The sequence below is a fragment of the Sorangium sp. KYC3313 genome, from assembly GCF_052075895.1.
In the GTDB taxonomy this organism is placed as follows: domain Bacteria; phylum Myxococcota_A; class Polyangia; order Polyangiales; family Polyangiaceae; genus Sorangium; species Sorangium cellulosum_B.
On sequence record NZ_CP197255.1, the window covers coordinates 7,069,559 to 7,127,229 of the forward strand.

The 57,671-nt window shown below is 70.2% G+C and carries 36 protein-coding genes and 1 tRNA gene (2 of these 37 running past the window's edge); 17 read left to right on the forward strand and 20 right to left on the reverse strand.

The features are described from left to right. A protein-coding gene (locus tag ACSRUE_RS27405; protein WP_441286166.1) for a LacI family DNA-binding transcriptional regulator crosses the window boundary here: on the forward strand, window positions 1-142 show its 3' portion. 884 nt of this gene lie to the left of the window's left edge; 142 of the gene's 1,026 nt are visible here — the last part of the coding sequence; the start codon falls outside the window, past its left edge; the stop codon is at window positions 140-142. A gap of 111 nt (window positions 143-253) precedes the next feature. On the opposite strand, the gene ACSRUE_RS27410 is transcribed toward ACSRUE_RS27405, so the two are convergent. The 3 genes from ACSRUE_RS27410 to ACSRUE_RS27420 all read right to left on the reverse strand — a co-directional run bounded on the left by ACSRUE_RS27410 (window position 254) and on the right by ACSRUE_RS27420 (window position 4,007). Continuing rightward, window positions 254-1,489, reverse strand: a complete 1,236-nt coding sequence (locus tag ACSRUE_RS27410; protein WP_441286167.1) for an MFS transporter — start codon at window positions 1,487-1,489, stop codon at window positions 254-256. Between the two features lie 107 nt (window positions 1,490-1,596). Further along, complete coding sequence (locus ACSRUE_RS27415; RefSeq protein WP_441286168.1) at window positions 1,597-2,469, reverse strand: alpha/beta fold hydrolase; 873 nt, start codon at window positions 2,467-2,469, stop codon at window positions 1,597-1,599. A 131-nt stretch (window positions 2,470-2,600) separates the two neighbouring features. Next, window positions 2,601-4,007, reverse strand: coding sequence for an FAD-binding oxidoreductase (locus tag ACSRUE_RS27420; protein ID WP_441286169.1), 1,407 nt, complete (start codon window positions 4,005-4,007; stop codon window positions 2,601-2,603). A 170-nt stretch (window positions 4,008-4,177) separates the two neighbouring features. Here ACSRUE_RS27420 and ACSRUE_RS27425 point away from each other — a divergent pair, with 170 nt between their 5' ends. The 3 genes from ACSRUE_RS27425 (at window position 4,178) to ACSRUE_RS27435 (ending at window position 7,428) form a co-directional block, all read left to right on the forward strand. Further along, window positions 4,178-5,164: an alpha/beta hydrolase gene (locus ACSRUE_RS27425; protein WP_441286170.1), complete on the forward strand. Its 987-nt coding sequence runs from the start codon at window positions 4,178-4,180 to the stop codon at window positions 5,162-5,164. Between the two features lie 567 nt (window positions 5,165-5,731). Further along, window positions 5,732-6,157: a hypothetical protein gene (locus ACSRUE_RS27430; protein WP_441286171.1), complete on the forward strand. Its 426-nt coding sequence runs from the start codon at window positions 5,732-5,734 to the stop codon at window positions 6,155-6,157. Window positions 6,158-6,603: 446 nt separating this feature from the next. Beyond that, entirely contained in the window at window positions 6,604-7,428 is an 825-nt protein-coding gene (locus ACSRUE_RS27435; protein ID WP_441286172.1) for a CBS domain-containing protein, read from the forward strand. A gap of 23 nt (window positions 7,429-7,451) precedes the next feature. On the opposite strand, the gene ACSRUE_RS27440 is transcribed toward ACSRUE_RS27435, so the two are convergent. The 3 genes from ACSRUE_RS27440 to ACSRUE_RS27450 all read right to left on the reverse strand — a co-directional run bounded on the left by ACSRUE_RS27440 (window position 7,452) and on the right by ACSRUE_RS27450 (window position 12,355). Next, entirely contained in the window at window positions 7,452-9,263 is a 1,812-nt protein-coding gene (locus ACSRUE_RS27440; RefSeq protein ID WP_441286173.1) for a hypothetical protein, read from the reverse strand. 126 nt (window positions 9,264-9,389) lie between these two features. After that, the gene (locus ACSRUE_RS27445; protein ID WP_441286174.1) at window positions 9,390-10,460 is read right to left on the reverse strand and encodes an HmuY family protein; all 1,071 of its coding nucleotides are present in this window, start codon (window positions 10,458-10,460) and stop codon (window positions 9,390-9,392) included. Beyond that, window positions 10,457-12,355, reverse strand: coding sequence for a TonB-dependent receptor plug domain-containing protein (locus ACSRUE_RS27450; protein WP_441286175.1), 1,899 nt, complete (start codon window positions 12,353-12,355; stop codon window positions 10,457-10,459). Before ACSRUE_RS27450 ends, ACSRUE_RS27445 begins: the two co-directional genes overlap by 4 nt. A 719-nt stretch (window positions 12,356-13,074) precedes the next feature. On the opposite strand from ACSRUE_RS27450, the gene ACSRUE_RS27455 reads away from it, so the two are divergent. Next, window positions 13,075-13,149 (forward strand) — tRNA-Glu (locus ACSRUE_RS27455). An 85-nt stretch (window positions 13,150-13,234) separates the two neighbouring features. Here ACSRUE_RS27455 and ACSRUE_RS27460 read toward each other — a convergent pair. Both ACSRUE_RS27460 and ACSRUE_RS27465 read right to left on the reverse strand, forming a co-directional pair. Next, a complete protein-coding gene (locus ACSRUE_RS27460; protein ID WP_441286176.1) occupies window positions 13,235-13,759 on the reverse strand; it encodes a Uma2 family endonuclease in 525 nt (174 codons plus the stop codon). A gap of 1,167 nt (window positions 13,760-14,926) precedes the next feature. Beyond that, window positions 14,927-15,589, reverse strand: a complete 663-nt coding sequence (locus ACSRUE_RS27465) for a helix-turn-helix domain-containing protein (RefSeq protein WP_441286177.1) — start codon at window positions 15,587-15,589, stop codon at window positions 14,927-14,929. Window positions 15,590-16,288: 699 nt separating this feature from the next. Between ACSRUE_RS27465 and ACSRUE_RS27470 the strand changes: the two genes are divergently transcribed. Further along, window positions 16,289-16,717: a cytochrome P450 gene (locus ACSRUE_RS27470; RefSeq protein ID WP_441286178.1), complete on the forward strand. Its 429-nt coding sequence runs from the start codon at window positions 16,289-16,291 to the stop codon at window positions 16,715-16,717. After that, window positions 16,714-16,839, forward strand: coding sequence for a hypothetical protein (locus ACSRUE_RS27475; protein WP_441286179.1), 126 nt, complete (start codon window positions 16,714-16,716; stop codon window positions 16,837-16,839). Before ACSRUE_RS27470 ends, ACSRUE_RS27475 begins: the two co-directional genes overlap by 4 nt. 230 nt (window positions 16,840-17,069) lie before the next feature. Here ACSRUE_RS27475 and ACSRUE_RS27480 read toward each other — a convergent pair whose 3' ends face one another. From ACSRUE_RS27480 to ACSRUE_RS27495, 4 genes are read right to left on the reverse strand one after another with little or no spacing between them, the layout of a single operon-like run. Next, the gene (locus tag ACSRUE_RS27480; RefSeq protein ID WP_441286180.1) at window positions 17,070-17,441 is read right to left on the reverse strand and encodes a hypothetical protein; all 372 of its coding nucleotides are present in this window, start codon (window positions 17,439-17,441) and stop codon (window positions 17,070-17,072) included. Window positions 17,442-17,499: 58 nt separating this feature from the next. Beyond that, the gene (locus ACSRUE_RS27485) at window positions 17,500-19,659 is read right to left on the reverse strand and encodes a caspase family protein (protein ID WP_441286181.1); all 2,160 of its coding nucleotides are present in this window, start codon (window positions 19,657-19,659) and stop codon (window positions 17,500-17,502) included. A gap of 27 nt (window positions 19,660-19,686) precedes the next feature. Continuing rightward, on the reverse strand, window positions 19,687-21,114 hold the full coding sequence (locus ACSRUE_RS27490; RefSeq protein ID WP_441286182.1) for a metallophosphoesterase: 1,428 nt from the start codon (window positions 21,112-21,114) through the stop codon (window positions 19,687-19,689). Window positions 21,115-21,123: 9 nt separating this feature from the next. Further along, window positions 21,124-24,411: a caspase family protein gene (locus tag ACSRUE_RS27495; protein ID WP_441286183.1), complete on the reverse strand. Its 3,288-nt coding sequence runs from the start codon at window positions 24,409-24,411 to the stop codon at window positions 21,124-21,126. Window positions 24,412-24,711: 300 nt separating this feature from the next. Here ACSRUE_RS27495 and ACSRUE_RS27500 point away from each other — a divergent pair, with 300 nt between their 5' ends. Beyond that, window positions 24,712-29,433, forward strand: a complete 4,722-nt coding sequence (locus tag ACSRUE_RS27500; RefSeq protein WP_441286184.1) for an nSTAND1 domain-containing NTPase — start codon at window positions 24,712-24,714, stop codon at window positions 29,431-29,433. A 274-nt stretch (window positions 29,434-29,707) separates the two neighbouring features. Continuing rightward, window positions 29,708-30,478 (forward strand): M12 family metallopeptidase, encoded by a 771-nt coding sequence (locus ACSRUE_RS27505; RefSeq protein WP_441286185.1) that lies wholly within the window; start codon window positions 29,708-29,710, stop codon window positions 30,476-30,478. 169 nt (window positions 30,479-30,647) lie between these two features. Here the strand turns inward: ACSRUE_RS27505 and ACSRUE_RS27510 are convergent, their stop codons facing one another. From ACSRUE_RS27510 to ACSRUE_RS27530, 5 genes are all read right to left on the reverse strand, one after another. Beyond that, window positions 30,648-31,175 carry a hypothetical protein gene (locus ACSRUE_RS27510; protein WP_441286186.1) on the reverse strand — a complete coding sequence of 176 codons (528 nt, stop codon included), beginning with the start codon at window positions 31,173-31,175 and terminating at the stop codon, window positions 30,648-30,650. Window positions 31,176-31,187: 12 nt separating this feature from the next. Next, window positions 31,188-34,265, reverse strand: coding sequence for a hypothetical protein (locus ACSRUE_RS27515; RefSeq protein ID WP_441286187.1), 3,078 nt, complete (start codon window positions 34,263-34,265; stop codon window positions 31,188-31,190). Between the two features lie 88 nt (window positions 34,266-34,353). Continuing rightward, window positions 34,354-35,817, reverse strand: a complete 1,464-nt coding sequence (locus tag ACSRUE_RS27520; protein WP_441286188.1) for a hypothetical protein — start codon at window positions 35,815-35,817, stop codon at window positions 34,354-34,356. Window positions 35,818-35,871: 54 nt separating this feature from the next. After that, the gene (locus ACSRUE_RS27525; protein WP_441286189.1) at window positions 35,872-36,336 is read right to left on the reverse strand and encodes a hypothetical protein; all 465 of its coding nucleotides are present in this window, start codon (window positions 36,334-36,336) and stop codon (window positions 35,872-35,874) included. 6 nt (window positions 36,337-36,342) lie between these two features. Further along, the gene (locus ACSRUE_RS27530) at window positions 36,343-37,395 is read right to left on the reverse strand and encodes a caspase family protein (RefSeq protein ID WP_441286190.1); all 1,053 of its coding nucleotides are present in this window, start codon (window positions 37,393-37,395) and stop codon (window positions 36,343-36,345) included. 396 nt (window positions 37,396-37,791) lie between these two features. Between ACSRUE_RS27530 and ACSRUE_RS27535 the strand changes: the two genes are divergently transcribed. The 3 genes from ACSRUE_RS27535 to ACSRUE_RS27545 all read left to right on the forward strand — a co-directional run bounded on the left by ACSRUE_RS27535 (window position 37,792) and on the right by ACSRUE_RS27545 (window position 45,982). Beyond that, window positions 37,792-42,591 carry a CHAT domain-containing protein gene (locus ACSRUE_RS27535; protein WP_441286191.1) on the forward strand — a complete coding sequence of 1,600 codons (4,800 nt, stop codon included), beginning with the start codon at window positions 37,792-37,794 and terminating at the stop codon, window positions 42,589-42,591. 165 nt (window positions 42,592-42,756) lie between these two features. Then, entirely contained in the window at window positions 42,757-44,748 is a 1,992-nt protein-coding gene (locus ACSRUE_RS27540) for a caspase family protein (RefSeq protein WP_441286192.1), read from the forward strand. Window positions 44,749-44,755: 7 nt separating this feature from the next. Beyond that, the gene (locus ACSRUE_RS27545) at window positions 44,756-45,982 is read left to right on the forward strand and encodes a CHAT domain-containing protein (protein ID WP_441286193.1); all 1,227 of its coding nucleotides are present in this window, start codon (window positions 44,756-44,758) and stop codon (window positions 45,980-45,982) included. Between the two features lie 107 nt (window positions 45,983-46,089). Here ACSRUE_RS27545 and ACSRUE_RS27550 read toward each other — a convergent pair whose 3' ends face one another. Next, entirely contained in the window at window positions 46,090-47,151 is a 1,062-nt protein-coding gene (locus tag ACSRUE_RS27550) for a hypothetical protein (protein ID WP_441286194.1), read from the reverse strand. Window positions 47,152-47,349: 198 nt separating this feature from the next. Here ACSRUE_RS27550 and ACSRUE_RS27555 point away from each other — a divergent pair, with 198 nt between their 5' ends. Further along, on the forward strand, window positions 47,350-48,426 hold the full coding sequence (locus ACSRUE_RS27555; protein WP_441286195.1) for an ABC transporter substrate-binding protein: 1,077 nt from the start codon (window positions 47,350-47,352) through the stop codon (window positions 48,424-48,426). A gap of 471 nt (window positions 48,427-48,897) precedes the next feature. Next, on the forward strand, window positions 48,898-51,231 hold the full coding sequence (locus tag ACSRUE_RS27560) for a glycoside hydrolase family 15 protein (RefSeq protein ID WP_441286196.1): 2,334 nt from the start codon (window positions 48,898-48,900) through the stop codon (window positions 51,229-51,231). Window positions 51,232-51,268: 37 nt separating this feature from the next. Here the strand turns inward: ACSRUE_RS27560 and ACSRUE_RS27565 are convergent, their stop codons facing one another. Continuing rightward, complete coding sequence (locus ACSRUE_RS27565; RefSeq protein ID WP_441286197.1) at window positions 51,269-52,105, reverse strand: polysaccharide deacetylase family protein; 837 nt, start codon at window positions 52,103-52,105, stop codon at window positions 51,269-51,271. 354 nt (window positions 52,106-52,459) lie between these two features. On the opposite strand from ACSRUE_RS27565, the gene ACSRUE_RS27570 reads away from it, so the two are divergent. From ACSRUE_RS27570 to ACSRUE_RS27580, 3 genes are all read left to right on the forward strand, one after another. Next, complete coding sequence (locus ACSRUE_RS27570) at window positions 52,460-53,581, forward strand: alpha/beta hydrolase family esterase (protein ID WP_441286198.1); 1,122 nt, start codon at window positions 52,460-52,462, stop codon at window positions 53,579-53,581. Window positions 53,582-53,991: 410 nt separating this feature from the next. Next, window positions 53,992-54,777 (forward strand): response regulator transcription factor, encoded by a 786-nt coding sequence (locus tag ACSRUE_RS27575; RefSeq protein WP_441286199.1) that lies wholly within the window; start codon window positions 53,992-53,994, stop codon window positions 54,775-54,777. A 295-nt stretch (window positions 54,778-55,072) separates the two neighbouring features. Then, the gene (locus tag ACSRUE_RS27580) at window positions 55,073-56,842 is read left to right on the forward strand and encodes a CotH kinase family protein (protein WP_441286200.1); all 1,770 of its coding nucleotides are present in this window, start codon (window positions 55,073-55,075) and stop codon (window positions 56,840-56,842) included. A 367-nt stretch (window positions 56,843-57,209) separates the two neighbouring features. Here ACSRUE_RS27580 and ACSRUE_RS27585 read toward each other — a convergent pair whose 3' ends face one another. After that, window positions 57,210-57,671, reverse strand: partial view of a hypothetical protein gene (locus tag ACSRUE_RS27585; protein ID WP_441286201.1) — the final stretch only. The gene runs 624 nt beyond the window's last position; the window shows 462 of its 1,086 coding nt (coding positions 625-1,086); the start codon falls outside the window, past its right edge; it ends in the stop codon at window positions 57,210-57,212.

Sequence of the window (57,671 nt, forward strand, 5' to 3'; positions counted from 1 at the left end):
GACGGTGCGCGCGCCGACGGACGGGGTGGGCTACCGCGCGGTGCAGGCGCTGGTGGACCTCATCCAGACGGGCAAGGCCGAGCGGAGGATCGAGCTGCCGACGGAGCTGATCGTCCGGCGGTCGTGCGGCTGCGATCTCTGAGCCCGGCGAGGATCCGCGATCGGGCGCCTCGCCGTGTGCCGCCGCGAGCTGGCGAATCTGCGCGGCGAGCGGGGCTGTTTCTACGTCGATCGCCGCGCGATGGGGAGAGCGCTATTCATTCCAGACCGGGACGCTGGCGCGCTCTCCGGCGCTGGGCCGCGCGGCCGGGTCGTCACCCGCGAAGACGACGGTGAACACGACGAACGCGGCCCACAGGACCGCGAGGTGGTAGATCATCGCGATGCCGCCCGCGGCCTGGTAAATGGCGCTCGACGCCGGGGGGCCGAGGAGCATCCCGGCGGCGTAGAAGACGTTGTAGATCGAGTTCGCGCGGCTGTAGTCGCGCGGCGCGGTGACGACGCCCTGGAGCGCCAGGCTGAGCGGCGATATCGACGCGAGCGTCGCCCCCGCGACGAACACGGCCACGCACATCGCGTCGTAGCGATCGAGGTACACGAAGCCGAGGATCATCAGCGTGCCGATCGTGCCGAGCGCGCGCATGAGCAGGAGGTGGCCGCGGCGGTCGCCGATCCGGCCAAAGACGTTGGTGAAGAGGAGCATGCCCACCGCGAAGTAGGCGGGGATCTGGATCGTCTGATCGCGCGTGACCCCCTTTTCCGCCATCAGGTAGAGCGGGAGGAACAGCACGACCGACGCCTGGAAATAGCCGTAGGCGAAGGTCGCGAAGCACGCGGTCTTGATGCGCCAGAGGATCGAGGCGGAGGACGCCGAGGGCTCCGCCCCGCTCGCCGCGCCGGCCTTCCCGTGGGCCTCGGACATGCCCGGCAGGTCGCGGTCGAGGCGCGCGAGCACGAGGACGGCCGAGATCAGCGAGATCACGCACGAGAGGAGGAACGCCGCGGGCATCGAGGAGAGCGCGACGATGTGCGGCGCGCAGAGCGGCCCGAGGACGTAGCCGAGCGCCATCGACACGGCGTAGAGGCTCGTGACGAACGCCTTGTTGTCCCTGTCCGACCGGGCGAGCAGGATCGTCTCGCAGCTCACCCAGATGCCGACCGAGCAGGCCCCGTCGAGGAAACGCACCGCGGCGATGGCGGCGAAGCTCGGCAGGAAGGGGAAGGCGCCGACCGCCGCCGCGTACCCGACCAGCGCGAGCACCAGCGTGGCCCTCGCCGAGAACCGGCGGATGAGCGTGTCCATCGGCAGCGAGAGCAGGACGATGCCGAGCGCGAAGCACGACGCGAGCAGGCCGATGTCGGTCTTGGTGAACCCGCGCGCATCGAGGAAGACCGCCGTGAGCGAGATGGCGATGCCGTACGCGAGACCGAGGAGGAAGATCGCGCCAAAGACGAGCCAGATGTTGCGATCAGGGATGCGGCGGAGCATGAGCGCCCGCCAGGTTCGATCGGTCGCTCCGCCGTGTCAAACGGGTACGTGCGTCAGGAAACGCGCCTCGCCGGCGGTCGCGCCGCGCGCGCTGCCCCGCGAGGGCGTCAGCGCAGGAACTCGAGGAGGAGCTGATTGACCTTCTCCGGCCTGTCGTAGTGCACGAAGTGGCTCGCGTCGGGGATGCGGGCGACTCGGGCGTTCGGGACCAGCGCCGGATCCGGCGCGGCGAGCTCGGCGCCGAGATAGCGATCGTGCTCGCCCCAGATCACCTGCACCGGGATGTCGATGCGGGGCGGCCCGCCGAGCTCGCGAAGGCTGCCCGGGCGGAAGAGGGCCCGGTAGTAGTTGATCATCGCCGTGAGCGCGCCGGGCTGCGACCACGCCTCGACGTAATGGGCGAGATCCTCGTCGCTCACCGCGCCCGGGCGCCGCGGGTCGTCCTTCACCGCCGCGCGGAGCCACGCAAAATCGTCCTTCCGCGCGGCGAGCTCCGGGAGCTTCGGGAGCTGGAAGAAGAACATGTACCAGCTCTTGCGGAGCTGCCGCGCCGTGCGGAACCCGGCGAACAGCCGCCCGGGGTGCGGGCAGTTGAGGACGACCAGCCGCTCGAGGAGCGCCGGATACCGCGCCGCGAACCCCCAGGCGACGCCGCCGCCCCAGTCGTGGCCGACCACCGCGGCGGCGCGCTCCGCGCCGGAAGCCTGGATCAGCGCGGCCACGTCCGCGGTGAGCTCGGCGATCGCGTACGCGGCGACGCCCTCGGGCTTGTCCGAGAGGTTGTAGCCGCGCATGTCGGGCGCGATGACGCGGTAACCCGCCTCGACCAGCGCGGGTATCTGGTGGCGCCACGAGTACCAGATCTCGGGAAAGCCGTGGAGGAGCACGACGAGCGGCCCGTCGCCCGCCTCGACGTAGTGGAGGCGCACGCCGCCGTGCTCGGTGAACCGGTGCGAGAGCTTGGATTCGTCGAGGGTCATCGTCTCTCCTTGCGCAGATTCCGTCGAGCGGCCGCCGGCGCTCTGCCGCGCGGTCACGGGGTGAATCGATGGTTGCTACATGGGGGTCCGGGGTCGTGGCGAGCGGAGCGGAGGGGGCGAGCGGGAGGCGCTCAAACGTCGATGATCTTGCCCGGGTTCATGAGGTTCAGCGGATCGAGCGCCCGCTTGATCGACCGCATGATCGCGAGCTCCTCGGCCGAGCGCGAGTAGGGCAGGTAATCCTTCTTGAGCAGGCCGATGCCGTGCTCGGCGGAGATGCTGCCGTGGTACTTCTTCACGAGCGAGAAGATGGCGTGATCCGCCTCGTGGGTGCGCTTCAGGAACTCCTCGCGCGTGAGGTCGTCGGGCTTCATCACGTTGATGTGGAGGTTGCCGTCGCCGATGTGGCCGAAGAGCGCGATCTCCCACCCTGGATAGCGGGCCTCGAAGAGGCTCTCGAGCTCGGAGCAGAAGCCCTCGAGCTCCTGGATGGGGAGGGACACGTCGTTCTTGTGCGGCAGCCCGGTCGCCGACAGGCTCTCGCTGATCCCTTCGCGGAGCGCCCAGAGCTCGGCGGCCTGCGCGCCGTGCTGCGCGAGCGTGCCGTCGGTGACCAGCCCGCGCTCGAACAGCGAGGTGATCCACGCCTCGAGCGCCTCGGGCTCGCCGCGCTCGACCTCGATGAGCACATAGTAGTCCGACGGCGCGGAGAGCGGCACACGCACGTTCCGGTGGCGTCGCAGGCGTGCCTGGCACTTCTCGGTGAAGAACTCGTAGGCCATCACCACGAACGGCCCCGTCCGGGCCTCGCGGAACAGCGCGAGCACGCCGGCGAGGTCGGGCACCGCGAACAGGAACACGTTGAGCGCCTCGGGCACCCGCGTGAGCTTGAGCGTCGCCTCGGTGATGATGCCGAGCGTGCCCTCGCTGCCGATGAACAGCTGGCGCAGGTCGATCCCCGTGTTGTTCTTCTCGAGCGCGCCGTTCAGCTCGAGCACGGCGCCGCTCGCGGTGACGACGGTGAGCCCGAGGACCCACTGGCGCGTCAGGCCATAGCGGATGACCTTCACGCCGCCGGCGTTCGTGGCGATGTTGCCGCCGACCTGGCTCGACCCCTTCGAGGCGAAGTCGACAGGCCAGGTGAGGCCGTGCGGCGCGACGTGCTGGTGCACCGCCTCGGTCACCGCGCCGGCCTCGACCCGCACGGTCGCGCCGAGGACGTCGACCGGGCCCATCTTGCGCATCCGATCGAGTGACACGACGAGCTCGCCCCTGGCCGCCACGGCGCCGGCGGCGAGCCCCGTGCGGCCGCCGGAGGGCACGACCGGGACGCGGTGCTCGGAGCAGAGGCGGAGCAGCCGCGAGACCTCGTCGGTCGACCGCGGCAGCGCGAGGGCCGAGGGCCTGGGCTCGTGGACCTTGGTCCAGTCGCGGCCGAACGTCGCGAGATCGGCGGCGTCCGTCGAGAGGAAATCCGCGGGGAACTCACGCTGGATGGCCTCGAGGAAGGGGCCGGGGAGGCCGGTAAGTGGGCTCATGTTCGGCTCGGTACTGCGGAGCGGTGGCGAGGGCAAGGGCAGGCGATCTCCGCATCCCACCCCGAGGCCGGCGCGCCGAGCGGGTCGCTTCGCCGGCGGGAGTCCGCGCGGCGCGCCGCGCGAGCGTTGCGGCGCCACGACCGACAGGGCATCTTGATCGAGGAGCGCGCATGGACAGGGCGGACCTCGCGGCAATCGTGGCGACCATGGCGGTGCTGGCGCTGGCCGCGTGCGAGCGCGCTGCCAGCGAGGCGCCGCGTGGACCCAGCGCCGCGGGCGCGGCCGAGGGCGACGGGGGCGGCGCGGCCGAGGGCGGCGGGGGCGGCGCGGCCGAGGGCGGCGCGGCCGAGGGCGGCGGGCACGGCGCCACCCCGGAGCCGCTCGCGGCGAGCAGCGGCGCGTCGGGCGCGAGCGAGCAAGGGAACGCGGGCGGGCAGGGCGGCGGCGCGGGCGGCGCGCTGAGCTGGGCGCCGGTCGAGACGGACTGGTGCTCGGCAGGGTGGATCGGCCTGGACGACCACACCTGCTTCCATGTGCCGGAGACCGCGCTCCGCGGCGCGCCGATCCTTTATGTGCTGCACGGGGCCATGGCGCCCGACTCGCTGCCCGTGGCCCTGCAGGCCACCGCCGCGGAGGCCGCCGAGGCGCTCGGCGCCGTCGCCGTGTTCCCGCGCGGGAGACCAGGGCTCTGCACCTGGGATCCGTCCGTGGAGACCTACTCCTGCTGGCCGACGCGCCGCGAGACCGTCGACGCCGAGGCGCCCGCCCTGCTCGAAGAGTGGATGCGCGCAGAGGCGCTGATGGCGCGGATCCTCGGCAGGACGTTCGGCGGGCGTTATGTCATGGGCTTCTCCAACGGCGGCTATTTCGCGAGCTACGTGGCGCTCGAAGGCCTCGTCGCCGTCAACGGCGCGGCGCTCGTCGGCGCGGGGCGCATGGTCATCGAGGAGCACCTGTTCTCCGAGGAGCGGCCGCCGATCTTCATCGCCGTCGGCGTGCTCGAGCTCGCCTCCACCATCGCGAGCGCCGAGAACCTCGCCGACGTGCTGACGCAGCACGGCTGGGAGCACGAGCTCGTTGTGCACCCGGGGCGCGGCCACGAGATCCACGCCGACGATTTCTCTCGAGCCTGGGAGACCTGGATCGCCGCGCCCTGAGCGGCCCCGCGCCGCCGCCGCGCTCGCCCGGCGGAGGATGGGGTCGACTCGACAGGACCCCTGACGCTCGCGACGCGGGATGCCCGGAGCGTCCTTTTTGAGCACTCTTGCGTACACGAGCGCAGAGGAGATGGGCTGAGCGCGCCGATCGGGGCGGCGCTGATGGCCTGAGGACGGCGAACGCATCTGCGGTGTTGTCGCCCATTGTCTCACGTTGTCGGCGCGGAGGCTCGACATCGTCGGAGACGCCTCGTCGACGCGCGCCGCGCCGAGAAATCCGCAGCGCGCGAAAGGCGTGTTATTGCCGGAGCCGCCGCGTTGCGCGAGGCGCGCCGGGCGCGCCTGGAAGCGCCTTCTCTGCGCAGTGATCCGGCGCGGGGGATACGCAGGATCACCGCGGGGTCGTGCGCTGTTTAGGAATGTCGGTTTGTCGTTGCCTCGCGCCCGCAGCGCGCGCCCTCGAGCGGCAGGCTCTGCACACCAGCTCTCGGGCATGAGCGCTGCTCTCTCCGCAACCCGACTGGCGCGACGGTCCTGCAGACGTCGCGGGCCGGGCAAGGAGGAGAAATGGTCGAGCTGTTGAATACCAGGTTGATGTGCGTCGCGATGGCGATGGCGGCGCTGACCACCGGGTGCGCGGTGGGCGCGGGCGAGGCGGACGTCGACGCGCGTGATGCGGACGAGGCCGTGACGGTGGAGGAGGCCTCCCAGGCGCTGTCCGGCGACGTCACCGGGGCGCGGAGCTGCAACGGCGCCCCCGGGGGCTTCACCGACCCGAGCTGGGGCTGGGGCAATCCGGGCTTTGCGAACGGGGGCTGGAACGCGGGCTGCGGCAATGGGGTCTTCCCAGGCTGGAACAGCTGGGGTAACCCGGGCTGGAACAACTGGGGCAACTTCGGGAACTACAGGCCTTACGGCTGGAACAGCCCCTGGGGCGGCTTCAAGCCGCCGTGCGGCAGGCCCGGCTGGGGCGGCGGCTGCGGCAGGTTCTAGCGCGAAGCTCCTGGAGGCCAGGCGCCCCGGGGGGGGCTCCGGCTCGGCGACGGCCGTGCAGCTGACGGCCACGTTCCAGGGCCCCCCACCTGTCGCATTTTAGGACATCACCGCCTGGCAGGCGCACGTGGCGCGGCAAACGGGTTGAAACCCCGGAAAAGAACAGGAATTTGAACCGCCAAGCGCGCCAAGGACGCCAAGATCGTGGTTTGTACTTGGCGTCCTTGGCGCCTTGGCGGCTCATTTCTCGCTCGATCGACGTGATCGGTGTCCTGGGTCCGGCGGCCCAGCCGCTGCCCAGCCCGTTGCACACCTCGGCGCAGATCGCGCGCCGAGGCGCGGTGCCTGCGCTCGCGCCAGGCCCGACAGCCCTCGTCGCATGGCGGATCGCTTCTTGCTCCCTCCGGAGCGCGCCGGAGCGCCGGCGTCCTCGAGGAACGCTCGCCATGATGTCTTTTGCGACCCCCGTCTCGCGTTACATGACCTGTGAAGTCATCGCGGCGTCCGACATGACGCCGCTGCCAGAGGTGCACCGCACGCTGGGCGAGCGCGCGATTTCCTGCGTTCCGATCCTGGACGCGGCGTCGCGCGCGATCGGCGTGCTGTCGCGCACCGACCTGCTCCGGCTCGGCAGGTTCGAGACGAAGACGAACAGCCGAGGAATGCTGCTCACGTTGCCCGATGTCCCGGCGCGGGCCGTGCTGCGCCCGGGCATCATCACCGTCGGGCGCGCGACGCTGGTCGCGCAGGCGGCGAGCGTGCTGCTGAAGCACCGTATCCATCGCGTGTTCGTCCGCGAGGACGAGGCCTTGACCGGCGTGTTCAGCACCAAGGATCTCCTGCTCTCCCTGGTCGAGGCGCGGGACCCGACGCCGATCGGCGGGCTCATGTCGGCGCCCGCGTACACGATCCCGCTCGACGCGCCGCTCGCGCTCGCCGCCGACCGGCTGACGACGGCGCAGGTGAGCGGGCTCGTGGTGGTGGATCCCGGCGGGTGGCCGGTGGGGATGTTCACCCAGACCGAGGCGCTGCTCGCGCACGGCGTGCTGTCCGATTCACCGGTCGAGGACGTGATGAGCCCGGCCATGGTCTGCCTCGACGTCCGGACGCCGCTCCACCGCGCCGCGGCCGCCGCGCACGCGGCGCAGGCGCGGCGCGTGCTCGTGGTGCAGGGGCGGCGGCTCCGCGGCGTGCTGACGGGGCTGGACTTCGCGCGCGCCGTCGCAGGGACGGGCGTGATCACCATGGCCGCGAGATCCAGGGCGGGATAACGCCGGCCGCGGCGAACGCGGCCTCACCGCGCGGCGGCGCGGGTCGCCATCCGCTCGACGACCCCGTCGGCGTCGGCGGTCAGGCGCGCGGCGAGCGCGCGGGCGGCGGCGGGCGAGGCCGACGCGACCCCCTCGACGGCGCCGAGCCGCGCGCGGCGCGGGAGGCCCGGGTCCGCGGCGAGGGCCTGGAGCTCCGTGATCACGCGCGCCGAGGCGGAGGAACGCGTGGCGGCGCGGCCCGCCGCGGTGAGGGCGCGCGCCCTCACGTACGCCGGCGCGCCGGGATCGCGGCCGACCGCGAGCAGCCGATCGGCGTCGGCGCCGGCCGCGCGGAGCAGCTCGTCGAAATCCGCGCCCCGGGCCGCGCTCTGGCCGCAGAAGTGCCCCGCGAGCAGCGCCGCTGCGTGCGGCGGGAGCGCGGCGGTGGAGGCGAGGCGGTCCGGCGCGAACGAGCGAGCCCCCTCGCCCGGAGCAGGCGGCGCGATGGGCGCTCCGCTCGCCGGCGTGTCCGCGTCGGCCGGGAGCGGGACGGCCGCCCCGCCGCCCTGCTCGACGATCCCGCGGTAGAGCGCGCTCGCCCGCACGATCGCCGTCTGTTGCGGCGTCATCGTGCCCGAGAAGTCGCCCCCCGTCGGGAACATGAGATTCCCGAAATCCGGGCAACGCTCCATCAGCGACCCCACGTCGCCGCACTGCGAGGTGTCGTCCAGCGGGTCGCCGAAGTCAGCGTCGAACTCGGTCGTGTGGAACAGCCCGGCGAGGTGGCCGAGCTCATGGCGCAGGATGATGGTGTCGACCGAGGGCTCCTCGTAGAGCGTGACCACGATGCCGCTCAGGTGGGTGCCGTGCTCGACCGCGACCGAGGGCACGGCGGGCGTCACGCCGGACGCCTGCGCAATGCTCCCCCCGAACGCCGTCACCGCGATCACGTTGAGGGCCGGACGGCCGGGGGCGCCGGCCGTCTGCTCGAGCACGCCGGGGAGGACCGCTTCATCGACGAACTCCCACTCCGAGCCGATGTGGTGGACGTTGATGCTGCCCACGCCGAGGCCCGCGTACCCCTCGTACGCAGAGAGCAGCGCGCGCCGCATGTACTGCTCGGAGACCGCGTCGCCGGCGATGAAGGCGTTGATGTCGATCTTCCCGCCGTGAAAGCGCCCGTCGAGCGTCTGGCGGTGCCACACCGAGAGGCGCACCGGCTCCGCCAGGGGGCCGACTCCGCCGTTGCCGAGCTTGATCCAGTAGACGCCCGGCGCGAGCGGCGCGGATGCGTCCGCGCCAGTCTGGGGGACGGCCGCCGCGCCGATGCCCTGGTTGAAGAAGGCGGCCATCGTGCCTCGGATGGTGTAGTCGGCCGCCAGCAGCCTGCCGTCGGGGCCGCGGATGCTCTCGATCCCGATCGGCTCGAAGCTCGGCGATGACGCCATGATCTCGGCGACGGCCGTGAAGCCCAGGGTGCCCGGCTGGATGATCACCGAGACGGTGCCGCCGACCTCGACGTTGATGTGCTCTTCCTTGACGAGGGGCGGAATCGGTGGGGCCCCCCCCTCGCCGGTGCTGCCGCCTTGACCGGCACCGGAGGCGCCTTGCGGCGCAGAGCTCGCGGTGTCTCCCGAGCTCCAGGAGCCGCCGGAGCCGCCTGTGCCGTCGGGCGGCGGCTCGAACCCGTCGACCACCACCCTGCCGCCGCAGGCGCCCGCGACGAGGGCCGCGAGCGCGCCCGCGGCGAGGAGCGCGCCTCCGCGCACCTGCGTTGCCCGGCGCTCGCCGCCCGGCTTCCCGTCCACGCGAGACGGATCGATGGCGCTCGATGCCGGTGCAAGCGACGTTGACATAAGCATGCTCCTGCGTTGGCAAGGGCCCTCCCTCACCGCGCGCGCAGTATGCGCGGGCCCTCGCGCGGTGTCACGCGCTGCGCACGCTCGTGACCTCGACGGGGTGTGCGATGGCGTGAGCGGCGCTCATTCCACTTGCTTGACGCGCATTCTCACCCGACCTGGAGATGCTTCCGTCGCGCCCTCGAAGCGCTCGATGACGATCACGAAGCGCGATACGCCGTCCGCGCCCTGGACGAGCCACGCGGCGTCCTTGGCCGGCGCGGGCGGCGTCGCGCCGGGCTCGAGCCACCGCCCCGTGAAGGCGGTCGCGATGTGGTCGCCGCGGTACGGGAGGGCGGGATCGGAGAGGGCCGCGTGGTCGGCCGCGTCGAACCGCGCCTGCTCCGACGCGGCGGTGCGCGCCTTGACCTCGGCGAGCTCCTCGGAGGCCGACGCATCTGCCTGGAGGTCGACGGCGCGCGTGGCCCCGGGGCCGCCGAGCTCGCCGTTGACGCTGACGAGCGACCTTCGGAAGCAGACGTTCCAATCCGTCGACGTGCGCGCCTCTTCCAGCGTGAGCATCAGCTGCCGGTCGCCCGCGAGGTCGAGGCAAGCGCTCGGCTCGGTCTCGACCGCGTCGATGCCGCCCGCGGTCGCGTCGAGATCCTGGACGTCGACGGTCGGGCCGGAGCCGTCGGGGAGCACCTCGGCGTAGCGGAGCTGGTAGAGCGCGGTGACCGGCGCCCCGTCCACCTCCCCGTAAAAGGAGACGATCTGGAGCTTCCAGTACCTGCCCTCGTGCTCGATCGCGTGGACGTGGTAGCGGCTGAAGGCGACGTGCTCCTCGCCGTCGTAGGCGTACCAGCGCGAGAAGGCGCCGCCGGAGTCGTCCGTGAGCAGGAAGGGGGTGCTCGGCAGCTCACCCGCTCTGTAGTCCTCGAGGCCGAGCGGCAGCGCCCCGCCTTCGCCGGGGCCGCTGAGGCCGCTGTTGGTGAAGACGTCGTAGCCCGAGAGCGCGAGATCCCAGTCGGTGGACGCCGCGCCGTCGCCTTCCGGCAGCGCGATCTCCGGCGTGGCGAGGCGGAGGAAGACGCGGCCGGTGGCCGGCACGTCGACCTCGAGGAGCGCGCCGTCGCCCGTGGTTCCGGGGTCTCCGCCGTCGCCGCACGCCGGGGTGAGCAGGAGAAGCGCCGCCGCGACCGATCCTCTTGTCATGAGTCCTCCCACGGTAGATCGGCGCGGACGCCGACGTAAAACGTGCGCCCCTCGAGGGGCCGGTGATCGCCGCGGCGATCAGGGTCCTTCTGCGCGCCGAGCAGGTTCCTGACGCCGAGGTACGCCTGCGACGAAGGCCAGAGCGGCCGCGCGAGCCGCGCGTCGAGCGTCGTGAACCCGGGGGCGTACAGGTCTCCCTCGGCGCGCGGGTCTCTCTCGACGAAGGCGCTGCTGATGGTCCGGAGACGGGTGACGAGCTCGATCCGGAGCGGCAGATCGGCGCGGAGCGACGCCTGCGCCGTGTGCGGCGGTTTGCCGGAGAGCGGCTGTCCGGGATCGGCCGTGTCGTCGCGTGTCCAGAGGTAGGCGTAGCCGGCCTCGACGCGGAGCCACGGTGTGGCCTGGAGCGTGGCCGAGAGATCGAGGCCAGCGGTGCGCGCCTCGGCGATGTTCGTGTAGGTGTACGTATCGACGCCGTCGGAGGAGCCGACGGGCTTCGGGTCGACGTCGATCAGGTTGTCGACCCAGTTCGAGAAGGCGCCGGCCCGCGCCGTGATCCCCTCTCGGGGGATCCATGTGACATCGCCGTTCACGCCCCAGGACGTCTCGGGGGCGAGCTCCGGGTTGCCCTCGAGGATGTAGCCGAGGCTCGAGTGGTCGAACGAGAAGCCGAGCTCCTTCGCGCTGGGGGCGCGGAATCCCCGCCCGCCGGAGACGCGCACCGTGAGCGATGGCGAGGGCCGGTACGCGAGGGCGAGGCGTGGAGCGACGACGCCGCCGTAGCGGACGCGGAGCTCGCCGCGAATGCCGGGCATGAGGGTGAGCTCGTCGGTGAGCTTCCACCCGAGCTGGCCGTAGAGCGCGGCGCTGCCGAGCCGGGTGCTGGGCACCTCGTCGTTCGGTGGGATCTCCTCGGTGCCGGAGGTGGTCACGTCGGTGATCTCGAGCACCTGGTCGAGCGTCTCCACCTCGGCGCGCGCCCCGGCGACCCAGGTGCGCTGCCCGTCGGCGACGGTGGCGATCGCCTCGTAGCTCTGGAGGGTGCCCGAGCGCTCGCGCAGCTCCTCGTAGGGCGAGCCGCGCTGGTCGCGGCCGCTCGACCGGAAGGCCCACTGCTGGCCTGCGGCGAGGCGCAGGCTGGAGCCGCCGCCGAGGTCGAGCGTCTCGGCCAGGTGCAGGGTGACGCGGTCGGTCACCTCGGGGAGGTCGTAGAGGTAGACCCCGAGGACGGGCCGCTCCTTCTGCTCGATCCCGTCCTGCTCGTCGTGGATCCAGCGCGCGCGGAGCCGCAGGTCGATGCCCCTGCCGAGCGCGGCGCCGGCGCGCAGGCCGAGGAGGGTCTGGGAGCGCTCGGGCAGGGTGGTGGGGGCGTCGGCGCCGGCCTCGGGGTGGGCGAGGTTCTCGGCCGGCTCGACGAGGGAGAGGCTGTCCTCCCGCTGGAACGAGGCGTCGGCGCTCACCCAGGCGCGCGCGCTCCGGTAGGCGCCCGAGCCATGGAAGAGGAGCCCGGCGCGGCTCCGGCCTTCGAGGCGGGCGCGGCCGCTGAAGCCCGGGTGCTCGGGGGGCGCGGAGAGCACATTGACGACGCCGCCGATGGCGCTGGTGCCGTAGAGCGAGCTGGTCGGCCCGGTGACGAGCTCGATGCGGGAGACGTCGCCGAGCGGGAGGGACGAGAGGTCGATGGCGCCGCCGGCGTCGCCGATGACGCGCTCACCGTCCTCGAGGACGAGGACGCGGTCGAGGTCGAAGCCCTGGATCTGGATGGCGCTCGGGTTGCCGAGCGCGCCGTAGGCGCTCGGGTTGACCTGGACGCCGAGCTCGCCGTCGAGCGCCTCACCGACGTTGATGGCGCCGCGGCGCTCGGCCTCGTCGCGGGTGACGACGCGCGTGCGCACCGTGGCGCGCTGGCTGCTCTCGGGGGTGCGGGTGCCGGTGACGACGACCTCGAGGGGAGGCGGCGCGGCGGGCGAGGGGGGAGGCGATGGAGAGGGACGAGGCGACGCGGCAGAGGAAGGCGAAGAAGCGGGAAGAGGAGAAGGGGAAGCGGGAGGGGGCGCGGCTGGCGGCTGCGCGGAAGGGAGCTGCGCGAGCGCAGGGCACGAGAACGCGGCTGGGACGAGCGCCGGGAGCGGGCAGAAGGCGAGCAGCGCGGCGCGCGTCAGGCGCCGACGCCGGGGCACGGTCCTCCCTGGGACATCGGAACGGCAGGCTCGAGGCGCGGGGACGGCAGCATGGGGAGAGCTCGGCCTGTGCGGCGTTCGGTGGATCGGGTGAGGTGGGGTGGGGGATGGTCGCCCGATTCAGGGCGGTCGTCCAGCGGTTCGCGGGGCGGCGGGCGCCGTGGGCGGGGTAGATGGCGTGCAGCTGGAGCAGCGAAGGAGCTCGCGTCGGGACGGAGGCTCGTGGCGGGCGAGCGGCGAGCGGCGATGCCGAGCGACCGACGCCTCGGCGGGTGACCTGCGGTGCGCCAAGAGAGGCCGCGCGGTCGGCGCGCGCCGCGGCTGCGGGGAGTCGCGGGGCGGGAGCGGGCCCGACGGAGGAAACCCCAACGGGCGACGCGAGTTGGGCTTGCATTGCTCGACGACGGACGGTAGGGTCCCGCGCCGAATCGCCGGTCCCCATCGTCTAGCCCGGCCCAGGACTCAGCCCTTTCAAGGCTGCTACGCGGGTTCGAATCCCGCTGGGGACGCAATTCATTAATAATTTCAAGAGCTTGGCGACGCGCTGAGCGTCGGCTCGAGGTTCATGTAGGTGCCGCACGAAGTGCGGCAACGCTACTGGGCTTCTGGGTCTCCGAGCGCTCCTTCTCCGGATTCAGGACCGAGCAGCTCTACCTCGCTCCAGAGCGCGTCGAGCTCGAGCGAGAGTCCCTCCAGGCCGGGAATACTGCCGACGATCCCGTCGGCCGCCGAGCGCGCGTGCACGTAGCGGCGGTCGGTTCCCAGCTCGAGGAGCTCGAGCGTCCTTTCCTGCGGGTCGATGATCCAATACCAGCGCACCCCGAAAGACGCGTACTCGTGGAGCTTCTCGACACGGTCGCGTCGCGCGTCCCGCGGGGTAGGAGAGACCACCTCGACCATGATGTCTGGCGGAGCGTGGAGCGTTCCGCGCCGAGGTGGCTTGCGGCTCCGAGGCATGTACGCAGAGGCGTCGGGCTTCTGGCCAGAGACAGCGCTCACCGCGTACTTCGCTTCGGAGCCCAGCACGAGCCCGCCCTGCGGGATGAGCCAGCCCCCGAGCACCCTGAGCACCCGGGCCACGAGCACTTCGTGAACGGCGTCCGGCTCCTCTTCCTCCACGAGCCGCCCGTCGCCGAGCTCGCCCGGTTCATCTTCAGGCAGGCTGGTTCACTCGGCGAACGTGACCCTCCGCTCGATCGCGATCCCGGTGAGTGCGCCCTGGCTGATCACCTCGTCACGGTAGCACTGCGTTCCGCGTGCCGTCGTGTCGGCGTCGGAGCATGGCGCCCCGACGTCAAGCTTTCGGGGGAGCTCGGCGCCCCAGTCCCCAGCGCTGGCACCCCTCGGGCCTGTCTGCTGAAGGGAAGCGGATGGGCGAGGGCTTGTCCTGGGCCCAGCGGTTCCTTGGCCCGTCAAAGGGCTCAAGTAGACAACGGACATGTAGGACCTTGTTGCGGCTGGGTTCGTCCACGGCGCACGGGATACTACCAGCAACCGCGGGCGACACATTGCTTGTCCGGCGGGTTTACGAGGCCAGCACGAGAACGGCAATCGATACCCAGGCTCGGCCACGGTCGAAACGTGGCGTCTGTGCTTTTGACAGCGAGACGGTCGTCTCGTTGTCAGGCATCGCGCGATACCTGATTCCGTCGAGGTCTTGAACACCTAACATTACCCCGCTGATGCCGCTCGTTTGCCCGCTCGCTTGAGCGATGCGGAACGTGCGGTAGACCCAAGGCGAGCGAGGCGGAGCGCAAGGCGCGAATTCACGCGGAGATCAAGGCGGAGACCGACGCGATGCTGCGAGCGGAGGCCGCCCGAGCCGACTCCGAGTGTCAGCGGTACCGTGCCATGAAACTCGCCGGGCTAGCCAGACGGCGACGCTCAGGCGTGACTTGGTGGCTCATGGCAGCCTCGAGCTGGCCGAGCCGCTCCGGTCGGCGGAAGCCCACGCGGGCGTCATGCTCCCCTCGCCGATGACCACGGCATCGATGCCGATCGCGTTGGCCACCGCTCGCAGGCTCAGGCCGGCGGCGAGCTGCTTCGCGAGGAGGAGGTAGCGGCCGGGCGGCGCTCGATCTGGCGATGGAAGAGCGGGACAGGCTCGGTGATGCGGGGCGCGGCGAAACGGCATTCCGTCAGGACTGCCGAAGGAGCGACAGCACCCACGGAACTTTCGCCCTCACCCCGTCGATGCAGGTGAGCATGGCCCCCTCTTCCTCGACAGGAGGAGGTTCTGGGCTCGATTCAACGCGCCGCGACGATCTCGTGCGTGAGTGGAATCTTCTACTCCGCGAGCGTGGCGTCGGCGGTCCGTTCCATCTCCGCAGGGCTGGTGGGCCTCGCAGCTTTCACGCGCTTGAAGGGTCGGATCCCGCCGGACGAGACGAGGCTGTACTCGGCGCCCCTCGCTGTCCCGGCTCTCGCCACGCGGCCGCGAGCGACGAGCGCGCGAAGCGCGACGTACACGCTCCCGTTCGGTAGCCCGCTGCGCGTGGCGATCTCCGTCGCCGTCCCTCGCACGAGGGATCGAACGGTTTCGAGCACCACAGCCTCCCGATCGCTCGTCGAGGCCCCCGTCGCGGTCATCGTGCCAGCCGTGGTTCGGTCCGCGCCGGATGCCGGCGGTGCCGAGGTCTTCCTCGTGGACGGTGCCGTCGTCGAGGAGCTTGACGCTCCCGAAAGCGCGCCCTGCTTCCCGCTCCTCGTAGGCTTTGCCACGCTCCTCGTGGGCTTCGCCACGCTCCTTTGGGCGTGCGCGGGCCGCTTCCGGGGCTTCGGACGGCGCTCCGAGGAGGCGTTCGCCGCTGGCCGTCCCAGATCGGCCAGCATCGTCGTCACAGTCCGGTGCGCTGCGGCGCGGTGCTCGTCCTGAGCTCGTTCGACGAGGCTCAGGATGTCCTTTACAAAGCGGTCCACCCGCTCCTTGATCGCGTCCGAGGCGTTCATGGGGAGCGCCGTAGTAGCACGAACGCTCCGACAGTCGAGAGCTTGCAAGCAAGCTGGGCCGGTCTGGGCGACCGGGTAGTGTCGACTACGTGCGCGAGGAGCCGGATCCCGAAGACCATCCGCGCACGCCGCGCCGGCATGTCTTCGGCAACGTCGAGCGCGCTCTGCTCCCCAGCCGCTCACCGGGCGCACGCGGCGGAAGATCGTGCGGGCGCTCGTCCGTGCCGAGACCCGATCCAAGGGGGCGGGGCCGCCGCGGCTGGGGGCGATCGTGCCGGGCATCGGCACGGCGATCGCGCTGCTGGCCGACCCGACCGAGCTCCAGCGCGCAGGCCACGAGGCGCTTGGTGATGTATTTACCCTATCGCTGTTCGGGCTGCCGCTCACGTTCGTCGGCTTCAAGGACGCCACACAGCGCTTCATCGACGCGGGTGAAGAGCTGAACCTCGTGGACGCGTACCGGCGGCTCGCCGGCACCGGCGGCTCGCCGGCAGGATCCTCGGCGAAGACCTCTTCGTCGAGGTCCAGCCCCACGTGCTCCGCGCGCTCTCCGGCGCGTCCGTGCGTCGCCAGAGCGGCCCCTCGCGGATTTCACGGCGCGATTCCTGCGCGCGCGGCTCGCCGGCGGCGAGATCGACGCGCTCGCGCTCGCCAACGATCTCGTGCTGCACATGGCTTGCGCGGGTCTCGCGGAGGCCGGTGGAGCTGGGCGGCCACCTGATCCCGGCCGGCAGCCTCATCGGGATGTCGATGGGGCTCGTCAACGGCGATTCGTCGTTCTACCACGATCCGTCTCGTTACGACCCCGATCGGTATTGCGACATGACGACGGACGCCTTCCAGAGCCCCGCAGTCAAGGAGCGGCGGTTTGGCGCGTTCGGGCTCGGCCATCACCTCTGCCCTGGCCGGACGCTCGCCTACACGATGTTGGGAATTGCGCTCACCGTGCTCCTGCGCGACTTCCGGATCGAGGTGGTTCGCCGGCCGCGCGCATGGCTCGACCTCATGATGGGCGGCATGGCGCGCCCGGTCGGTCAGCTCCGTCTCCGTGTGACGCCTGCGCGCCGCGCGCCCGCAGGCGTGATCTCGCGCGCGAACTCGGTGAACGGCGAGGTCGGTTTACCATGATCCATCAAGCAGACGACCCCCTGGACGCTGGCTTCATGCAGCTCGCCGTGGACGCCTCGAGCGACGCCCTGCGCGCCGCCGCCGTTCGGCCGCCGGAGGCAGCTCGGCGCCGCGGCGGGTGACGAGCCGGCGACAAAGGTCGCGTCGAGGACCGGCGCGAGTCGAGCGGATCAGCGCGCCCGACCCGCGCACCCGGGGAAGGCGCCGTTGTCGTGAGCCTCGGCATGGGCTCGGGCGAGCGCCAGCAGCTCGTCGCCGGAAGCGGCGATCTCGAGTGGGTGGCGGACCTGCTTCCGATCGCCATCCATCGAGGTGGCGATCAGGCTCCGGCCGTCCGGCGAGACCGTGCGGTTCAGCCACGCGGCGAGCGTGTCGGGCGATCGCGTCCTTCGTCGCCGCGTGATTCATGAGCGGCGTCGGGCTCGGATACCGGTGCTGCTCCAGCAGCGTATGGCAGACGCGCGCTGGCGTCCTTGACGGCGTTAAGGAGATTCCTGGGTACCAGCTGCACCCGCGCCGGGAACCCTGGGTGCTCTTCGGACGCGGCGAGGTCGTACCGATCAACACCGATGACGATCGCCGCCGAGGCGTCGAAGCTCTCTGCCACCTCGGCGATCGCGCCTCCGTCGACGTCCGCGCCTCCGTCGACGTCCGCGCCTCCGTCGGCGCTGGGCGCCAGCGAGGTCTTCTCGATCGATGCACGGACGGCGCCGGCCCCGGCCACGACGCGCCGTGAAGAGAGGGGTGCACCGATCAAGGGGTCGGGACTCCGGAGGGCGATCTCACTGGAACGTTCGAACTCGGAGCTCGCGGACGCTCCACGGCGCCGACGCGGAGCGGGCCGGGGCCGTGTCCCGCGTCCGGTGCTCGTCCGCATCGATGGCGTCGATCAGCCGTCCGAGCGCGTTCACGCCGTGCGCTGATCGCGTGGTGGCTGCCGTCGTCGCGAGCAACCGGAAGTCGACGTCGCCCACCGTCATGAAGATCTTGAACACGTCGAGCGTCTCCGGGATCGGCGCGGTCATCTGAAAGGCGAACGTGCCCGGCTGATCCGACAGGGTCTCGTACTTCTTCCCGATGAGGTCGGACGGGTGGGGGACGAGAATCGAGATGTGCCACTTGCGGTCGAGGCCCACTACCGCAACGTTCACCGGCCGGTCGGGCTGCGTGTTCGTGAGCCGCAGCCAGATCCAGGTGTCGGACTTGACCGAGTAGCAGCCCCCCGTGCTCTCGAGCGGCTTGCCTCCGATCGACGAGGTCGGCGCCCCGGAGTTTCCGTCCCACCCCGGAGGGGCCTCGAGGAGCTGGACGGCGATCTGGTCCTGGAGCTTCGAGGAGGGCTCGGTCATCTCCAGCACGGTCTGGTAACGGCCGAGCCTCCGAAGCTTCGCGATCATGGCGCGCGCCCCATCGACCGCATCGATCGAGGTCGCCGGCTCGAGGTACCGATAGGGGACGCCCTGCGGATCGCAGATCTCGTACTTGCCGGTCGGGGACACGACGACTTGATAGTGCGGCGTCTCGCCCTCGGGGCACACGTCCAGGAAGCCCTTGCCTCCGGTTGAAATGGCCTTGATGACGGCCGACAGCGCCGCGTCCTGCCGGGCCGCGAGCTCGGGCGGCAGGTCGGTCCGGGGGAGCAGCGCCACCCGGCGCCGGAGCGGCAGCCCCTGGATGACCACGGGCGCTCCGACCTGGATGTCCTCGGGAGCCGCGGCATCGTCGAGCCTCGCGAGCGAGTCGAGGTCGTTCGCCTGGACGACCCTCGCGACGGCGACGCGGCGATCGGCGAGCGAGAAATCCGTGTCTCCCGGCCGGTAGATGCCGACCTCCGTCCCCCGGGTGATCGTCGACGCCAGCCCGGCGTTGAGCTTCACGGTGCGATCGCCGAGATCGACCTCCGTCACCGAGAGGGTGAGCTCGATCGGCGAGAGCTCGACCCCGAAGACATGCCGATCGAGCTCGCCGAGCAGCTGCGGCGTCTGTGAGGGAAACCGGCCATGAATGCGGGCCAGGATGCGATCGTGGATCGTCTTCCACGTCTGATCGCCGCCGATCGCGCTCAGCGCCTCGAGGAGCGCGTCCGTGAGGATACCCCCCCTCGGCCTGCCTTCGAGCGACGCCTCGAGCGCCGACTCGACGTCGCGACAGGCGGCGAGCAGCACATAGCCTCTGGCGGGCGGGAGCCAGCTCACCCCAACGGCCGCGGCGCGCGGCGCCTCCGATCGCAGCCGCGCGAAGGCCTCCGCCATTCGCCGGTGATCTCCGTCCGCCGGCGCGCCCTCCGGCCGGAGCTCCCGGCGATCCAGCGTTCCCCTCGCATCCCCCGCCGTGGCCGCTCCCCCCGAGGCGCAACGCGCGGCGATCTCGGTGCCCCGCGTCACGCCGCCGGAGTGGCAGGAATCGAAGACCAGCGTGACGACGATCCGCTGCTTCGTCGCCTCATCGACTTTGTTGGCGAGGCGGTCGAGGTAGAGGGCCAGCTCCACGTCCCGGATATATCGCTCGGGCCTCGTGAAGGGCGGGTTCCAGGGGGCGTCGGGCACGCCGATGTCGATAGGCACGAGCGCCTCGTCGATCCCGTCGGCGCCTTTCATGTCCTTCCATGCCGTGCTCACCCGGCCGCCATGCCCGGAGTAGTGGATGTACACCTGATCCCCCGGCTGGGCGCGCTCCGCGAGCTCCGCGAGCGCCTTCCGGATGTTCGCCGCGGTGGGCCAGAGCTTTTCGTCGCCGGCCGGTCGGCTCTCCCCCTGGTTCGGGGCGACGAGCTTCGTTATCGCGAGCTTCGCCGACTTGATCCGCTCGCGGAGCGTGGCTTCCACCCGGAGCGCGTCATTGACGCAGCCGCCGAGCGAGCGGTACGACGCGCCGTTCGAGAGGGTGTTTTCGAAGTAATGATCGGCGCCGATCAACAAGGCGTGGAACGTGGGATCACCCATGGCATGCTCCTCCCTCATGAAACGCTATCAACCCGTGAGCGTGAAGATATCCGCCGTCGTCGGCGGGATGCGCATCTGGTCGAGCGAGGCGCCCTCCCGAAAGAGGTAGACCCCGGCGTCGCGCACGGATTGGTCATCGGCGAGCTCGACACGCGCGAAGGTGGGGACCTGCCGCCGCCAGCGCTCGGCTTGCTGGTTGTTCTTGATATCGTCGGCGAACGCCTCCAGCTCGCGAAGGGCATCCTCCTTCGGGGTCGCCTCCCGCAGGATCGAGGTCGGGATGCGCATCAGATCCGCCCACGTGCCCGAGTTGAGGTAGGTGGCGCCGGCGAGGCCCTCGGTCACGTGCTTCACCAGGTGGGTGTGCCCGTACACGACCACCTTGAAGCCCCGCTCGCCCGCGGCGCGCGCCGCATCGGTGTACGCCGGCAGCTCGCTCTGCAGATTGAAGGCCTGCGCGTCGTCGCCGTGCCTCGCTCGCAGCACCGTGAGCAGCTTCGTCAGGTAGGCGCGGCGATCCTTGTCTCGGGACGACAGGAGCAGCGAGAGCGCGTCGCCGACGCCGCCTCTCGCCCCCTCGGCGCTGCGCGCGGCCAACCACTCGTCCGGGCCGGCGGCCATCTCCGCCGCGAGCGCCAGCATCTCCAAGGTATCGGCGGGCAGCTCCCCTCCGTCCTCCGCTGGGCCCCGTGAGCCCGAGAGGCTCATCGCCTCCGCGCGCCGCTTCATCGCGAAATATTGCCCCAGGGTGCCCGCCATGGTGCGGATGTTGTCCCAGAGGTCTGGCCGGAGCAGCGCGATGAAGGGGGCCACCGTGGCGTCTTCCGGCTTGAGCAGATCGACGAAGGAGAACTGCTGCTTGAGGGGGTTCATCACCTCGACGACGAACCGGCTGCCGGGCACCGGTCGGAGCGAGAGCTCGTCAGGCCGGGCGCCGCGCGACAGCTCGCGGCGGACGTGGAGCAGCTCGTCGTGGTCGACCCAGTTCCAGTCGTCGTAGCGGTTGCCGTGCTCGACGAGCAGCTCCCCAAGGCGCAACGCCTCGCCGTCGTAGAGGAGCTCGACGCGCCCTGGCCCGAGCACCTCCAGCAGCGCTCGGCGGGGCCGGGGCAGCGTGAGCTCCACGTCGTGGTTGCCGAGGAGCACCGTGAGCGGCGCGCCGGCCGCCGTGTGCGCCCGCAGCGCGTCCCAGACCGGCCGCGTGCGCTCGAAGATCCGGGAGAGCTTCGCAGCCGCCGCGGCCTCGTCCACCGTGAAGGGGGCGCTCGGCTTCTCGGCGAGGAAGTCGACAACGTCGCCAGCGAGCACGAGGTGAGCGTCGCGCCCCGCCTGATGGCTGCTCGTCACGGCGCGGATGAACGCCGCGAGCAGGCCCTGCCCCCGGGGGCTGCACATCTCGAAGCCTGGCTCGCCGCCGAGGTGAAGATCGGAGATCACGAAGACCTGCTGTGTCATGAGAGGCTCCTATCCTTGGCCCCGGCTCGTCCGGAGGATGATCTGGTCCGCGGTCCACCTCTCGAGCGGAGGATACCTGTTCGCCCTCGCGAGGCTGGCCACGTCGCGGAGCGTCGCGGGCTCCATCACGTCTGCGAAGGCGGTGTCCCATGCCAGGAAGCGCAGGTCCTTGCCGCGTTCGGTCGTGCCGATCGCCACGATGCGATCGATGATCACCGACCTGTCCGGCGGGACCTCTACGCTCGCCACCCTCTTCGGCGTGCTCTCCAGCCAGAACACGTGGCGCCCCTGCGGCGGCACCGTGACGTGCGCCGCGAGGAGGCTCACCCGGCCGCTGGCCCCCGACTCGAGCAGGGTGACGTAGAGCGGCCTCGCGTGGCTGCTCCGCACCTCGATGCAGAACGCGCTCCTGCGGTCGCGCAGGTCGTAGACGCCGCGCGCGTCGGGCAAGAGCGGGTCGAGGTCCAGGTTGTGCGGATCGATCTCGGGATCGATGAGGATGCCGTGCTCGTCGAGCTCCTTGTCGCTGCAGTCGAGCAGCCCCAGCGTCAGCGTGCCCGCAGGCAGATCCGTGCAGCGCCTCGCCATCTCGACGGGCGCGATGTATCGGCGGTAGTGCTCGAGGATCTTCGGCGCGAGGGTCAGGGCCTTGTCGTCTGGGATCCTGATCAGGACGGGCTCGTCCGGGGTCTCGCCGTCGCCGTGCTGGTCATCGATGACGGCCCACGCGCCGCTCGAGCACCGCTTCAGGATGACCGCCGGCGCCTCTTCGCCTTCGGCGAGGCGCAGGGACGGTGAGGCGGAGATGGCCTTAAGGAGATCCGGAACCGCCGGCTCGACGGCCACGATGAGCGCGGCGCCACGGCCGGGATCTATCACCCGCGCGCGCGCGCCCGGAGGGAGCGCGAACGGCGAGCGGCCTTCCGTCGCCATGGCCTCTGCAGACGAGCGCCTCGCGCGCGTCACTTTCAGCGTTCCTTGCCGCACCGCCAGCTCCTCTTTCGAGCCGGCCTCGAGCGGGAGCAAAGCGGGCTGGCTGCCGTAAACCGCCACGAGGGCGCCCTCCGTCACGCCCGCGAGCTCGCCGGCGGAGAGGTGATAGACAGCGCCGTCGAGGCGGACGCCGAAGCCGGGATCGCCGTCCTCGGGCGGCCCGCCGAACACCTTCCGCGCGAAGCTGCCGAGCAGGCGCGGGTGCTGGCGCCGCTTGCTCTCCACGTTGGCCTCGAGCTGCCGCCAGATGCGGCCCCAGCGCAGCTCCGGCAGCTCGGCGTCGGGGATCGCGGCGAGCTGGGCGACGAGCGCGCGCGTGAAGTATCCGCCCCTGCGCCCGTCGGAGTGCGCGCCCTCCAACGCCGATTCGTCGGCGAGGCAGGCCGCGACGGCCGCGCAGCTCTCCACGGAGGCGGCGAGGCCGTGGACGACGCTGCCGCCGCGCGCGTGCCCGGCGGGCAGCTCCGCGGGCAGGCCGAGCGCCGCCGCCGGGAACCGGCCTGCGACGCGCATCGAGCGCGCCTGATCCCGGTCGCTTCCGCGGGAGAAGCCGTCGCGCGTCGCTCCGGTGGAGTGGCAGCAGTCGAGGATGACCGTCACCCGCCGGGTGCGCTCGGCGATCTTCCGGAGCAGCTCGTTGAGCTGCACGTCGAACAGGAGGTTGCGCGGCGTCCCCTGCTCGTCGAGGCGAGCGTCGACGGGCACGAGGGCCTCCCGCAGGGCGACGCCGCGCGCGCCGGTCGCCTCGATGCTGGTGCCGTGCCCGGAGTAGTGAATGAAGACCCTGTCGTCCGGACCCACGGCGTCGCCGCCGAGCGCGCGCAGCGCGGCGACGATGTTGTGGTGGGTCGCGGGGAGCGCCGCGACGCTCGCGCCGCCCGCTGCGCCTTCGCGAGGCGAGGCGAGGCGACGGATGTCGCTGCGAGCCACGCCGAGCCGATCCACCAGCACGCGCTCGATGTCGTCGATGTCGTTGACGCAGCCGAGGAGCGGCGCCGGGTTGGGGCCGGGGTAAGCGTCGATCCCGATGAGCAACGCGTGGATGCGCCCGACCTTGTCCTCGACGGGCCGCGCAGCCCGGCGCGCCTCGGCGACCGACTCCTGCTCGCGCAGGAGATCGGCGTTCGCCGTGGGCTCCGGAGCCGCGGCGCTGCCGGGCCCGGCGAGGGCCGATCGTGACCTTATCGACTCCAACGATTCGTGAGCTAGCGAGGAAAAATCGGTCACTGCCCCGCGCTCCTGCGCCGGGGCTTCCAGGAATCTCGCGTTGGCCTCGCGCGATTCGAACGCCGAGCGCACAGGAAAGGCGGTCCTCTCGATGGCCGCGCGCGCGTCGGCGAACGCCTTGACCATCCCGGCGACCCTGAGCCGCGCCTCGGCCTCGTGGATCGCGCCGTCGAGCTGGATGATCTGCCGCAGCGCGCGGAGCTCGTCGAAGAGCGTCTCCGAGCCGCCGGCGCCTGGCCGCAGGCGGGGGAGGGCCTCGGCGGCGTCGATCGCGCCCGCCCTCACGTCGTCGACGAGGTTCTGCACGGCGGCCCGCAGCGCCCGCTCCTTGTCGAACCAACCGCGCACGCCCGAGTAGCTCGCGCTCCTGCGGAGGCGGAGGAGGACCCAGGCGCCGTCGGCGAGCTCCTGCCCGTCGTGCAAGGGGTAGGTGAGCGCGGCGGAGGTGCCGACCGCGAGCCGCCCGGGGTCGAGCCGGGTCCCTCGATGGAACAGGACGTACGTCAGCGGGCCGCGCACCTGCTCGGGAGCGAGCGCCACCTCGAGGCCGCCCTGGCCGAGCAGGTGTTCGGTCCCGCCAGGCGACGTCGTGAGGAGCTCGGACACCCCGCCGATGAGCGAGGCCGCCGCCGCGCCGAGCACGAGATGCGGTCCGGCCAGGCTCGCGGTCTCCACCATGCCGGCCACGATCCCGAGGCTGGCCGACGAGGCGCTCTTGAGCAGGCCCGCGAGGGCGGTGTCGCGGCGGAGCGCGAACAGCGAGACGCACAGGGAGATCGGGCCGCCGCGGTAGTTGCGATCGGGCAGCACGGGGCGGTCGAACACGGGCGCCGTCCTCGCGCTGCCGTGCAGCTCGAACGCGCCGAGCGCGGCCTGATAGCGCTCCAGGCCTCCGACGAGGGAGATCTCGAGGGTGCCGGAGGCGGTCCACTTGGAGAACCAACCATCTTCGCGGTTCAAGAACCACGCGACCGCGTCCACGCTGAGATAGTGCTGATTCGGGAGGAGCGGCCCGTCATCGCCGCCTGGCTGGAACGTGTAGCACCGGTACTCTCCCTCGCCCGCCTTCGCCGCCATCACGCCCTCCTCTTGATTGCCCCCGCCGCGCCGATGGGCCGCCGCTGCACCGCGCGCAGTATACGCCGCTCGCCGGCAGCGCATAGCGCCCGCGGAACGCGCTGCTCCGAGGTGCGTCCACCCGGCCGCCGGCGCGGCTCGCGCGCCCGCGCGCAGGCGTCCTGATATACTGGGCCGCTCCCTGCACGCACGTCACGCTGGCGTGAACGAGCACCCAAGCATGCCGCCAACAACAAGCATGGTCCTCCATCTCCGCGCCAGCTGGCAGCCTCCCGGAAGGCACGAATCGGGCTGCTCGCCGTGAGCAAACATCCTCGGGAGCCCGCGGCGTTCAATCAGAGCATCGCCGTCGTTATCGGCATCAAGAGTTATTCTGCCGCGCCCGGCGTGCCGGCGGCTCACAGGCTGACCGATCTCGAGACCGCCGTGCGGGACGCCGAGGCCGTCGCGGAGGCGCTCGAGGCGGATCACGGCTACGAGGTCCGCCTGCTCCTCGAGGACGAGGCGACGAAGAAGGGCATCCTCCGCGCGGTCCTGCGGGCTCGCAGGGAGCTCGGAGAGCCCGCCCGCTTTCTCCTCTACTTCGCCGGTCATGGCGTGGCGCTCAACCAGAAGGACGGGCGTCGCGGCTATCTGGCGCCCTACGGCGCGCGCCGCGACGACGACGGCACGCTGCTCAAAATGGAGACGCTCGAGAAGGCGATCGCCGGGAAAGGGAACTGCCTGATCCGGGCCCGGCATGTGCTGATCATCCTCGATTGCTGCTTCGCCGGCGCGTTCCGCTGGGCGAGCACGCGCGATGTGTCCTCGGTCTCCGTGCTTTACAGGAGCCAGCTCCGCAGGTTCGTCGAGAGTCGCGCCTGGCAGATCCTCTGCTCGACTGCGCACAACCAGGAGGCGCTCGACAGCCTCGGGGGACACGCCATCGGTCGTCGCGACGAGGGGGGCGAGCACTCGCCGTTCGCGAGCGCGCTGCTGCGGGGCCTCGCCGGCGGCGCGGACCGCTCAGGAGACGAGAGGGGCGGCGGGGACGGCGTGATCACCGCCACCGAGCTCTATGTGTACCTGCGCGATGCCGTCGAGCTCGGAACCCTCGCGCACGGGTTCAAGCAGACGCCCGGACTGTGGCCTGGTCCGCTGCACGACCGGGGCGAGAACGTCTTCCTTCTGCGCCCGGAAAAGGATCTGAAGCCGGCGGACGATCCCAGGCTCGACCGGTCGACGAACCCGTACAGGGATCTCAGGCCCTTCGAGCACACGAAGGAGGACGCAGCGCTCTTCTTCGGGCGGGAGCGGGCCGTCGCGGAGCTCATCCTGAGGGTCGAGAGCGCGCCGCTCACGCTGGTCGTCGGGCCCGGAGGCAATGGCAAGAGCAGCCTGGTGCGGGCCGGGCTGCCACCGGCGCTGGAGCGCGCCGAGGGGAGCGCGTGGGTCCTCGTGCCCCCCTTCCGACCGGGCACCGCTCCCCTGGAGAGCCTGGCTGCGGCGCTGTCGGCGGCCCTGCGGGGCGCCCACGGAGAAAGGGTGAGCGCCGCGGATCTGGCGCGCTCCTCGGCCCTCGCCGAGCTGGTGAGCGGCATCCTGGAGGCGCAGCCCGTGAGGGGCGTGCTGCTGGTGATCGACCCGCTCGACGATCTCGAAACCAAGGTGACGGACCGCGAGGTCCGCCGGGCGTTCCTGCAGCTCCTCCGCGAGGCCATGGTGGCTCACGCGGGCGCGCTGCGCGTGGTGGCGACGCTCCGCGCGGACTTCGAGCCCATCCTCGTGCCGCGGGTTGGGGCGGACGCCACGGGATGGGAGGAGATCCCGTCCGAGGTCTGGCAGGCGGCGCGCTTCGTGGTTTCGCCGATGACACACGGAGAGCTGACCGCCGCCATCGAAAGACCAGCTGCCAGGTGCGCCCTCTTCTTCAATCCCTCTCAGTTCGTCGAACGATTGATTCGTGACGTATGGGACAGGCCCGGCGCGCTGCCGCTGCTGTCCTCCATGCTGAGCGAGCTCTACCTGAAGTGCCTCGACGAGCACCTCGCGGATCCCGACAAGGAGCGAGCCCTCCTCGAGACGGCCTACACGGGCGTCGCCCGGGTGCTGAGCTGCCGCGCCGAGGCCGTCTACACGAGCCTGGGAGGTGACGCCGAGCGGCGCACGATGAAGTGGCTGATGCTCCGGATGGTCGAGCCCGACGGCGAATGGCTGCGCAGGAAGGTCCCGCTCCGAGAGCTCGAGTCCGAGCTCCCGGGCGAGGCTCGATCCGTCGCGGCGCTCCGCGTCCTGCTCGAGAGAGACAAGCTCGTCATCGCGGGCAGCGCGCCCCTGCTCGGGCCTTACATCGAGCTGGCCCACGAGGAGCTGGTCACAGGGTGGCCGACGCTCGCCGCGTGGAGAGGCGACAAGGAGGAGAATGAAGCGCTGCGCCTGCACCGGGAGCTCACCGAGGCCGCGCTGCGGTGGGAGAGCACGGGCCGGAACTTGTGGGTGTTGGACGCCCGCCTCGGGCCCGCGCGCCGCATGCGGAAGTCCGAGCCCGGGCGGCTCAGCCGGACGGAAGCGGCGTTTCTGGACGCGAGCGTCCTCCGGCAAAGGCTCTCCTATGCCGGTGTAGCGCTGTTCGCCGTGGCGGGCCTCGGCCTCGGGGCCTCGCTCTGGGACGAGCGGCGCCTGGCGCACTCCGGAAGGCTCGCGTCCGAGGCCCTCGGCCTGCTCGACATTGCGCCCGTCGAGAGCGTCGAGATGGCGATGGAGGCGACACGCGTCGCGGTGACGAAGGACAGCGTGTACGCGCTCCGGCGCGCCGTGATGGGCAGCCGGCTCCGCGCCGTGCTCGATCCTGCCGACGGGCCGCTCTTCGCCGCGACGTTCAGCCCGGATGGGGAACGTATCCTCACGATCGGAGAGGACGCGGTCAGCCTGTGGGATTCATCCACGTACGAGCGCATCCAGCGCTTCACCGTGGAGAAGCGCGGCACGGTCGAGCAGGCGCTGCTCTCGAGCGACCGAGAGAGTCTGCTGCTCCTCCGGCGTGACACGGGAGAGGCTGAGCTCCGGGACGTCACGACCGCGACTCGCCTCGGCGACCGGGCGCCGGCGGTCCAGATCCACCGTGGACCAGGGGGCGAGCTGCGCCTCGTGGCGGTGGAAGGCAGCGGAGACGGCGCCGTCACGCGCGTGCTCGAGCGGCGCGACGGCGCCTGGGCGCCGATCGTGGCCGTGCGAGGGCAGCTCGCGGGCGTGAGCCGCAACGGCGGGTGGCTCGTGGTTGCGCAGCCGGACCTCGTCGCTGCTTCGCTCGATCCCCCGACAGCAGAGCAGGCGCTCACCGCCCCGCCGGAGCACCCGGAGTGCAAGGCCAGGAGCCTGCCCATACGATGGAAGCCCGTGGACCTGAAGGACGAGGTGAACGAGCAATCCGGTTGCTCCCACGTGAGCGTTTCCACCTGGAAGATAGAGCCATTCTACGGCGGTCCGGGCATGCTCACCCGCGTCAGCGTAGAGGCCGGAATGCCCGCCCTCTTCATCGATGAAGCCGACATGACGCCGCAGGCCCTGGTCAATACATGGCCGGGGACGCGCTTGCTGAACCTCGCGGAGGAAGGCGCCGTCGTCCGGCTCGCCGACGAGTCGTGGGTGACCGCGGCGTTGTTTGGCTCGACGGAGGGAAAGCTGCTCACGATCAACCCGGAGCGGGCGCGGCTGTGGAGGAACGACATCCAGAGCAGCTTCAGCGTGGGGCGGGTCGCCACGGATCTCCGCGGGCTCACGGGGAAGCCCAGCGCGCTGGCGTGGAGCGAGGACCAGAGGCTTGCCGCCACGGGGAGCACGGACGGCACGACGGCCGTCTGGGATGTGTTCTCGGGCGCGCGCTCGGCCGTGCTCCGGGGGCACGCCGGCGAGGTCCGGAGCGTCGCGTTCCACCCGCGCGCAGCGACGGTGCTCACCGCGAGCTCCGACGGCGAAGCGCGGCTCTGGCATGTCGATGCGCCCGAGGTGATCCTCACCAGGCAGACGCCGGAGACACCCGGCCCCCGCGCCGAGTTCCAGCGATGTTATGCGCTCGGTGAGGACCGGGCGCTCGTGAGCGTGAACAACGTGCTGGAGCTTCACGATCTCCGGCGGGGCCATCCTCTCGCCATCACCCGTCCCGATGTTCTCGCCGATGCAGCGATGAGCGCAGATGGGAGCACCATCGTCACCATCTCCAGCGAGGAGCTGAGGCTCTGGGACGTAGCGGCGCGCCCGAACAGTCCTCTCTTCCGTCTCTCGCATGACGAGCCCTGGTCTCGGGGTGCTCGTTTTCATCGCGTCTTCCCGGGACCGGACGCTGCGCTTCTCATGCTCGTCATGAAGGCCCCCGCAGAGGAGCTGCTGCAAGAGGCCGTTGTGTGGGACGTGAGGCGCGGCGGGGTGCTCGGGCGTGTTTCCCTGTCTCCAGTCTACGCAGGAGCGGTCGCGGGGGCGTGGAGCGCAGATGGCACCACCGCGGCCACGGCGGCCGGCAGGGAGGTCGTCTTCTTGCACGGGGTGAGCTCCCGCGACGGGGCGACGACCGCGTTGCGCCAAGGACGCGTCCTCCGAGGTCACACGGCGGCGGTCTTCAGCGTCGCGTTCCGCCCCGATGGGGGCCTCGTGGCGACAGGGGACGAGCTGGGGGAAATCCGCGTGTGGTCCGTGGAGACCGGCGCGCCTGTCGCGACGCTCCTCGGCCACGTCGATAGGGTCCATGCGCTCCACTGGGCCGATGATCACCTGCTCGTCAGCGCGAGCGGCGACGGCTCGGTGCGCGTCTGGGACACCGAGGTCAACAGGGAGCTGACGGCGCTGTGGGGGAGCAGCGAGAGCGTGCTCGATGCGCGCCTCTCCGCAGATGGGAAGAGCGTGGTGGCGGCGACGCGAACCAGCGTGCTCCGCTTTCCCCTCGAGGGCGCGGTGAGCATCGATGAGCTTCGCCGCGTCGCGCGCAGCCGGATCCAGGCTGTCACGACGCCAGCGAGCCGTCCGGGAGATCCAGAGATGCCCGCGCCCTGAGAACCAACCCGTTCGTCCACGCGGGGATCCCGAGCGCGAGCAGGCTCCGCTGGATTGCCGCGACCACGGTCCCGTAAGGCGAGCCGTTACCGGCGGCAAGCCGACGGAGCTCCGCCGACGCAGAACGCCCCCGTGGGGTCGTGAAATCGCGTGCAATCCAGCTGACGTGCGGCGCCCTTGACCGTCGAGCCGCGATGCGTTCTCATCCCAACGGACAGGAATGAATGCTGCCATCGGGCGCTTCTACCGATGCGACAGAGGAGGGAGACGATCCATGACGTCGAAGACTGAGACGGCGCGACGAGCGTGCATCGATCGGGTCATCCCGTTCGAGTTCGACAGGGAGGCCCGGGCCATCGCGCTCGCCGAGAACCCGGACAACGCCCCCGAACCCAACGCCGGCACCGCGGAGAAAATGGCGATGGTGAAGCGCAAGCTGTGGCGGCCGGGCCGGAGGCTGCGCGTCCGATTCCTCGACGGATCGTCGTTTCTCCGCGAGAAGGTCGAGCAGTACGTGGCGGAGCTGACGCGGCACGCGAACCTCGACTTCGAATTCGGGAACGACCCGCGAGCCGAGATCCGCATCTCGTTCGCGTTCGATCCAGGTAACTCGTGGTCGGCGATCGGCACGGACTGCCTCGTGGACCGCTACTTCCCGCGGCACCAGCCGACCATGAACTTCGGCTGGTTCGACGAGTCCACCGACGAACAGGAGTTCTCGCGCGTCATCGTGCACGAGTTCGGCCACGCGATAGGCTGCATCCACGAGCACCAGATCCCGGGTGGCATCAAGTGGAACGAGCAGGCAGTGATCGAGTACTTTTCGGGCTCGCCGAACTTCTGGGACGAGCAGACGATCCGTTTCAATATCCTTGACAGGTACTCACAGCGCCAGATCAACGGGACCAAGTTCGATCCCGACTCGATCATGCTCTACGACTTCCCGGCATCCCTGACCACGGACGGCGTGGGCACACATTCGAACACCCGGCTCTCGCGGACGGACATCGATTTCATCCGGCAGATGTATCCGGGGCGCGCGTAAAGCATCTTTCGAGATCGGACTCCGTGTCTACATCCACGACTTCGGTGATGGCGGCCGGGCGGCGACTGCGTTCCCGGAGCTGAAGGGCGGGGGCTTCCTCTGCTCCTCGGCCGGCGGCGCGGCACGAGCCAGTCCACGTCGCCACGTCGCTCGCCGGCTCCGCCGATCGTCACGGAGACCCTGACGACCCGCCCCCTCCGGTCCCGCCCCCTCCGGTCCCGCCCCCCGCGTCGTCCGCCGGACACACCAGCTTTGCGCATGTGGCCGCATCCGCCGACGGCGAGGTCGCCCGCGTGAGCGAGCTGTTGGCGATGGTCGCATGGACGGAGAGCGAGCACTCGGCCCCGACCGGCGCCACGCGCGAGATCACGGCGATGTGTTGTTTCTCGCCATCCGTACCGTCGCGCGTCGCGTAGTCGGCGTCAAACGACTCGGCCTCGCCGCAAGGCGTGCTGATGCGGACGTGGAGCGGACCGGGGGGCTCGATCCCCTCGGGGAGCTCGTGCCGGATATAAACCACCTCGCCCGGAGCGACGCTGATGGTCACAGGCGGATCGGGGCAGGCCACCGTGCTCGGATCGCGCCCCTCGACAGCAGCAGAGCCGAGCAGGCAGAGCCGCGGCTCGTCGGGCTCGGTGTCGCTGCAGCCTGTCGCCATCGAGAGAACCGCTGCGCAGAGCAGAAATTGGGTCTTCATGCTTCCTCCGGCTCAACGCTGTTTGGTGTAGAGATCGAAGAGCGTCACGTCGACTGACGCCGAGGCCCCGAACTGGAACGCGTCTGCCGCGGGCCCGCTCACAGAGGCCTCCCACGCGCGGAGCCCCGGCCGATAGACGCCGAACAGGTTGAGGCTGACGGGCGTGTCCTTGAACCCGAAGCGCATCCAGACGCCGGGCGAGAGCGCGGTCGTCAGCCGCGGGCCGGGCAGGCGGCCCTGCTCCGAGGCGTCGTACTGCAGGAAGGCCGCTGGGTCGAGCACCGAGAAGAACAGCCCGAACGGCGCGGGGAAGCTGCAGTCGGTCCCGAACGCCACGTCGACCCCCACGGGCAGCGTCAACGTCGGCGCGGAGCTGTAAACCTTGCCGCGTTCACGCGTGACGCCATATTGGCCGAACCGGACCTCGCCCCCAGCCGCAAACCCCGGGAACGCCGCGAGCGAAACGACCGTGACGTTGGCGTTGGACTTCGATCGCCACCCACCGACCGGCGCGGCGAGCGAGTCGAGCGTCTCGGCCATGCGCTCGGGATCCTTTTCGGCCACCAGCGTCACCACCAGGCTCATATAGCGGGAGATCTTTGGCATCACGTCGCCGCACGCCCCGCTTTGTTTGTTCTTGGTGGCCGCGTCGTGGCAGATGACCTCGATGTGGAGGCGGAGGCTCCCCACCGCGGAAGCCACGGTCGATCCCCAGTCCTCTGCGAGCACGCCGCTGAGCGTGCTCACGTCCTTGGCAAGCGCGTTGAGCGTCTCTCGGGCCTTGCCCAGAGAGAGGGAGAGCTGGCTGAGCGACGGGCAGCCGGACGCTGTGCACAAGCCGGGATAGAGAACCGGGTCGATCGCCCCTTCGACCGCCCCGATGCTGACGCTTGCGAGCTCGATGGCAGCCTGCGCGACCGCGAGCGCCGCCTGGAGCTGCTTCACGACGGGGCCCTGTTGGAGTGTCCGGGCCTGTTTCTCGACGAGATCCTGCGCGGCGCGGATCACCTCCGGGAGGCTCTTCTCGTCCGCCCCTTTGAGCAGACTGCCGATGTCGATGGGAACGTCGGGGGTCCGCCCGATGGCCCCCATGGAGGCCCGCGCGGCGTCCTCGTAAGCGCTCGCCGCCTGGAGCAGCTTGCGCCACTGGGCCTCGACGACGCGGGCCCCGGTGGCGAACCTGTGCGTCAGGCGCAGCACGGTGGAGAGCCGCTCGATAGGCGCGGAATTACCGAGCGCACGCTTCCAATCACCCTGGTCTTCCCCGCATGCATCCCCGTTTTTTTTGCCGCCGAGCGCCTCGCATCCCGACACCTCGACGCCTTTGCCCACGATGGACCAGCAAGCGGGCGCCGACGCGAACGCGGCCACCAGCAGCGCCTCGGTCTTCTGCGTTCGATCGAGGCTCGCCTCCGCCAGCGCGGCGCTGTCGTTCTTGCCAGCATTAGCCTGCTTGGCCGCCGGATCGTACGTGGGCAGCAGATCGCCGTGCTCGTCGAAGTAATACGGCATCGCCGCGGCGCAGGCGGCGACTTGAAAGCCGTCGACGTGCAGCCTGGGATTAGCGGGAGGGCTCGTGTCGAGGTTCGCCGTGTCGAGCCGCCCGGAGAGCGCGAAGAGGCTCGCCGTGGGGCTCTGTCCAGAGAGCATCTGTTCCACGAACGTCGCGCCGGCGCGCCGGATCTGGAGGACCGAAGCGCACGCGCCGGTGGTATCGTCCGGCGTGCACAAGAAGGGGTTGTTCTTCGGTTGGTTCTGGGGGACGATCCCGCTCCAGAAGGCATAACCGAGCCCGAGCCCTGCCGCAGCGCCGGGCCAGCCCGTCACGTCGGAGGCGACCGCGCCGCGAAGCGCCTCGAAGAGCTTTCCCCCGCCGCCGTATTGCGTGAGATCGTTCGTCTTGCCAGCCAGCGAGCAGAGCGCGGGGAACCAGAACGTCCGCATCTCTCGGTAGACGACCTGGGCTTCTCCCTCGGCGCGCTTCTTGGTGGCGGCGTTCAGCTTCGCGACTATCTGTTTGGCCTGTGTGCGCTCGGCTTCCGCCAGCCCGTTGTTCGGCTCGTCCACGATCTGCTCGAGCACGTTCGGGCTCTGTGGAATTGCAGCGTCGAGCCCGCAGAGGTCTCGCCCGACCCGCTCGAGGAACCAGCCGATACCCTCTCGTTTCGCGCGATCCTCGATGAGCTTCGCCAGCGCGGTGAGCCCCACCGTCGCGAAATTGAGCGCCGCCGTGGTGACCTCGCCTGCGATTCCCGTACTGCCGCCGAGCACCTCCGGCAAGGCCGCCGGCCCGGGAATGCTGGGCGCACTCGCAGGGCTTCCTTTCGGCCTCAACGCATTGAGGTTCGCCAGATGCGTTTCGATATAACGCATCAGGATGCGGGCGTCGGTCCAGTCAGCGAGGACGGCGGCGTTGGCCGCGACTGGGTCTTCGAAGGCGCAGAGGTTGACCCCCACTCCCGCCTGCGGGTCGCAGAAGCTCGAGCAGAGGCCGCCCTTCGTCTTGAGGGCCGCGGTCTGGGTCTGGAACTTGGTGAGCCTCTGCGCCTCTTTGGCGCACTCCGCGAGCTCGGCTTCGCACCTGGGGTTCCCGGGCTTGCAGGCCTTCTTGACCTCCGCGCACTCGGCGGCGTCACTCCGCGCCTCGACTTGAGCGGCGGCGATGTCTTGCGCCGTGGACGAGCACGTCGTCCGTAGCGTCGTCGCGATCCGCATCAGCTCCTTCACGCGCTCGGCGTGCAAGTTGGCATAGGCCTTCTCGCGCTCCTTGCGCTCCTCACGGGCGGTGCGGGCCTTCGCCTTGGAATCGTCGGCGGCGGGCGCTGGCGGCGGCTCCGGCGGATCGGGCGGATCGGGCGGATCGACGGTGGGCGCCGCCGGCGCGTCCGGCGCGGCCGGCGCAGGCGGTGCGGGGGACAGCGGCGCGCCCGTCGATGGGGGCCCCCCGGCGGGTGGTCTGGGCAGCCCCGGGGGGCGCCCCGGCTGCGCCGCGGTCGTCGGGGCGAGCGCGAGCATCAACAGACATGTCAGCGCGATACGCAGGAGCCACGCCGATGGTGGACGCGGCAGATTCGACTCTCGATTGAGCATTGATTTCCCTCGGGCACATCGTGCGCCGCGATTGCTGTCGAACCGTTGCATGGGATCAGGAAGAAAGTGCATAAGATCAGGGGAGCCTTCACGCCGAGCGCAGCGGGCTGACGGCGGCGACAGGCGCCGGTGAGCCAGGTGCGGCAGCGGCGCGCAGGACGTCGTCCGCGAGCGCCGCGGCGGTCCGGCGGTCGAGACGATTCAAGGTGATCTTCCGGAACTGGCGGGGGCTCGCCGAGCGGTTCGGCGAGTCGGGCCGCAGGCCCGCCCACGCCTCGTCGAGCGTCAGCGAGAGCTGGGCTTCGTCCGTGGTGGCGTCCACGAGCAGCATCACGTGGGACGCCGGCACCAGGTTGACGAGGAGCCCGAGCTCGTGCACGCACCCGCGGTTGGCGGCGGTGAAGCCGCGGAGATCCATGAGCACCACCGACGCCTCCCGGATCAGGCGCTCGACGACGGGGCGCCAACCGTTCTCGAAGCACGCGATCTCGCGCGTGCGGAACGACCCGTCGAGGTACTGGTCCGCGCCTTCGCCGAGCACGCGATCGAGGTCGGCCTCGGTCGCGACGAAGCGGGTGCGCAGGCGGCCGGTGAGATAGGCCAGCATGCCGCGCGGGCTCACGGTCGCCGCCGCTACATCGCTGCTCGAGACCCACCGGAGCGCGCACATGTTGCTCAGGATGTCGGCGAGGCGGCTCAAGAGCGCCTCGGCCGTGCGGCCGTTCCCGAAGACACGGAGCAAGAGGATGTTGGGCGCGGTCGTGCTGCGAGAGCTCCTTGCCAGGAAACGAAAGCCCGCGCCCAGGACGGTGAGGAGCAGAACGAACGGTCCGAGGAAGGCCCAGGCGCGCTGGCTCCCGGCGCCGGAGACCAGAGCATTGAACGTTGCTCCGAGAAACGAGAGCTCGATGAACCGCAGCGGCGAAGGGCCGGCGGCGACGCTCTCGTGCAGGTACACCCTGAACCGCAAATAGGCCAAGGCGGCGAGGAAGCCGGCGCCTGCCAGGAGACAGGTCTGGAGCACCACCAGGAGCACCGCCAGCGGCGTCGTGCCAGCGACCAGGCTCGGGCCGCCTACGGCGAGCGACGTGCCGATCGGGACACCGAGGATGGCGGCCTGTGTCCACACGCCGGCCGCGGAGAGCGAGCGAAGGCGCGCCGTGAGCACGGCGGGGAGCAATGCGATGGAGAGCAGGGCCGACGTGACCAGCACCGCCAGCGGCGGTGCTCCGCCTGGCTCGATGTACAGGAGGAGCACGAGGGCGCCGGGGACGACGTACGCGATGGCCGCCGCGAGATACATCGGCAGGAGCCACCGGCTCCGTCGCCGCGGGGTGTCGACCCACCGTTGGATCTCGGCCGCATTCGGCCGCGCTGGACCCCTTCGGCCGGCTGCGAGCTTCTGCGGCGCGGAGGGGATCGTCGCGATCTGATGCCGTACCTCCCGCATCAGAGAGCGGATGCGACGCCGGTACAGCGCGGTGACGAGCAGCTTCGCCGCCACGATCGCCGGGGGAACGAGCAGCGCGAAGCGGAGAGCGAGCGGATCCACGAAGACCTCCTGCGACCAGGGGAAGCGCCGGCGTCTCGCGGCGCGATGGGGGGATCACATGACAGGAATGACAACCAGCTGGACGTTCTTGCTCCGCGCGTAATCGACGATATCCCCGGTCCCGCCGCGCCCGCTCGCAGGGCAGCCGTTCCAGACCGCGATCACGGCGTCGCAATGGTCCACGATCCAGCGCCCCGCGGCCTCGAACGCGATCTCCGACGGGATGGGGAAGGCGAGGGTCGTGACCTCCGTGGCGGCCGTGAGCAGCGCCTCGTAGCCTTGCAGCTCCTCCGGTGAAAACGTCGCGTCGTAGCCCTCGCAGGGGACCACCGCATGCAGGCGCAACCCGGCTTCGAGCGCCGCCTGCGCGAAGATCTGGTCGGCCCCGATGGCGAGCGAGGACAGCGCCTCGTCGCCGGGGCGCGCGCGTTCGCGGAGACGGGCGCTGATCTCGGCATGGACTCCTTTCCGATCGTCCGAGCCGCCGAGGTGGCGATGCCCTGTGATACCGATCCTCATGGTCCCTCAGATCAGGTCCTTCTGCGCCATGCGCCAGTAACGCCGGCCCCACGGCGTCAGCGCGGCGCCGCCGCGGCGGACCGCGGACCAGTACAGGTCCGGCTGGCGCGTGGGGTGCACGAGCCCCGCGTTGCGCAGCGCCTTGAGCTTGTCGAACTTCGCCACGTTCTTCGGGTCTGCCTCGGGCTGCGTGTGCTCGTAGCTCGGATCGAGGGCGATCTCGGCATCGTCGCTTGGAAATAGCTCGATCAGCGAGCGCAATGCGTCGTCGGCGATCAACGGCGTGCACTGCCGGATCACCGAGAAGCCGGAGCTGTACGACTTGTAGAGCGGCCGCTGATCCCAGGCTCCGAGCGCCTGATCGGCATACGCGTAGAGGTCCGCCGCCGTCACCTGGCCACGGAGGTTGGCGCCGCCACCCCTGAGCGCGTCGCAGAGCAAGCCGCTGAACACGCCGCGGCCGAATCGCTCCCTCGCCTTCTCGCTGGGCCGGCTGGCCGCGAGGAGGGTCACTCCCTCGCGCAGCACGCTGAGGGCATCGTTGTAGGGCGAGCCCCCGGCGGTGCCGCTGTGGCAGCAGTCCAGGATGATCAGCACCTCGCTCGCGGTGGACTTGTTGGCCAGGACGATCAGATCGTTCATCGGGAGCCCGGGCTCTTCGGGGGTGCCGTCGGACGTGCAGATGTACCCGCCCGTCTCGCTGACGAGGCCGTGCCCGGCGAAGAAGAACAGGATCGGGTCCTTGAAGCCGGAGAAGAGCTCGCGCCAGAGACGCTGAAGGGCCGCCCGTGTCACCTTGGGCGACCCATCGCCCGCCAGAAGGCGGCAGTCGTAGTTGATGCTCTTGTCGTCGTTGCGCCGGAGGACGTCCGCCATGGCGCGCGCGTCGGCCACGGCCCCGGTGAGCTGCGGGAACTCCGTGTACTCGTCGATCCCTACGATCAGCGCCCGCTTCGACATGATGGCTCCTGTAGCCGCCCTCCGACCGGCGCGCCCCGGCGCGCCGCCTTCCACGCCCTTCGCGTGCAGCTTGGAGATGTCACGGTTCTTCTCGTCCATGGCTCATGTCGAGACCGCCGGCCCACCACGAGGCCATGGCGCGAGCCTACTGCTTTCCTATGCGACATGGAAGGGGTGCGCATCGCCCCGCCGGCCACCAGCAATTCCTTCCCGTTGCACAGGTTCGAGCCGCAGCGGCTCGATTGCGGGAACTTTTCGGCGTCATTGCGCTCGAACAACGACGCCCGCTGCTCGTTGGTGTGGCGCCGACGGGTTCGCTCCGGCATCGACGGGCTCATTCCCTCCCTGCGTGACACGGCCGGCAGGCCGCCTGGTCCCGGGCGCAGCGAAGCGGGAGGCAGATCGCGCAGTTGAGGCTTGACGGTCCCGAGACGTTTGGATTTCCTTCTCTTCCAATGAGGGCATGAGGCGCTCGTCGCCGAGGAGGGAGCCCGTATGAATCCGATCTTGCAATCGCTCGTCGGTGACCCGCCCGTGCTCGTCGCCTTCCGGTCGGATCCCGTGGGGACCACGCTGCGCCTCCGCGCGGAGTACACGGCGATCGATCCGTGGCTCGCGCACGTGCTACGCGCGCAGGCGACGCAGGGGGCGCAGATCGACGCCCAGAGCCGCGAGACCGAGCGTCGTGTCAATCTGCAGCTCGGCGCGCTGGGGATCGCCTCCGGTCCCAGCGCTCCAGCCGCGCCGACCACCGATCCAGCCGTGCTCCTCCTTGCCGACGTCCTGGCGGCGCTCGTGAGTTACCGAGGTGATCCTCCGTCGGGGCCGAACCTCCGCGCGAAGGCCCAGGACATCCTCCGGGGGACGCTCGGCGCTCAGGACGCGCAGCGCCTCGCGAGCGCCGAATGCCACCCGATGCTGCTCCGTGAAATGGCGGCCCCGTTCCTCGGCGCGCTTGTGGGCATCACGTCTCCGGCGACGAAGCTCGCCGCCGCGCTCGCATTGCCGCGCGAGCTGCTCGCTTCGATGGGTCTCCAGCCCCAGCCGAGCACGCAGAGCGCCCACGCTCCGCGCTGTTTCGGCCCCGACGGGGCCTTCACGATCCGGACCGACTGGCCCTGGTGCGCGACCGAGATGTCCGACGGGCGGACGCGCGGCGTCGTGCTCTGGCATCGTGAGGCGAGGTTCTCCGGCGGTCCGATGGCGATGGTCCAGCAGGTGGCGCCGGGCACGCCGTGCTCCCCGTCGATGCTCCAGGTCTTCCTGTTCCCGCTCGCGAGCGGCGATCCGCGCAAACTGAATGCGATGTACGACGGGCTCTCGTCGTCCATGGGCGGCTCGCTCGCGTCGTTCGGTATGTCCAACGTGCTGTACCAGGACGCCGTGATGGTGCGTCTTCGTGGGCGCGACGTGCCGGTGGTGCGGATGAGGCGCGGTGTGAACGTCCCCCTTTGGGGTCGCCTCGACATGGTCGAACAGAGGTATTTGATGGTGGACCCGCAGCGCGGCGTCGGAGCGGTGATCGGGTGGCACTGCCCGTTCAGCGATGCCGGCTCGTGGGAGGCGGCGGTGAGAGACGTCGCAGGGACATTCCGTTTCGGCGACAGGTTTCCGACGCCGATCGTCGCCGACGTTCCGACCTGCGGCCGGCCTGCGGTGGATGCGCAGCTTCAGGCGTGCTGGGTCATGGATTTCGGGCAAGGCGATCTCTCGGGCGCAGCCGCGGCGGCGAACGATGGAGACGATCGTGTCGCGGCGTTGGTCGCGCGCGCCGTCGTGCTCGCCGCGCGCGGGCGATACAGGCGCGCGCTCGACCTGCTCGAGGTCGCATACCGCGACGTCGAGCCGGCGTATGCGCGGCTCGTCGCCATGCTCGGGGTGCGGGTCGCCAGCCACGCGGACGGGCTCCGGCCGGACAACACGGTCGTTCTGGTCCCAGAGCTCAAGGCGGCACTGCAGACGTGGGGTGAACGCCACGCTCGGCACCAGCGCGGTCCTTGCCCGCTGTCCGAGTTCGTCGCCATCACCGCGGGCGTCAACGCGGCGATCGACCTGGTCAACGACGTGGCGACGAACGAGACCAACCACCGTCGAGCCGAGGCGCTCATCGGATGGACCCTGGAGGAGACGCTCGCCGAGGGGGTGCTCGCCGCTCGCGCGGTGAACCTTCGACCCGCCGTGCACCTCGGCGTGACCTCGCTGCTGCTGAACCTGACGCCGGAGACGCTCGATGGGCGCCGCGCGGAGCTGTCCAGGCTCGTGGCGGAGGCCGACCGCGCTCGCGACCCTCTCCTCGCGACGTGGCTGCGCGTCACCGATGTGGACACCTCGCTGCGAGGCAACGACCGCGCGAACGCGATGGCCCGCGCCACCGGGCTCCCGATCCCCGACTTCGTGCTCGCCGGCGCGAACTCCGAAGAACAGCTCACCATGGCCGCCGAGGCGTACCGGCTCGCGGTCGAGAGCTACCTCGCGATCGGCGCACCGCGCGGTGCGCTGCGCGCGCGGTGGCGGCGAGCGATGCTCCTCGGAAGGGCGACGGCCAGCGGGGAAGACCTCGCCAGAGCCGTCGAGAAGCTCGAGGCGATCCAGAAGGAGGCGATCGAGCACAAGGACAATCGGCTGGCCATGGACGCGGCTCTCGCCGAGATCGTGGTGCGGTGGCGGCGGGGCGATGCATCGAGCGTCCTCGAGGAGAAGCTCTCGCCCCACACCAAGGCAGCGGCGCGCGAGGGCGCCCGCGGCTGGCTGTGCGCCTGGGGCGCGATCCTGCGGGAAGTGGCGCGCGCGCTCTGGATTGACCAGGGCGAGCTCGACGCGTTCTTGCGCGCCACGAAGCTCGCTCTCTGGCTCTATGACGCAGCCGAGGAACCATGGGGCTCGTACCAGGTGACGAACGAGAGGCTCTCGGCCCTCGCGGCGATCGGGGCGGCCGCGGAGGTGCTCGAGGAGGTCGACCGGGCGATGACACGCGTGCGCGAGGCGTGCCGCGCCAATCCCGGCGATCTCGTCGGCTGGATGCGCTTCTATTCGCTGGGCACCCAGGCCATGCAGGCCTACACCCAGGAGGGCGACGCGGCGCGCCTCGAGCGCGTGGCAGCCGAGCTGGAGGAGGCGCTCACCGCGCTTCCGGCTCCCAAGGAGGGGTCGCCCGACCCGTCCGGAGCCGGCTTCGGGAGCGCGGCCGACCCGGCGGCCATGGGCGAGCAGCTCGCCGCGATGATGTCCCAGCTGGTTCCGGCCTCCCTCGCACAGCTGCGCTTGGCCGCCGCGTTCCACGCGAGCTTCGCACGAGCGCGGGCCGTGGTGGACGTCCGAGGACATCCGGCTGCACGCGAGGAGATCGAGGTCGCGCGCCGCGCCGCCATCGCGTCGGGCAATCCCGTGTTCGAGGCGACGATCCATGCGCTCGCTCGCGACCGCGCGGCCACGCTGGCCGCCGTGGGGAGGGTGCTTGACGGGAAGGCGACCCTGACGCGCGGGCCGCTCGAGGCGCTGTTCCTGAAGATGGCCGAGGGCACCCCGGGCGTCGACGCGCAGGCGGCGCGCGAGGCACGCATCGCCGACACGGCACGAGCGATGGTCACGTTGCTGGTGCGCGTGGAGGCGTGGGACGAGGCCATGCGGATCCTCGACCGGCTCAGCGCCGAGCCGCTGCTCCGTCGCCTGCCCGATGTCGGCGACATCAATCACACGCTCGACCGTGCCATCGTGTTCATGGGCACCGGCAGGGTGGATTCGGGCCTGGCCGCGTTCGCCGCGGCTGCGAAAGGATACGAGGCCCGGCGGGGCGCGCTCCGGTCGGAGCGATTCCGCAGGACGCTGGGCGCGGCCCGCTATGCCCAGGCCATCTATGGCGGCTGGGCATGCGCGCTCGCGCAGACGGGAGACTGGGCGGGCGCGTTCGAGAAGGCGGATCTCGTGCGTGGTCGCTTGCTGTCCGAAGCTCTGGCGGGGCGCGCGCAGGCTGCCGAAGGGAGCATTCCGGCGCGGAAGGCGCGCGCGCAGGTCGAGCGTCTGACCACGCAGCTCGCCTCCCTCCGGCACCGGCCCGAGGTCGCACCCGCGCGCGTCGCGCAGCTGGAAGCAGAGCTCGACCGCGCCCTCGACGAGCTCGCCAAGAACGACGGCGCGGCTGCGGGCCGCGAATCCGCTGTCCCGCCGGGCGCGTTGCGCCTCGAGCCAGGGACGCTGCTCATCGCTTATCTTCTCCATGCGCGCGAGCTGCTCGCCTGGGCCGTCGATGCATCGGGCATCGTCGCCACGCACCGGACGACGTCCGACGGCGAGGCGCCGTTGGACGCGACCGCGTTCGGCGCGCGCGTGCTGGCGGCGAGCCAGAGCGTCGGCGCCGGGACGATGGCCGCGCCTGCCGTGGATGCGCTCGCGAGCATCCTCGTTGCGCCGTTCGCCGACGCCATCGAGCGCGCAGAGCGCGTCGTCATCGTGCCGAACGCTCAGCTTGCTGGGTTCCCGTTCGGCGTGCTCCCGGTGCGTGGCGAGCCCCTCGGGATCCAACGGCCGCTGACGATCGTGCCGGCGGCATCGCTCCTCGGCCGGCCCGAGCCCGAGGCGTCGAGGAGCGCAGCGAGCGCTCACGAGGTGCTCATCGTGGGAAATCCGGCCAAGATGCGCCACCGCGACGTCCTCGGCCGAGACCACGATCTCGCGACCCTGGACGGCGCGCGGAACGAGGCGCGCCTCGTGGCCTCGCTCTATGGAGCAGAGCCGTTGATCGGCGAGGCGGCGTCGGCGCAGGCCGTCCGCGCGCGCCTCATCAAGGCGACCCGTGTCGTGCACCTCGCCACGCACGGCGTCCTCGAGCCAGCCGCGCCGCTCGCCTCGGCCATCGCGCTGGCCGACGGGGAAGAGCTGACGGCAGCGGATTGGCTCGGCATGGACCTCGACGCGGACATCGTGGTGCTGAGCGCGTGCGACACGGGGCGAGGTGCCGTGCAGGGAGGTGAGGTGGTCGGGCTCGCCCGCGCGATCCTGCTCGCGGGGGCGCGCGCCGTCGTGGTCAGCCTGTGGCCGGTCGCCGATCGAGCGACGGCCCTCGTCATGCGGCGCTTTCATGAGGAGCTCCGCGCGGGCGCCATGGCGGAGGAGGCGCTTCGACGGGCGTCGGCGTGGCTTCGAGCATTGGACTCGGCGGACGCGGCCCGCGAGATCGAGGACGCCGACCTTTCACGCGACGTCGCTGCGCGCCATCGACCGGCCGCCGGCGCGGACCGGCCTTACGGCAATGCGCATTTCTGGGCACCATTCATCGTTATTCGAGCGTCGGCGTCATGATCGCTCCTTGACGGGCCGCGCCGCACCCCCATCCTACGGCCGCGCGACCGCGCGACCGCGCGATCGTGATAGACGCGGCGGTGAGCGTCGTCAGCGACTCTGATGGTCGACAACCGGGTTGCCGTTTACTTCAGGGCATGGGCGTGGTATCATTGGGCTGGACCTATGGCGAACACCCGCAGGCAGGCGCTGATCATCGGCATCAACAAATACCTCCATGGGCCGGTGCTACGGGGCTGTGTCAACGATGCGAGGCTGATGTCCACCATCCTGCAGCGGCAGTGCGGGTTCCAGCCGGACGAGATACAGACCCTCCTGGACGAAGGTGCGACGGGACTGGCTATCAAGCATGCCCTCGACCAGATCGCGGAGGCGGCGGGCGCAGAGACGTCTGTCTTCCTCTTCTTTTCGGGTTGGGGGGCTCGGCTGCCCAGGGCCCCTGCCCATTCGGCGGCTCCGCTGGTGACGCCGTGGGACTCGGCCTCGTTTCAAAGCGGTCCGGCGGTCGGGTCACACGTCTCCGATTCGGTCTACGATAGCGCCCTCTTACCCCACGACTGGCTCTACGACTCGGCCGAGTCGATGGTGCGTTACGACGATCTGCGCACGTGGCTCTCGCGCGTCCGGTCACGCAGGATCACGATCGTCCTGGACGCACCGTACTCGGGAACGCTGCTCGACGAAGCCCGGGCGAGCACCGGTATCGTGTACCTCGGGGCGAGCCGTACGGACGAGATCTGCTTCGAATTCATCACGGAGGACGGCGTCATTCACGGCGGGTTGACGTACTTCCTGAGCCAGGTGCTGCTCCGCGCGAACCCTGACACGACGTTCCGACAGCTCTTCGAGCAGATCAGCGCACAGGTCGCGTCACGGCTGAAGCATCAACATCCGCAGCTGGAGGGCGATTGTGAACAGCCGGTATTCGGGAGAGAGGGCTGGCCGAGGTCCACGGTCGTGGCGGTCACGGCGCGCAACGAAGCCGAGATCACGCTCAGCGTCGGCGCAGCGGCAGGCGTGACCCTGCGATCCTGGTGGGCCATCTACCCCGAAGCGGCGCTCGACACGACGGACGCCGAGAAGCTCGGGATGGCCGAGATCACCAGGGTGAACGTCTCCGACGCGAAAGCCAGGATCCTCTCCGAGGTCAAAGAAAACGTAATCGGCGGCGGCGCGAGCGCTGTCGAGGTGGCGCATGACTACGGCGCGATGCGCCTTCGCGTCGGTATCGACGGGTCGGCCGCGATCGACGCCGCGCATCAGGTCGAGAGGCTGAAGAGCGTCCTTGCGAAGGTGGAGCTCCTCCAGGTCGTGGAGCCGAGCGAGCGCGGAGACGTCATCGTCCGATTCGCTCCGGAGGGCACACCGATCGAGACGGATCCTTCGGGGCAAAGGGTCCACTGCGAATGGGACGTATGGCTCATCGAGGACGATGCTGGGTCCTCGAACGACGGCCGCGCCAGGCTCGCGCGCCCCATCATGCGGCCGTCTGCTGTGTCGGATCCCTATGCGGTCCGCCTCGATCTGGAGAAGCTCTCCAGGTACCGAAACGTCCTCTCCCTCATGAACCCCAACCTGCGGAGTCCTCTCGCCGGCAAGGTGGACCTCATCGTCAAACGCAAGATCAACGACGATGAGTGGGTTCTGGTGGAAGCGAGCGCCAAGACGGGCCTCCCGGTGCTGCACGCGGGAGATCATATCCGGCTGGAGATCCGGAACGATCACGAGCGGGCGATCTATGCGAGCGTCTTCGATTTCGGCCTCTCCATGACGATATCATCCATCACGGACTCGTCCTACTCTTATGATGCGAGGAAAATCGAGCCGCGCAGCACCGTGAGCGTTCCGTCCCTCGACAAGGATGGTTACGACGAACTGGCGCTCTACTTTCCAGTCGGAGTCTCCGGACCCTCCGGCACGGAGACGCTGAAGCTCTTCGCGACCACATACCCGATGGACCTCAGCTCGATGCTCCTCCAGGAGGGAGGCCGTACCGTCAGAGCGCAGCCTCAGGGAGCCACCACGGAGCTGTGGCAGCTCATGGACATGGCCATCACGGGCCGGGGGACACGCGAGAGGCGGCCCGTGCAGCTCCCGCCGGAACAGGAGTGGGTCACGGTTCAACGCGCGTTCGAGCTCCGCCGCGGGGCACGGTGAGGCGACCATGGCGGAGCTCACCTACCTGGACTTCGACTTGACCGTTCGAAACAACGGCAACGGGGGATACAAGCTCGAGGTCAAGAGCCCCGGGGGCGAGCCATCGAGCGACTTCGTTTGCCCGTTCCAGCCGGAGGAGCTCCAGCGTCTTCGCTCGATCGTCGAGGGGCCGGCTCGCGAGGTGGGCCTGCCCCCCGGCCAGCGGACAGCGGAGCTGCCCAGCAGACTGAGGATCTTCGGGGAGAGGCTCTACGAGGCCGTCTTCGTGAACGACGTTCGAGCGTCTCTGGCGGGCTGCATGTCGAGGGCGCAGGACCAAGGCGCCGGCGTGCGCATCCGACTCCGCCTGGACGACGTGCCGGAATTGAGCCAGCTGCCCTGGGAGTACCTCTACGACCGGAGCAATCAGACATATCTCGCGTTCGAGACTCCCATCGTCCGTCACATGCAGCTCCCGGGTCCCCCCTCGGCGGTGCAGATCAGGCCGCCGATCCGCATGCTTGTCATGATCTCGAGCCCGCAGGATCTGGCGCAGCTCGACGTCGAGGAGGAGTGGAAGAAGATCTCAGGGGCCCTGAGGAATTCGTCCGAACTGGAGGTGACGCGCGTGCCCAAGGCGTCTCTGGAAGATCTGCAGAGATGCCTGCAAACGAAATCGTACCACATGTTCCATTTCATCGGCCATGGCGGCTTCAGCGAGGACACGCAGGAGCCTGTGCTGATGCTCGAGGACGAAATGGGCAACAGCTTCCCTGCGACCAGAGAGATGATGAAGGTCGCGCTCAGCCATAAAAGCCTGCGCCTCGTGGTGCTCAACTCCTGCGAAGGGGCCCGGGCAGACTCCAGAGACCCCTTCGCGGGCATGGCACAAGGGCTTGTGCAGCGCAATATCCCGGCGGTCACCGCCATGCAGTTCAGGATCACGGACAAAGGAGCCATCAAATTTGCGAGCGCGTTCTATGGCGCCATCGCCAACAACCTGCCCGTCGACAACGCGCTGGTCGAGGCGCGTAAAGCCATGTTTTTCGACATGAATCCCACCGAGTGGGGCACGCCGGTGCTGTTCATGCGCGGGAACGACGGCAGATTGTTCCTGATCGACAAGCCGAACGAGCAACAGCTCCGAGAGCTCCAGATCAAGGCGCTGTCGGATGACGCACGTGCGGCCATTGACGCGAAGCAGTATACCGTGGCGATCCAGAAGCTGAATGAGATACTGAAAATCCAGCCGTGACCGCGGCTGCCGTCAGGGTAAGTTACAGGCGAGCCTTCTTGTCGAACTGACGCGATGCGTCGATCTCGGGGTCGTGGGTTCTCACGGGGCGAGCGCGGCTCCGCCGCTCACAGCTGGATCGTGGAGTACGGGCAGCGCTTCTTGATCTCGTCCGCATCGCACGCCTGAGGTGGCATGCAATCAAACGACGGCGGGCAGCTCGGGTCCTGCTCGCAGCCGCACCCGCACTCGTTGGAGACGTAGGTCAAGCCTCCGGTGCAGGCGAAGTCGATGAGCGCGCACTCCTCCGGGCTGGTGCTCACGTACTGGCGCCACCACTCGCTCGATGCGTCGCATCCGCAGTAACGCTCGGTGCACGCCACGCCCCCGCCGGCGGTGCAGGTGCAGGTGTTGCAGCCGTCAAGGGAGGGGAAGCTGTCGCCCTGCTCGTACCCCACACCTCCGTAGGTGCAGGCCTCCAGACAGCCTTTCTCCGTGCATGCGACGCTGCCATCCCCGCCGCACGTGCAGGTGTTGCAGCCGTCGAGGGCAGGGAAGCTGTCGCCCGGCCTGTACTCCACGCCTCCATAGTTGCAGCCCTCCGGACAAGCCACGTCCGTGCACACGATTTCGCCGTCCGCGTTGCACGTGCAGGTGTTGCAGCCGTCGCCCGGTGGGACCGGCGCCCCCGCCGCGTAACCGATGCCGTCTCGTTCACAGCCGTGACACGCGATCTTGGTACAGCCGACGTTCCCGGAGCCCGAGGGATCGCAGGTGCAGGTGTTGCACCCGTCGGACGCCGGGAACGACTCACCGGGCATATAGGCGAGCCCGCCGTAGGTGCAGCCGCCGGTGCACTCCACCAGGGTGCAGGCGACGTTCCCGTCCTCCATGCAGAGGCAGCTGTTGCACCCGTCCCCGGCAGGGAACGACTCGCCCGGCGCGTGGGTGACCCCGCCCCACGTGCAGTCGGAGGTGCACGCCATATCGGAGCAGGAGACGCTCCCGTCCTCCGAGCAGAAGCAGCTGTTGCACCTGTCACGAAACTCGTCGCCGGGGCTGTACTCGACGCCGTCGTACTCACAGGTCGTCCACCCGAGCGGCCCGCAGCCCGCGAGCGCGCCGGAAAGGGCGATCGCGAGCGAGAACACGGGGCCGAGATGAAGCCACGTAGGTCGAATGTCTGTCATTGGATTCGCTCCTGTGCCAAAGAGTGCCAGGGCCGCGCGTGGGAAGATCCCGAGAAAGGCGCGCGGTTTGATGCAAGACGGCGTTCAAGAAAAACCTGTGCCAGGCACGTCGAGGGCCACGCGTTCTGACGCATGCGCCAGTTCTCCGGCAAGAGGAGAGGCTTGTATTATAACGGATGATTGTCTAGTATAACGGATATGACTGCTCCGCGTCCCCTCCCTGGTGACCTGCTCCGCGCCGCGTTGCGTGCCGTCCACCTTTTCGCCCTGCTGGTGTCGTGCGCCGCGGTGGGCTGCTCGCGCGACGACGCTTCGCGCGCCTCCGCCGCCGGATCGGAGGGCGAGTTCGAGACGCTCGAGCTCCGCTATCAGGGCAACAACGGCACCGTGTCGCCGATCGAGCTCGCCGAGGATCTCGGTTACCTCGCGCCGATCCGCCTGAATTTCGTCGGCAGCACGGTGAGCGGCCCGCAGAGCGTGCAGGCCGTGGTCACCGGCGACACCGACTTCGGCGGCGCCTTCAACGGCGCCATCATCAAGCTGATCGCGGCCAAGGCGCCCATCATCGCCGTCGCCGGCTACTACGGTGTCGACGAGCAACGCCAGAGCGGCTTTTACGTGCTGAACGACAGCCCGCTGCGCACGGCGCGCGATCTCCTGGACAAGACGATCTCCATGAACACGCTCGGCGCTCACAGCGAGTTCATGGTCAAGGAGTTTCTGTCGCGAGGCCAGCTCGCGCCGGAGGAGGCCCGGCGCGTCACGCTGCTCGTCGTTCCCCCGGTGAACGGCGAGCAGCTGCTCCGCGAGAAGCAGGTCGACGTCGCGTCGCTCGGCGACATCTACCGCGATCGCGCCCTCGAGCGCGGCGGCATTCGCTCGCTGTTCTCGGACTATGAGCTCTACGGCAAGTTCACCGCGGGCAGCTACGTGATGAAGACGAGCTTCATCAAGCAAAACCCCAGGACCGCGCGGCGCTTCGTCGAGGCGACGGCCAAGGCCATCGAGTGGGCCCGCGACACCCCGCGCGAGACGGTGGTGGCGCGCTGCATCGCGCTGATGAAGCAGCGCGGTCGGAACGAGGAGGACTCGGCCATCAAGTTCTGGCGCAGCTACGGCGTCGCCGGCAAGGGGGGCCTGATCGCGGAGCGCGATTTCCAGGTCTGGATCGACTGGATGGTCAAGAGCGGGGAGCTCAAGCCGGGCGAGATCGCCCTGAGCCGCGTCTACACGAACGAGCTCAACCCCTACGCGAACGACCAGGCCGCGAAGTAGGCAACGTCGGACGCCGAAGGGACGGCCTGGCGTGCGTGCCACGTTCTCTGTAGGGTCGCCGCGCGGCCGTTGCTCGAGACAGCGGCGCGGAGCGCTGGACGAAGGCGTCGATCAATCGGATGCGCTGGCCGAACGAACGTGGGCATCGCGCGATGACGCTCTGGTCTGCGAGCCCCACACGCGGCTGTCCGCTTCATGGCGCTCTTCCTTCTTCACCGCGCGCGACAGCGGCAACCGGCCTGCCTTGCGGCAGCGCGCGCGGGCGGGATGGCGGAACGCGCGCTGCGGAAGGGAACCTCGGCGCTCACGCCGGCGCGCGCAGGAGACGCACACCGCGCCGCGCTAGGCCGATGACTCCAGCGGAGGAGCGTCGGCCATGCGTTGAGGGCGGTTGGGTGAGCGTCAATGGACCGGGCGTTGCATGTTTCGAGACCGACGCGCTGCGCGTTCATCGCAGCTCGGAGCCGGTCCATGCGAATTCTCGGGAGAACGTTGCTGGTCGCAGCCCTTGGGGCCTCGCTCCCGCTCGCTGACGTGGCGAGCGCCGCGACGCCCTCCGGCGCGGCGCCTGGGTCCTCGTCCGCGGGAAGCTGGTCTCACGGCTCCAAGGATCTCTTCGGCGCCGCGTACGAGAGCTACGACGAGGACCTGAAGTACTCGGCGCGCTCCGACACGGCTCCGATCAGCAATGTATGGTTCACCGGAGCGAGCGGCGTCCTGACCGAGGTATTCTGGCCGACGAACGATACCCCGCAGACGCGGGACAGCCAGCTGCTCGTCACGGCGGCCGACAGAGCCCTCTTCGAGGAGCGGCGAGATGCACGGCGGAGCGTCCGCTGGATCGAGCGCGGCGTGCCGGCTTTCCGGGTGATCACGGAAGATCCGCGCGGCAGGTTCAAGATCGAGAAGATCATCTTCGCCGATCCCGACCGCGACGTGGTCCTGCAGCGCCTGAAGATCACCAGGAAAGTCCGAGGGCTCAGGTTCTTCGTCCTTCACAACCCCAGCGCGGGGAACACGCCGCTCGGCGACAGCGCGATGGCGAGCACCGGAGGCGCGCCGGGGGCGGGGCTGTTCGCCTGGCAAGGCCCCTTCGCCCAGGCCCTCGTGGCCTCCATTCCCTGGCGCGACGCCACCGCCGGCTTCTCGGGCGCCGAGAGCGACGGCTACCGGGACCTGCAGAACCACCGCACGCTGACCACGCACTACCGCGACGCGAGGGACGGGGACGTCGTGCTGACCGGGGAGCTGGATCTCCCGCTTTCGCCCGGGGTCTGTGAGCTCACGCTGGCGCTCGGCTTCGGACGCGACATCGACCACGCCCACCGCGCCGCCCAGGCGTCGCTCCGCGAGGACCCCGACGCGCTCCTCGACAGATTCCGCGCCCAGTGGCGCGCCTATCAGGCGTCCCTCCGCCCGCTCGGGCGCGCTTCGCCCGACCTCGCGCGCCTCTACCGGAGCTCCGTGGCGGTGATGAAGTCCCTCGAGGACAGGGCGCACCCTGGGGCCTTCATCGCGTCGCCGTCCGTGCCCTGGGGCGACGTCAGGCTCGACCGGGCGAGCGCGATCTCGCCGAGGACCTCGAGCAGGGTCACGGGCGGTTACCACCTCGTGTGGCCGCGCGATCTCAGCCAGATCGCGCTCGCGCTGCTCGCCGCAGGCGACGCGCGCTCGCCCGTGGCCGCGATGCGGTTCATGAAAAGGATCCAGCTCTCCGCGTCGGACGGCACCTGGGATTTCGGCTCTCTCCATGTCTCGAAGGAGGGTTCATTTTACCAGAACACCTGGTCCGACGGAGAACCGTACTGGAGAGGCCTGGAGCTCGATCAGGTCGCGCAGCCGATCGACCTCTGTTATCACGTGGTCGAGGCGCGGCTCGTCGCGGCGGATGCGTGCTGGGATCTCGCGCGCCGCGCCGCCGACTTCCTCGTCGCCTTCGGCCCCTGGACCCCGCTCGATCGATGGGAGGAGGTCTCGGGCGTCTCGCCGTCGACCCTGGCCTTCGTCTGCGCCGCGCTCGTCCATGCCGCGGAGATCGCGGGCGCGATGGGTGACCCCGAGCGCGAGGCCCGGTACAGAGAGACGGCCGAGCGCTGGGCCCGGCAGATCGACGGCTGGACGTTCACCACCCAGGGGGGCACCGCCAACGGGCGGTATTTCGTGCGCGTCGACGGGACCGGCAGCCCGGACGCCCCGAGGGACCCGAACGACGAGCGACGCTACGTCTTGCGTGGGCGCTCCTGGCTGGAGCGCGACATCGTCGATTGCGGCTTCCTCAGGCTCGTCGTCCTCGGGGTGCGCCCGGCGCACGCGGCGAACATCGCCGATTCGCTGGCGGCCTGCGACGCCGCGCTGCGCGTCGAGGTCCCCGGGGTCGGCCCCGGATTCTATCGCTATGTCGGCGATGGGTATGGCTTCGACCCGCTCACGGGCGAGCGGACACGAGGCATGTTGTGGCCGATTCTCACGGGCGAGAGAGCCGAGTACGAGCTCGCGAAGGCGCTCGAGAAGCCCAGCTCGCCGGCGGCGGCGCGCAAGCGGATGCGGCCCTACCTCGACGCGATGGGGCGCTTCGCGACCTCGTCCCAGATGCTGCCGGAGCAGGTCTTCGATCGCGGGCCCCGCGCCGGCCAGCCGACCGGCTCGGCGGCGCCGCTCGGGTGGGCGCACTCCGAGTTCGTCCTGACCCTGCGCGCGCACGACGACGCGACGCTCTTCCGCCTGCCGATGAGCAGCCCCGGAGGCGCCACCCGAGGGGACGCGCGTCCTCGCGGGACGAGCGTGGCTCCTCCGCTCCGCGACTGATCTGCCTCGGGGCTGCCTCGTCCGCGCCACGGGCAGCCTAGCGAGGCACCTCGCCGTGGATCACCTGCCGCACGGTCAGGACGACGACGCGGCCCGCGTCGCGCTCCTCCGCGAGCCAGTCCAGGAGGGTGGAGAAGTCCTGTCTGGAGATGCTGTATTTGCCGCAGGCATCACAGACATGGTGGAAGATGAGCTGTATCCATCCGCCGTCCTGCTGCGCGCTGCGGATGAGAGCCTGGATCGTGGGGACGCCCTGGCTGCGGGTGAGGGAGCCGGTCGCGCGGGTGGCGGTGGGGTCGCGGGGAGGGATGGACTCCGCCCGTGGGCACACGATGCATGAGGGGAACGCGAGCCCGCCCGCGCGCCTTCCGCTGTCGTAACCGCAGGAGCGCACCAGCTCGACGCTGACGCTGTCGTGGGCGCCCCAGGGGTAGGCGAAGTCGCTCACGGCGAAGCCCAGCGCGAGGAGGGCGCGGCGATCATCGCAGATCTGCCGGCGCTGCTCGCTGACCTTGAGCCCGGGCAGCCGCACGTGATTGATGGTGTGGCCGCCGATCTCATGGCCGTCGGACGCGAGCGCGCGGAGCTGCGCGACCGTCAGGTAGCCGGGGCGGTCGAGTACACCGCTGTTCACGAAGAACGTGGCATGCATCCTGTGCTCGGCGAGGATGGAGCGCACGGAGAGCTGATCCGCCAGCGTGTCGTCGAACTCGATGGATACGACAAGGGCGCCCGGGGGACGCCGCGTCAGGTGGACCGGGGAGAGGAGGACGGCGGCGAGGCACGCCACGACGAACGCCAGCACCGCCTGCTGTCGGAGCGTCGCGGGGCGCGCACAGCCCCTCTCCGTGGGCACGATCTCCACGGAACACATCGCCGTATCATCGATCGTGCCCGGGCCTCCGGCGCCCTTCCGGGGAGACCAGCGCGCTCTCTGCGCCTTCCCGGAATGCCTGGAGATGCTCCCGGGACGGCGAGCGGCGGCGAGCGGCTGCGGCGTCGAGGCATAGGCCAGTATGCCCATGCCTCGAGCCAGCGACGTCGGATATGACAGCCACGTGCATCGGGTGATGTGACGACGGACGGCGAGCCGGGAAAACGAGGGGCGGCGCTGTCCCACGCTTCCGAGGACATGGCCCGAGCACCGGATGGCGGTCTTGAACCCACCGGACAGAGGTGCTGACCAATGATGTACGGACGAACGAGTTTACCGAAGCTGATTCTGGTATTGGGAGCGCTCGGCATCTCCCTCTGGGGCTGCGGTGGCGATAGCGACGGGACCACCAGCGCCGGCGGCGACGGCGGCGGCCCCGCCGCCGGCGCCAGCACGAGCAGCACCTCGGGCAGCGGCAGCGGGTCGGGAGGCACGACGAGCTCGGCCAGCGGCAGCAGCACCGGCAGCGATGGCGCCGGTGGGAGCGGCGCCGGCGGCGGCGCCAGCACGAGCGGCGCCGGCGGCGACGCCAGCACGAGCGGCGCCGGCGGCGGCGCCAGCACGAGCGGCGCCGGCGGCGGCGCCAGCACGAGCGGCGCCGGTGGCGGCGAGGCCATCACCTGTCCGTCGCCCGCGCTGAGGGCCGGCGACACGAACAAGACGATCACGATCGGCGGCTCGAACCGCAGCTATGTCCTGCATGTCCCTGCCGCGTACGACGGCAGCAAGCCGGTGCCCCTCGTGGTGGACCTCCACCCCCTCGGCGGCTCTGGCCCGTCGGAGCGGTCGGGCTCGCCGTATCCGGCGCAGACCGACCCGGAGGGGGTGATCATGGCGTTCCCGTCAGGGCTGTCCGGCCCGTCCGGCGGCGCCTGGAACGTGGGGCCCTGCTGCGTGAAGAACACCGACGACGTGGCGTTCGTCAAGGCGATGGTGGCCGAGATCCAGGAGAGCGCCTGCATCGACCCCAAGCGCATCTACGCGGTCGGCTTCTCGATGGGAGGTGGAATGTCCCACTACCTCGCTTGCCACGCGGCCGATACGTTCGCCGCCGTGGCGCCCGCCGCCTTCGATCTCCTGCAGGAGAACGTCGGCGATTGCAAACCATCGCGCCCGATCACCGTGATCTCGTTCCGCAGCACCGGGGATCCGATCGTGCCTTACGCCGGTGGATACTCCGCGGTGGTGAGCGGCATGCCCATCACGTTCCTCGGGGCGAAATCGACCCTCGAGAAGTGGGGCCAGATCAACAAGTGCACGGGCTCGCCATCGGCCGAAGACAGCAAGGGCTGCTCGACCTTCTCGAACTGCGAGGGCGGCGTCGAAGTGGCCCTCTGCACGAAGCAGGGAGGGGGCCACGACTATGGCAACGCCGCGGTCGGCTGGCCGGTCCTGAAGCGGCACGTCATGCCGTGACCGCCTCCTGACGCGCGCTCCGCGCCCTCGACGCGGCGCGTCCCCTCATTCCGGCGCGCGGCGTCCCTCGATCGTCGCCGTCCTGCCCACACCCGCCTCCGCGTTCGTGCGACTCCGCTGACATCGAGATACGACCCGCTGTGGGATGCAATGACGCTACGCATCCCACAGCGCGGTCTGTCGGCCTGCAGCGCCATCAGAAGAATCTGCTGCCGGTGCGCGAATACCGCGTGATCGTAGCTGCGGCGTGACACGCGAACTCGCGCGTTGGTGGCTGACGCCTTGATCGTTCGACGTGGCGAGTGATACTTTGGGAGCCTGCCTCCCGAGCGGCTTCGTCGTCCAGCGGGAGGCTCAACGAGCTTCCCATGAAGGTCAGCGGAACCACAATCCTGACGCGGAAAACCTTGGTGAGCCGGAGATTCGGCTCGGAAGCGTGGCGCGGCCTCTTTCGTGACATGGCGCTGAGCCACCCGTGGTTCAGGCAGCCGATCACGGCGAGCAGCCTGGTTCCGCTTCCCGAGTTCCTCACGTTCCACGACGAGCTCGTGCGGCGCTTCTATCCGGACCGCAAGGACGCCCTCTTCGAGCTCGGGGCCGAGTCGGCGCGCTGGGCGCTCGTCGATGGCCCGCTGAAGCGGTTCGTCCGAGATCCGGGGATCTCCTCGCTGGTCACGACCATTCCCACCCTCTGGAATCGTTACTTCTCCGAGACCGACAGCCGCTCCGAGGCGGCGCTGCGGGATGCCGGCGTCGAATTTCGAGTTCACGACCTCCCGGCCTGGCACCCGTACTTCGAGCACTTCGTGATCGGGTACACGAAGGAGATGCTGGAGCTCTATTGCGCCAACCCGATCTGGACCCATCGCCTCGCCGGGGGACGCGGGACGACGTACAACTATCTGCTCGCCACCGATCCGGCTCCGAGCGCTCCTCCGAGCGGCGAGCGCGCCAGCGGCGAGCGCGCCAGCGGCGGGCGCGCTCGGCCCGTCCGGTCGCGAAGGGCGCTCACGGCGCGCGAGCTGGAGGTGCTGCGGCTCGTCGGGGTCGGCAAGACCAACCGCGAGATCGCCGTCGTCCTTCACATCTCCCAGAAGACCGTGCAGCATCACATCGCCCACGCCTACGACAAGCTCGGCATCTATAGCCGCGCCGGCGCGACGCTGTGGCTGGGCGAGCGGGGGCTCCTGGGCTGACGCGCGGCGAGACGGCGCCAGTCCGTCGATCGCCGGTGGAAGAGGGCGAGCGCCACCGCGACCCGCAGGCCGGATCGAGGTGCTGGCCGGCGATCGCGGACACGCGCACCCGCCGGAGCCGGCTCGGGAAATTCGTGTATTCTGGGGCTGGAGAATACCATCATACCCCAGCCCTGCGCCTCGGGCCGATCTGGCCGATGACGGCATGCCGCACGCTTCTGGCGCGAGGTTTCGTCACGCGATCGACGCCTAATTGACATAAGATCGCCCCGAAACGCGAGCTGAGGAGCGATCGATGATCTTGAGAATTCTTCGTTGCCTGTTGCCTTTCGCCACGTTGGCGGCCGCGCCTCTCGTGGGCTGCGGCTCGTCCGACGACCCCGGCGCGACCGGGACGGGCGGCGGCGCGAGCAGCAGCACCGGAGGGCAGGGCGCGGGCGGCGACGGCGCAGGCGGCGGCGGCGGCGCGGCGGGCGGCGCCCCCACGGAGCCGCCGGATTACGCCGCCGCGTTCCCGCAGGACCGGGTTGCCCGCATCGACATCACCATCACGCCCGGGCAGTGGCAGCAGATGGTCGACGACATGACGGACATGGCTGGCGAGTTCGGCTCGCAGGCCGGTCCATTCATGCCACCTCCGGAGTGGGTCGCGGCCTGCGATGGTCTCGTGGCCGGCGACGCCTGCACGATCTCGCTCTTCGGATCCGACACCGCGGGGACGTGCGCGGCGCTCGCCGGCGGCCTGACCTGCCAGCCGAACCCGCAGGACCCCGACGAATTCACGCCGCCGCAGGACTGGATCGACGCCTGCGAGGGGCTCGCGGCGGACGCCGGCTGCTCGATCGACATCTTCGGGACCGAGACCGAGGGGACGTGCACCGACGTCGAGGGCGAGCTGGCCTGCATGCCGGCCGGCCCTGGAGGGGGCGGCGATCCGGGGCTCGTCAGCAGCGTCGAGCTGCTCCCGCGCACGCCGGTCTACGTCGAGTGCGACGTCGCCACCGAGGATCGGCAGTGGAAGCACGTCGGCATCCGCTTCAAGGGCAATTCGAGCCTGCTCCTGCCCTGGAACGCGGGTAACTGGAAGCTGCCGCTGCGCCTCAACTTCGACCGATTCGAGGACGCGTATCCCGAGATCAAGAATCAGCGCTTCTACGGCTTCGACTCGATGTCGTTCGCGAGCGGGTACCTGGATCCCTCGCTCCTGCGCGAGAAGATCGGCACCGACATCTTCGCCAAGGCGGGGATCCCTGCGCCCGCGACCGCGTTCTACCGGGTCTTCATCGATCACGGGGAAGGGCCCGTCTATTTCGGGCTGTACACCGGCATCGAGCTCCCGTCGGACGAGTCGTTCCTCGACACCCATTTCGGCGGCCACAAGGGCAACCTCTACAAGCCCGATGGCACGGGCGCGCGGTGGGAGACGTGGGACCCCGACACCATCGTCAAGGAGAACAACGAGGACGACACCGATCTCTCGGACGCGCGGGGGCTGTTCGACGCGCTGCACGCCGATCGGACCGACGCCGCCGCCTGGCGCGCGGGGCTCGAGGCGCGCCTCGACGTCGACGGCTTCCTGCACTGGTTCGCGCTGAACGCGGTGGTCGAGGACTGGGACGTGTACGGCCGCCTGCCGCACAACTACTATCTCTACGCGGACCCGAACAAGGGCGGGCAGTTCACGTGGATCCCCTGGGATCACACCTTCGCATTCTCGGACGCCGACGCGGGCGTGAACATCGGGCTGACGGCGCTGCCCCTCTCGATGGCCGACGTGACCGAGCAATGGCCGCTCGTCCGGTTCTTGCTCGACGATCCGGTCTATCTGGAGGTCTACCGCGGCTACGTGGCGCAGGCCGCCGCCACGGAGTACGAGGCGGCCGCTTCCGAGGCGTGGTTCAAGGCGGCGCACGACCTGATCGCGCCGTACGTCGTCGGGCCGGAGGGCGAGATCGAGGGGCACACGCACCTCACGACGCCCGAGGACTTCGACAACGGACTCGCCACGCTGATCGCCCACGCCAAGGGACGGACAGCGGAGGTCGCCCTCTACCTCGAGCAGTGAGGGTCGAGTCGTCGCTTCGATCGCCCGTTCTTCTTCTCATCCGAGACAACGCGACGAGCGCGATCCTGTTCGTGGGCCGCGTGGCCGACCCGTCGGCGTAGCGCCGCGAGGCCGCGCGTCCGGCGCGCGGGCGCGGCTCACCCGGCGGTCGCCTCGCGCAGCGGGGCGCCCGCCTCCGCGCCGCGCCTCGTGGCTGATCCCCTCCACGGGCTGCGAGGCCCGCAAAATCAATGAGCGAGCACGGCGTACGGCAAGCTGACGAGGAGCGACAGCCCGTTCACGCTCCCCAGGAGGCCGTGGCGCTTGCCCCGGTCGTCCGCGCCCAGGTAGACACGCCTCGGCCGACGCCGATTCCGGCGTCGAGGCGTCATCTCGAAGGGCTGCGCGGCTTTCGCCGACGCGCCGGCCGCCGCCGCGAGGCCGCCCCGAGGCGCTTTTGGATCGCCGCCTGCGTCTCGCGAGGCAGCGTCTCGATGTACTCCGCGGACAACGCCCGGAGCACCGCGTCCGGCAGGGCGAGCACCGCCTGCGCCTCGCTGAGCCCGGCGAGGCGCTGCTCGGGGGCGAGCCCGGCGAGGCGCTGCTCGGGGGCGAGCCCGGCGAGGCGCTGCTCGGGGGCAAGCCCGGCGAGTAGCTGCTCGGGGGCGAGCCCGGCGAGGCGCTGCTTGGGCGGCACCCGCGCGACGAGGCGCGTGAGCACCTTCTCGAAGCTCTCGACCACCCGTTTTTCGTCCTTCATGTGCCGCTTCCTCTGCCCCGGGAGCGGACGTCGAAGCTGCTCGACATGCTCCAGGAGCGTCCAGAACACCGTGATTTCCGCCGGGGAGAG

Excerpts from the sequence above, each read along its gene's own strand:
- ACSRUE_RS27410 (WP_441286167.1), bottom strand. The coding sequence starts at position 1,489 with ATGCTCCGCCGCATCCCTGATCGCAACATCTGGCTCGTCTTTGGCGCG.
- ACSRUE_RS27415 (WP_441286168.1), bottom strand. The coding sequence starts at position 2,469 with ATGACCCTCGACGAATCCAAGCTCTCGCACCGGTTCACCGAGCACGGC.
- ACSRUE_RS27420 (WP_441286169.1), bottom strand. The coding sequence starts at position 4,007 with ATGAGCCCACTTACCGGCCTCCCCGGCCCCTTCCTCGAGGCCATCCAG.
- ACSRUE_RS27425 (WP_441286170.1), top strand. The coding sequence starts at position 4,178 with ATGGACAGGGCGGACCTCGCGGCAATCGTGGCGACCATGGCGGTGCTG.
- ACSRUE_RS27430 (WP_441286171.1), top strand. The coding sequence starts at position 5,732 with ATGGTCGAGCTGTTGAATACCAGGTTGATGTGCGTCGCGATGGCGATG.
- ACSRUE_RS27435 (WP_441286172.1), top strand. The coding sequence starts at position 6,604 with ATGATGTCTTTTGCGACCCCCGTCTCGCGTTACATGACCTGTGAAGTC.
- ACSRUE_RS27440 (WP_441286173.1), bottom strand. The coding sequence starts at position 9,263 with ATGTCAACGTCGCTTGCACCGGCATCGAGCGCCATCGATCCGTCTCGC.
- ACSRUE_RS27445 (WP_441286174.1), bottom strand. The coding sequence starts at position 10,460 with ATGACAAGAGGATCGGTCGCGGCGGCGCTTCTCCTGCTCACCCCGGCG.
- ACSRUE_RS27465 (WP_441286177.1), bottom strand. The coding sequence starts at position 15,589 with ATGAACGCCTCGGACGCGATCAAGGAGCGGGTGGACCGCTTTGTAAAG.
- ACSRUE_RS27475 (WP_441286179.1), top strand. The coding sequence starts at position 16,714 with ATGATCCATCAAGCAGACGACCCCCTGGACGCTGGCTTCATGCAGCTC.
- ACSRUE_RS27485 (WP_441286181.1), bottom strand. The coding sequence starts at position 19,659 with ATGGGTGATCCCACGTTCCACGCCTTGTTGATCGGCGCCGATCATTAC.
- ACSRUE_RS27490 (WP_441286182.1), bottom strand. The coding sequence starts at position 21,114 with ATGACACAGCAGGTCTTCGTGATCTCCGATCTTCACCTCGGCGGCGAG.
- ACSRUE_RS27495 (WP_441286183.1), bottom strand. The coding sequence starts at position 24,411 with ATGGCGGCGAAGGCGGGCGAGGGAGAGTACCGGTGCTACACGTTCCAG.
- ACSRUE_RS27505 (WP_441286185.1), top strand. The coding sequence starts at position 29,708 with ATGACGTCGAAGACTGAGACGGCGCGACGAGCGTGCATCGATCGGGTC.
- ACSRUE_RS27510 (WP_441286186.1), bottom strand. The coding sequence starts at position 31,175 with ATGAAGACCCAATTTCTGCTCTGCGCAGCGGTTCTCTCGATGGCGACA.
- ACSRUE_RS27515 (WP_441286187.1), bottom strand. The coding sequence starts at position 34,265 with ATGCTCAATCGAGAGTCGAATCTGCCGCGTCCACCATCGGCGTGGCTC.
- ACSRUE_RS27525 (WP_441286189.1), bottom strand. The coding sequence starts at position 36,336 with ATGAGGATCGGTATCACAGGGCATCGCCACCTCGGCGGCTCGGACGAT.
- ACSRUE_RS27530 (WP_441286190.1), bottom strand. The coding sequence starts at position 37,395 with ATGGACGAGAAGAACCGTGACATCTCCAAGCTGCACGCGAAGGGCGTG.
- ACSRUE_RS27535 (WP_441286191.1), top strand. The coding sequence starts at position 37,792 with ATGAATCCGATCTTGCAATCGCTCGTCGGTGACCCGCCCGTGCTCGTC.
- ACSRUE_RS27540 (WP_441286192.1), top strand. The coding sequence starts at position 42,757 with ATGGCGAACACCCGCAGGCAGGCGCTGATCATCGGCATCAACAAATAC.
- ACSRUE_RS27545 (WP_441286193.1), top strand. The coding sequence starts at position 44,756 with ATGGCGGAGCTCACCTACCTGGACTTCGACTTGACCGTTCGAAACAAC.
- ACSRUE_RS27550 (WP_441286194.1), bottom strand. The coding sequence starts at position 47,151 with ATGACAGACATTCGACCTACGTGGCTTCATCTCGGCCCCGTGTTCTCG.
- ACSRUE_RS27555 (WP_441286195.1), top strand. The coding sequence starts at position 47,350 with ATGACTGCTCCGCGTCCCCTCCCTGGTGACCTGCTCCGCGCCGCGTTG.
- ACSRUE_RS27560 (WP_441286196.1), top strand. The coding sequence starts at position 48,898 with ATGCGAATTCTCGGGAGAACGTTGCTGGTCGCAGCCCTTGGGGCCTCG.
- ACSRUE_RS27565 (WP_441286197.1), bottom strand. The coding sequence starts at position 52,105 with ATGTGTTCCGTGGAGATCGTGCCCACGGAGAGGGGCTGTGCGCGCCCC.
- ACSRUE_RS27580 (WP_441286200.1), top strand. The coding sequence starts at position 55,073 with ATGATCTTGAGAATTCTTCGTTGCCTGTTGCCTTTCGCCACGTTGGCG.